A 57252-nucleotide genomic window follows, 5' to 3' on the forward strand; every position below is an offset into this window, starting at 1 on the left:
GCGGCTTCATGCCAGCGTTTTTCATCGTCAAAGGCCAAGGTGTCGCCCACACCGATGTTCTCGCCCACGGAGAATTGGTAGCGAATGTAATCCTGGAAGATGACGCCGATGCGCCGACGCAGCGCGTCCTCTTCCCAGCCCTGCAAATCGCTGCCGTCCAGCAGAATGCGTCCCTGATCGGGGCGATACAAACGGGTCAGCAACTTGATGAGCGTGGTCTTGCCCGAACCGTTCTCACCCACCAGTGCCACACTGCGACCCGGTACAAGGTGCAGGTTGATGCCCTCCAGAGCGGCTCGACTCGCCCCCGGATAGCGGAAACCCACATTCTCGAAACGCACTCCGTCACCGGGCATGACGCCCACGCTCAGGCCACCGGTGTCCACCACCACGGGTTCGGCGAGGTACTCATAGAGGCTCGAGAGGTAAAGCCCGTCTTCATAAAGACCGCTGATGGCGCTCAGACTGCTGCTTACGGCAGCCTGCCCCTGCTTGAACAGCACCAGGTACATGGTCATCTGCCCCAGGCTGATGTTGCCGTGGACGGTATCGACCACCACCCAGGCATAGGCCAGATAAAACGCCCCCGTCCCCAGCAGACCGAGTACAAATCCCCAGCCATCCCGGCGCAGGGTCAGGCGCCGGTCTTCGGCGTAGAGACGGGTGAACGTGTCTCTATATCGCTGCAACAGCAGCGGGGCAAAGCCAAACAACTTGACCTCTTTGATGTAGCCCTCGTGGGAGAGCAGCGTCTCGATGTAATTCTGCTGTCGACTCTCCGGCGCGCGACGGGTGAACAGACGAAAAGCATCGCCGGAGAAATGTGCTTCGGCAAAAAACACCGGCAACGCACCGACCACCAGTAGCACCAGCGCCCAAGGTGAAAAATGCACCAGCAACAAGCCGAAACTGATCAGCACAATCAGGTTCTGGATCAGCCCCAGCGACTTGATCACCAGCGCCAATGGCCGGGTCGAGGCTTCGCGCCGCACCCGGACCAACTTGTCGTAAAACTCGGAGTTCTCGAACTGCACCAGGGACAAGGTCTGAGCCTTCTCCAGAATCATGGTGTTGACCTTCTGCCCCAACTGTACCCGCAACAACGACTGCTGGACCGAGAGTGCACGCTGGGTTCCGGACAGTAACGCGAGCACACCGGCTTCAAACAGCACATAACGCACAGCGGGCCACAACGGCGCGCTGCCCTGCCGGGCGTGCAACTGCATGGCGGTCACCACCGCATCGACGATGCGCTGTCCCAGCCAGGCCGCCAACGCCGGAAGCACACCGGCAATCAGCGTCGCCAGCACCAGCCCCAGAAACAGCCCGCGGGACGTTCCCCAGACCAGCAACAAGGCACGTCTCGCCTGGTCGAGCAACGAGGCGAAACGGTCAAGAACAGGCATAGGGCAATGGACTCGGCGGCGGATGGGAGATGGGTGTGTCGGGTTCGTTGATCATGACAATGCACCATGGTACTTCAGCTCGACAACGGGGCGCTCCAGCTAACGCGCGTGTCTGCAGATGAAGCGATAAGTCTCAGCTCATCCATAGAAAAAACATCTAAAAAAATGCACCCGCACATCGCGATTTAGCGCTTTGCTACTGGGGGTCAACGCCCATCGGAATTCGCGGACAAACCCAACGTCCAGCCGATGCACCCACCATTGCCGGGAGCAGAACATGAAAATCAATCCCTACCTGATCTTCAACGGCGACTGCCAAGCCGCCTTCACTTTCTACGCCCAATGCCTGCCAGGCAAGATCGAAGTCATGATGACCTTCGGCGAAAGCCCGGCTCGCGAGCAAATTCCAGCGAACTCTCACAACCTGATCATGCATACCCGCCTGCTGGTCGGCGATCAGGCAATCATGGGCTCGGACACCACACCCGATCGCCCCACTAACGGTATGAGCGGTTGTTCGATCTCGTTGAATGTCGACAGCGTTGCCGAAGCAGAGCGGATCTTTGCTGCGCTGGCGGACAAAGGGACAATTCAAATGCCGCTGGAAGCCACCTTCTGGGCGGCCCGCTTCGGAATGCTGGTTGATCGCTTCGGTGTCTCGTGGATGATCAATTGCGAAAAGGATCAGTGAACCTGGTTTCAGTAATTAGATAAGGGGACGACCTTCATCGGTCGCTCCCCTGCCACACCAGCCGGCTGCGGGCCGGTGTACCGAAGGGTTCATTTGTTTCGAAAACCCTAGTTATCAATCACCCGTTGCAAATGAATCGCCAACTCCGTGGCAAACCGCCGCTCCGGCGTCTCGACATCAATGCCGAACAGATCCTGAATCCGCGACAGGCGATACCTGAGCGTCGTCACGTGCACTCCCATTGCATCAGCACAGGCCTGACTGCGGCAGCTTTCCCTCAGGTAGACGGTCAGTGTTTCGAGGTAAGGCGTGTGGTGTTTGCGGTCATGAGCCAGCATGGCACCGACGCTTTCATTGACGAAGGTACGAATATCTTCACCGCCTACCGCCGCCATGAAGATGGGTATCGGTCCAAAGTCCTGATCGGAGATCGGGCCATTGCGGCCGAACGAACGAGCAATATCGATCAGCCGCCTGCAGCGTTCCCAGGCGGCGGGGTAATCGGTCAGCATCCTGCAGACGCCGCTGGCCAGCAGAATCGGCTCGGCCCCCAGGTAGTGCGCCAGGTCATCGGCAATCTGGCGCTGGACCTTGGCCAGCCGCTCCCGGCCCTTCTCGCCTTCCGAGGGCACCAGGCACACCAGGCCATTGTCGACGATGATCACCGTTGAGTGGATCGCCGCCCGCGCCAGGATTCGTGCCACGTTGTGATGCAGGTTCTTCGACTCTTGGGCCTTGCCGCCGTAATCGATAATGATCATTTGCTGCGCGGTGCTGAAGCTGATGCCCAGGCGCTGCGCCCGCTGCTGGATATCATCGGCGTCGCGCCAGCGGCCTTCGAGCACCTCGAACAGCAGTTCGGTCTGGGTTCGGGTTTCGAAGCGAAAGCGGATAAAGCTGCGCATCATCTGCACGCTCAAGGCGAACCTGGCGCTTTCCAGCATCAACAGATCCAGCTCATTGACCCGCTGTGCTACAGGGAACAGCACCAGTGCCCCCACCAGCTCGTGATCGACCATCAGCGGCTCGATCTGCGCCCGCAGGGTGAACTGACGCTGGCCGTCGTCGAGGAACAGATTGACCGTACTCCTGAGCGCACTTCTCAAGCTTTCATGCGCGGCCCTGGAGATCTGCACACTCAGCACGCCGGCGACCGCCGCCTGCCAGGCAATGTCATCGAACAACGCCGTATCCGGTGAGCGACCGGCCACCACCTGATTAGCGGTAAAGTCCACCGCAATCACCGGGTTGGGTAACTGGTTGCCGACCATCAGCGACAGCGACGTCACGGAACCGCCGCCCAGCACGTGCTCCAACAAGGTGGTATGCACATGCAACGCCTGCTGCATGCGTTCGGCTGCGCGGCGCTCGGCTTCCAATTGACGCTGACGCTCCACCGCGATAGCGCCCAGATGGATGATCATGCCGAGGAACACCCGGTCTTCCTCTGACACGTCCATGATCGTGCGGGAAATCACGCTGAGTACCATGGGCCGACCATCGAAGTCGGTGCAATTCATCGGCATCACCATCACCGTACGGTAATCGCGCTCCAGGGATTCGCTGCGATACCCGGGGTACTCGCATTCACGTACGTCGCGGATAAACACCGGCTCATTGCGCTGCAAGGCGGTCATCACCGGGCTGGATGACAGCTCCCAGCAATCCACCAGGGGCCGCTGCACCAGGGTCGGGTCATGGCGGGCAATGACGTGGCCAAAACCGGCCTCCATATCAATGGCCATGATTGAGCTCATGGTCCAGTGGGTGTGACGACAACTGGCGTAGACCAACTGGTGCAGCATCGATTGCAGATCGCCGCCGGAGTTGATCTGGCTGGCCACATCGCGCAACGACAGTATCTGCATTTCTCGATTCAAGGCGCTCACCTGAACATGAAGGTCACGGCAGGAAACTAGCCTGCCAGGCCGGCCTGATACTTGCTCCGGTTCCGAGCAATGTCCAGCTCATTTGCACTGCTGAACCACGGAAGACTCTGTTTCCCTTTGCTCCTAGCCTAAGGCCATAACCAACAGCCACATGGGCGACGAGTCATCATGAATCTAGAGAATCTGGGCGTCAGGAAGTATTCCACCTTTATCGAGCAAACCTTTATCGAAGGCGGCAAGGACGCCGGCAAGCCAATCACCCTGATCGTCGTGGCCGCCGTGTTGAAAAACCCCTGGGCCGGCCAGGGCTTCGTGGAAAACCTGCGCCCGGAGATCCTGCGCCTGGCCCCAGGCCTGGGCCATGAGCTGACCCGCCGCCTGATTGCGCTGATGCCGGGCGACCAGGTCGAAGCCTTTGGCAAGGCCGCCTGCGTCGGGGTCAACGGGGAAATCGAGCACGCTTCCGGACTGATCCACACCCTGCGCTTTGGCAACCTGTTCCGCGAGGCGGTGCAAGGCACGGCCTACCTGAGCTTTACCAACACTCGTAACGCACCCGGTGCCCTGCTCTCCCTGCCAATGGTGCACAAAAGCGAAACCGGCAAGCGCTCACACTTTCTCACCGCCAATTTCCAGATCGCCGATGCGCCAGGGCCGGACGAAGTCCTGATCGCCATCGGTGCCGCCGACGGCTCGCGCCCGCACCCGCGTATTGCCGACCGCTATCAGGACATGGCGGAGATGGAAGCGGAAAGTCCAAAGGACTGAAACACCCCCTTCGAACCGCAGCAAAACTTCTGCTGCGGTTGCTCTTGATAGACGCAAGCCCAGCGGTTTTCTTCCCCGTAGGCTTGCTGCAAACCATAAGAAACACGCCCTTAAAAACAGGAGTACTCCGATGCCGAGCACCATGGTCAGCGCCAACGTTGCAGCCGTCGATCCTGGCGCCTTGCGTCAGGCCTTCGGCACCTTCGTTACCGGGGTTACCGTCATCACCACCCATGACACCGAGGGCAACCCACGGGGCATGACGGCCAATTCGTTTACCTCAGTCTCCCTTGACCCGCCGCTGCTCCTGGTGTGCGTCGGCAAGTCGGCGGCCAGCTACGCCTCGTTCGCCAGCACCGAACACTTCGCCGTCAACTTGCTGCATGAAGGGCAAGTGGACGTCTCGGGCACGTTTGCATCCAAGTCACCGGACAAGTTTCACACCGTCAACCACGACAAGGTCCACACCGGCGCGCCGATTCTCACCGACAGCCTGACCTGGTTCGATTGCACCGTGGACCAGCGCATCGAAGCCGGCGACCACCTGGTGCTGATCGGCCAGGTCCGCGCCTTCGGCACCAGCCCCAAGCTGCCGCTGTGTTTTTGCCGGGGTCGCTACGCCAACATCCAGGACCCGCTGCCGGCCAGTTGGCTGGACTCTCACAAGATGATCATCGGCTACCTGATCGAAGCCGGCGACGCGATTCTGTTCCGCGCCGATGGCAAAGGTGGCTGGACCCTGCCCGTGGCGGGCAAGCGCAAAGGCTTCATTGACGCGGGCCAGAGCGCCCTGCCGATCGAACTGGAATCGACCTTTCTGTACTCGGTGTTCGATGTCGACGACACCGACCCCGGCTACCTGATCTACCGCGCCCAACTCGGGCAACTCGATGCCAAGTTGCCCGACACCCTGCGTTTCTTCCCCCTGGACGACTTGCCCATCGAGCTGATGCCGGTCAACGAATTGCGTTCAGTGGTGCGCCGCTACGCCCGCGAGCGCCAGAACCAGCAATTCGGCATTTACACCGGCTCCGCCGCCAGCGGCCGGGTGGCAATGATCGAAAACATCCCGCTGCCACGCGCAGCACTGGCCCACGAATCCCTTTGACACGCACCCACAGGACTCTTGCATGAAAACCACGGTCAGCGCCCTTGAGGGCAATCGCCTTAACCTGTTTATCGATGGTCGGTTCGTCGCCCCCACCAGCGATACCTGGATCGACAGCTTCGACCCCACCACCGGCCAGGCCTGGTATCAGTTCGCCCAGGCAGATGCCAGCGACGTGGACCATGCCGTCGCGTCGGCCCAGCGCACTTTCAACGACCCGCAATGGCGCAACCTGACGCCCACCGCGCGGGGCAAATTGCTCTATCGCCTGGCCCAACTGGTGGCGGAAAACGCCGAAGCCCTGGCCCTGCTGGAAACCCGCGACAACGGCAAGCTGCTGCGGGAAATGCGCGCCCAGATGAGCGCCCTGCCGGACGCCTATACCTACTTCGCCGGCATGGCTGACAAGCTGCAAGGCGAAACCATCCCGGTCAACAAGCTCAACCAGCTCAACTACAGCACCCGGGAACCCTTGGGCGTGATCGGCATGATCACCCCTTGGAACTCGCCGCTGATGCTGCTCACCGGCACCCTCGCGCCATGCCTGGCCATCGGCAATACCGTGGTGATCAAACCGTCCGAGCATGCCAGCGCCTCCACCCTGGCCCTGGCCGAACTGGTGATCGAAGCCGGCTTCCCGGCAGGCGTGGTCAACGTCGTCACTGGCAATGGTGCGGTCACCGGCGATGCCCTGACCCGCCACCCAGGCATCGCCAAATACGTGTTCACCGGCAGCACCGACACCGGGCGGCGCATCGCCGGCAATGCGGCGAACAACCTGGTGCCGTGCCAGATGGAACTGGGCGGCAAGTCACCTCACGTGGTGTTTGCCGATGTCGACATCGACAAGGCGGTCAACGGCGTGGTCTCTGGCATCTTCGCCGCGGCCGGGCAAAGTTGCGTCGCCGGCTCGCGCTGCTTTGTCGAAGCACCGATCTACGACAGGTTCGTTGAAGCCCTGGTGGCCCGTACCCAGCGCATCAACGTCGGCCACCCCATGGAAGAGCACACCGATATCGGCCCGCTGGCGCTGCAAGCCCAGTTGCAAAAACTGGAGGGTTACATCGCCAGCGGCGTGAAACAGGGCGCGCAGGCGGCCATCGGTGGCAAACGTCCCACCGCCTCGCACCTGTCCGAAGGCTGGTACTTCGAACCTACCGTGATGGCCAACGCCACCAACGACATGCCCTTCATGCGCGACGAACTGTTCGGCCCCGTGGTGGGCGTCATGCCGTTCACCTCGGAAGAACAGATGATCAGCCTGGCCAACGACACCTCCTACGGCCTGGCCTCGGGGATCTGGACCCAGAACATCGATCGCGCCATGCGCTTCGCCAATCGGATCGACGCCGGCACGGTGTGGATCAACACCTACCGCAGCGCCGCCTACATGTCTGCCAATGGCGGCTTCAAGCAGAGCGGTTATGGCCGTCGCGGGGGCTTTGACGTGATGCGCGAGTTTTCCCGGGCCAAGAATGTGGTCATCGATTACTCCGGCGAGATGCAGGACCCCTTCGTCATTCGCCTGCGCTGATCAAGCCTTCGTCATTCAAGGAGCTACCCATGAAATTTGCCGTGTCGTTGAGCATGGAACGTTTTTCCCCCGACGTGCCCATGCAGACCGTAATGGCCAACCTGCTGGAACTGGCCAGGATCGCCGATGAAGGCGGCTTCGAAACCCTGTGGACTTCGGAGCACCACACCCTCGAATGCACCATCGCCCCCAACCCGTTCCAGACCCTGGTGTGGCTGGGCCAGCACACCCAGCGCATTCGCCTGGGCACCGCGACCCTGGCAGCCGCCTATTGGCACCCGATCCGCCTGGCGGGCGAAGCGGCGCTGTGCGATCACCTGACCAACGGACGCCTGGAATTCGGCATTGCCCGCGGTTCCTATCAGTATGAATTCGACCGCATGACCCCCGGCCTGCAACAGCAGGAAGGCGTGGGCTATATGAAGGAACTGGTGCCGGCGGTGCAAAAGCTCTGGGCCGGGGATTACGCCCATGACGGCCACTACTGGAAGTTCCCGCAGACGGCCGCTGTGCCCAAACCGTTGCAAAAGGATCACCCGCGCATCTGGGTCGCCGCTCGGGATCCGGGCACCTTCGACTGGGCGGTGGGCATCGGCGCCAACATCCTCTCCACCCCACTCTCGGCACCGGCCGCTGAAATCGCCGTGCTGGGGGAGAAGTTCAACAAGGCCGTGGCCGACAATCCCCATGTACCGCGTCCGCGCTTCATGATGCAGCGCCGTACCTGTGTGTATGCCAAGCCAGAAGATTGGGAGTTGCCAGTGCGCCACAGCATGGACTTTGGCCGCGCCTTCGAAAACCTGATGCAGAACGTCGGCACCGTGCACAACGGTTTCCCTGAAGCCGTGCCCTTTGAAAGCGTGCGGGGTAAGGAGAATTACAACCCGGAAAACCTGCGGCGCAACCTGATGTTCGGTACTCCGGATGAGATCATCGAGAAGTTGCTCGATTACGAAGCCGCCGGTGTCGACCAGTATTGCCTGGGCCTGACCTTCAACCTGCCGTTCGAATTGCAGAAGCAGACGCTGCGCCTGTTTATCGATGAAGTGATGCCGGTATTCGCCGAGCGCGAGCGCGCCAAACGTCGCGAACAGATCACGGGGTAAGCGCCATGAGCGACACACAACGATTCAGCGTGGCCAACGTCACCCTCAACTATCGCCTCGACGGCCAGGGACCGCGCCAGCTGGTCTGCATCCACGGTGTCGGCTCACGCCTTGAGGCTTGGCGCGATGTGGTGGAGCACTTGAAAGAGTACTTCACCGTCCTGACCTTCGACCTGCGCGGCCACGGCCAGTCATCCCGCACCCAGGGTCGTTATGAAATCGATCACCTGGTGGGTGAAGTCCTGGCCCTGGCCGAGCATGTCGGCTTCAAGCGCTTCGACCTGGCCGGCTTCTCGTTGGGAGGGCTGATCGCCCAACGCCTGGCCCTGACCCATCCGGCACGGGTTCAGCACCTGGTGCTGCTGTCGACGGTCGCCGGGCGTAACGCTCAAGAGCGCGAACGGGTGCAAGCCCGCCTGGCGGCCTTGCAAGCCGGTGAGCCCGTCGCGCACTACGAAGCGTCGCTGTCGCGCTGGCTGACCGAGGACTTTCAAGCGCGCAACCCTGAAGCCGTCACCCGCTTGCGCCAACACAATGCCGACAACGACCGGGGCTGTTACGCGGCGGCGTATCGGGTGCTGGCGGAGTCGGACTTCGGCGAACAGCTATCGCAGATCCGCTGCCCGACGCTGATTGCCACGGGCGCTGACGATGCGGGTTCCAACCCGAGAATGGCCACGTTCATGCACGAACGCATCAAAGGCTCACACCTGAAAATCCTGCCGGGGTTGCGCCACTGCATTCTGATCGAGGCGCCGGAACAGGTGGCTTTGATCATGCGCGACTTCCTGGTTGATTTGGAGACACATCATGGATAAGTCATTGCAGGCCCAAGGTGAAACGGTTCGCCGCCAGGTCCTGGGTAATGCTTACGTCGACCAGGCCCTGGGCAAGGCCGACGATTTTTCCCGGCCCTTCCAGGCCGTGCTCAACGAGTACTGCTGGGGCATGGTCTGGACCGACGACGCCCTGGACCTCAAGCAACGCAGCCTGCTGAACCTGGGCATGCTGGCGGCGCTGGGCCGGATGGACGAGTTCGGCACCCACTTCTGTGGCGCCATACGCAACGGCCTCAGCGACGAGGAGCTGCGCGCCGCGCTGGTACAGATCGCGGTGTACTGCGGCGTGCCGGCGGGTGTCGAAGCCTTTCGTGTCGCCCGCAAAGCGCGGGAAACCATGAGTCAGGAGGAGCAATCATGATTTTGCGACCGACTGACGCCTCACTCTTGCACTCGCCACGCCGCTCATGCTGTAAGTGCCATCGCACAACAACAAGAAATTTTTGAGACTGCACCTTTGCGTCACTAACACCTGAATGACCCTGACTGCCAGTAGCCCAAAAATTTCTATTAATGAAGTTTTCCGCAGATTGCAAAATAACAATTGGAGGCAATTGGTGAGCGAACGACTGAAGATTGAGAACCTCTACAAAGTCTTTTCCTCTTCGCCAGACAGAGCCATGCAGCTCTTGACGGCCGGGGTCAGCAAAGACCGAATCCTGGCCGAGACCGCCACCGTGGTCGGCCTCAATAACGTATCGCTGTCCATTCCCAGTGGCGCGATCTACATGATCATGGGCCTGTCCGGCTCGGGGAAATCCACCCTGGCACGCTGCATCAATCGCTTGAACGAACCGACGGCGGGCAAGATCCTGCTCGACGGTGAAGACCTGGTGACCTTGAACGAAAAAGAGCTGCGGGAAGTCCGACGAACGCGCATCTCCATGGTGTTCCAGCACTTCGCGCTGCTGCCGAACAAAACCGTGATCGAGAACACCGAGTTCGGCCTCAAGCTGCGAGGCATTCCTGCGGCCCAGCGGCGTAAACGCGCCGAGGAAGTCCTGGCAATCGTCGGCCTGGCCAAGTGGGCCGATCACCATCCCCATGAACTCTCCGGCGGGATGCGCCAGCGGGTCGGCCTGGCCCGTGCCCTCACCACCGACGCCGATGTGCTGATCATGGATGAAGCCTTCAGCGCCCTCGATCCGCTGATTCGCACGGAAATGCAGGACGAGTTGCTGCGCCTGCAACGGACCCTGAAGAAAACCATCCTGTTCATCACCCACGACTTTCAGGAAGCCCTGAAGCTGGGCACACGCATTGCGATCATGGCCGACGGCCAAGTCGTGCGCGAGGGCACGCCCCAGGAAATCGTCATGGACCCCGGCAGCGACTATGTGGCCGCGTTCACTCGGGAGGTGGATCGCTCCCGGTTGTTTGATGCCCGCTCGATCATGGAAACCGCCGACACCCTGCTGGTACAGGGCGACACCCGCATTGTCGGCAGTGAGAGTTCCGGCGCGTTCGTCCTCAATGCCAGCGGCAAAGCGGTCGGCGTGCTGGATTCAGGTGCGCTGCTGGCCATCGGCGGCGGTGCCGATGCCCTGCAACGCCTGTCGACTCAGTTTGTCAGCGTGCGGGCCAACGCCAAGCTGGTGGAAGTGGCACGCCAGCTCAAACCAGGCCTACCGGTGGCCGTGGTCGATGGCGAGGGGCTGTTTGTCGGCACCCTGAACACTGCCCACATTCTCGATTGTATCGCCAGCGTCCCGTCCCATCGCCCATCCGCTGCGGAGGTTGCACACCATGCTTAGTTCAGAAGACCTTGCCGTTTTCCCCGTGGACCAATGGATCAGCCAGGGCGTCGAATGGCTGGGCATTCATTTGCGGCCGATGTTCCAGGCGATTCGCTGGCCGGTGGAACACCTGCTGGCGTTGAGCGACAGCGTGATCCACGCCATTCCCTTCCCGATCATGGTACTGCTGATGTTCCTCGTGGCCTACCGCGCCGCGAGCCTGGGGGTGGCGCTGTTCAGCGCCGTCGCCCTGGTGATCATCGCCGCCCTGGGTGTGTGGGACGAGGCCATGACTACCTTGTCGCTGATCACCACGGCAATTGTGATCTGCATGCTCATCGGGATTCCGGTGGGCGTCTGGTGCGCCCGCAGCGAACGGGTCTGGGGCGTGATGCGGCCGATCCTCGACATCATGCAGACCACGCCGACCTTCGTGTACCTGGTGCCAGTGGTGATGCTGTTTGGCGTGGGCACCGTATCAGGTGAAGTGGCGGTGGTGATTTCCGCCTGCCCGCCGCTGATCCGCTTTACCTACCTGGGCATCCGCATGGTGGAAACGGAACTCGTTGAAGCCGGCCAGGCCTTTGGCGCCGATCGCCAGCAATTGCTCTGGGAAATCCAGTTGCCCCTGGCGATCCCGACCATCCTCGGCGGCCTCAACCAGACGGTCCTCACGGCCATGGTGATGTCGGTGGTGGTGGCGATGATCGGCGCCGAAGGCCTGGGCCTGGTGGTATTGCAAGGCCTTGGGCGCATGGACGTGGGCCGGGCGGCGGTGGGCGGGATCGCCATTGTGCTGCTGGCGATGATGCTCGACCGCATCACCCAAAACCTGGCGCAACCGACTCCGCGCAAACGCAAATCGCTGTTCAAGCGACTGCTCAATCCGCGTCCGGTCAACGCATAAGAAAAAGAAAAAGAAATCATGAATGCCAGTTATTGACTGCCAACCCTTAACCATAACGAGAAAATAAAGAGGAAATCATGATGCGTCCATTCAAAGCCTTGCTTGGATTTGCAGCAACGTTGTCCCTGGTGGGCCTGGCCTGCACGCAGGTGTTGGCCGAGGACCTGCCGGGCAACGGCAAGACCATCCGTTTTGTGCAGTCGGAAAGCACCGGCGGCAACTACGTCATCACCAAAATCGCCATCGAAGCCAGCAAGCGCCTCGGTTACGCGACCAGGTTGAGCACCGTCAACACCACGCTGTTTTTCCCGGCGGCGGCCCAGGGCGACCTGGACCTCTCGATGGACGTGACCCTGCCCCAGCTGCAACCCAGCTTTGACAAGGTCAAGGACCGTATCGAGGTGGTGGGCAGCGGCTCCATCACCGGCGCCGGCTACAACGGTTACATGATCGACAAGAAAACCGCCGACGCCTACCACATCACCAGTCTGGAACAGTTGAAAGACCCGAAGATCGCCGGGCTGTTCGGCAAGAACGGCAAGGCTGACCTGATCAGCTGCGATCCGGGTTGGGGCTGCGGCGATGTGGTCGACTATCAGCTCGACAAGTTCGGGCTCAAGGCCACCGTCAACCCGGTGCGCGGCAAATATGAAGCGCTGATGTTCGAAAACGTCGCCCGTCTCAAGCGCGGCGAGCCGGTATTTTTCTATGCCTGGGCGCCGTCGTGGATGACCAACACCATGGTGCCGGGCAAGGACGTGGTATGGCTGCCGACACCGTTCGATGCCTTGCCTGGCAATGTACCGAGCACAGTTTCGGCGTTGACCCCAGGGGTGGCCGGTTGCGCCGGCGGCGCCGACCCTTGCCGCATGGCCATGGCCGCATGGAACTGGTACGCGATCGGCAACAAGCAATTTGTCGCTGCCAACCCGGCCGTCAAGGCCCTGGTGGATCAGATGACATTCTCCCAGGCAACCTGGAGCTACTGGGAAAAAACCATCAGCCAGGATGGCTCCAGCGAACGCAATATTCGCAAGTTGGCTGATGACTGGATGAGTGAGAACAAAGCGACGATGGATGGGTGGGTTGCCATGGCCAAAGCCGCTAAATAGACCCGGATACCTTGTGGTGAGGGGGCTTGCCCGCTCACCACAAAAACCTCTGTTTGACGGCCTGCAATCAGAAAAAAACCGCTACCGTCCCCCCGCCAAACCTCCAATCCCCGCTACCGCCCTGCCCTAGCATGTTCCCACTCAGACGATTTGGAGTGAACGCCATGACCTACAAACATCCGCTACTGTTCAAAGCCCTGTGCTACGTCGACGGGCATTGGGTCCACAGTGACAGCGGTCGCAGCATCGCCGTGCATGATCCGGCAAACCAGAAGTTGATTGGCCATGTGCCCCTGCTCGACCAACCGCAGATTGTCGCGGCGGTCGACGCGGCACACCGGGCGTTCGGGACCTGGCGCGAATTGAGCCTGGATGCTCGCGCCACGATTCTGCGGCGTTGGGCGGCGTTAATCCTTGAGCACCAGGAGGACCTCGCGCGCATTCTCAGCCAGGAGCAAGGCAAACCCCTGGCCGAATCCCGCGGCGAAATCGCCTACGCCGCAAGCTTCATTCCCTGGTTCGCTGAAGAAGCCCGGCGCCTCTATGGGCATAACATTCCCAGCCATATCCCCGGCGCGCACCTGGGCACCGTCAAGGAACCGGTGGGCGTGTGTGCACTGCTGACCCCCTGGAATTTCCCGTCGGCAATGATCACCCGCAAAGCGGCCGCCGCACTCGCCGCCGGTTGCACGGTGGTGATCAAGCCGGCCCATGAAACGCCGTATTCGGCCTTTGCCCTGGCGCAGTTGGCGGAGGAAGCGGGCTTCCCGGCGGGCGTGTTCAACGTGGTGCTGGGCGAACCGCAAATGGCCATGCAAACCCTGGTTCAGGACAGTCGCGTGCGCTCGGTCAGCTTCACCGGCTCGACCCGGGTTGGCAAGTTGGTCCTGCAAGCAGCGGCCCAGGATGTGAAGAAGGTGTCGCTGGAACTGGGCGGCAATGCGCCGTTCATTGTCTGCGCCGATGCCGATCTGGAACTGGCGGTAAAAGTCGCGGTAGAGGCCAAGTTCCAGAGCTGCGGCCAGGATTGCTGCGCGGCCAACCGGATCATGGTTGAACGCTCGATTTACCCGGCTTTCCTCAGCCGCTTTGCTGCTGCCGTGCGTGAACTGCGGGTGGGCCCGGCGCTGATGGGCGAGCACGAGCAACACATCGACATCGGCCCGCTGATGCACCAGGCCGCCTTCGATGTGACCACCGAGCGGGTGGCTGACGCGCTGCAACAGGGCGCGCAACGTCTGGTGGGCGGCGAGGCTCACGCCCTCGGTGGATTGTTCTACCAGCCGACGGTACTGGCCGACGTCACGCCGCAGATGCGTATCTACCGCGAAGAAAACTTTGCGCCAATCGCCGGGGTGATGCCGTTCGACACCCTTGAGCAGGCCATCGAAATGGCCAACGACACCGAATACGGTCTGGCCGCCTACATTTGTTCCAACCGCCTGGACCTGATCTACCCGCTGATCCGCCGACTCGACCACGCCATGGTCGCGGTCAACGGCGTCAAATTCACCGGCCATCCCATCCCGTTCGGTGGCATGAAAGCCTCGGGGCTGGGCCGTGAAGGCGGCACCGAGGGCTTCGAAGCCTTTGTCGAAAGCAAATATTTTTGTCTGCACCATCAAGGCCAGTTCTAAGGAGATCCGCTATGAATCAAGAACTCGAATCGTTGTTCGAACAAGACCGTGCGCATTTCATGCACCCCTCGACCCATGCCCATGACCACGCCAGCGGCGCGCTCAAGGGACGTATCATCAAGAGTGCATCAGGTATCCGCATTCGCGACCATGAAGGGCGCGAATTCATCGACGCCTTTGCCGGGCTGTATTGCGTGAACATCGGCTACGGCCGCACCGAAGTCGCCGACGCCATCTACAAGCAGGCCAAGGAACTGGCCTACTACCACACCTACGTCGGCCATTCGAGCGAGGCGATCATCGAGCTGTCGAGCCGCATCATGGACTGGGCGCCTGAAGGGATGAAAAAGGTCTATTACGGCCTGTCCGGTTCCGACGCCAACGAAACCCAGATCAAACTGGTGCGCTACTACAACAACGTGCTGGGGCGGCCGCAGAAGAAGAAAATCATCTCCCGTGATCGCGGCTACCACGGCTCGGGCATCATGACCGGCAGCCTCACCGGGCTGGCGGCGTTCCATCAGCATTTCGACCTGCCTTCACCGTGCGTCAAACACACCGTTTGCCCCCATTGGTACCGCAAGGCCCCGGCCGGTATGGACGAGGCTGCATTCGTCCGCTATTGCGCCGACGAGCTGGAGAAAATGATCCTCGCCGAGGGCCCCGATACCGTCGCCGCGTTCATTGGCGAACCGGTCATGGGTACCGGCGGCATCGTGGTCCCTCCCGCCGGTTACTGGGCGGCGATTCAAGCGGTGCTGAACAAATACGACGTGTTGTTGATCGCCGACGAAGTGGTCTGCGCCTTCGGCCGCCTGGGCTCGAAGATGGGCAGCCAGCGCTATGGCATGCATCCGGACCTGATCACCACCGCCAAGGGCCTGACCAGCGCCTATGCACCACTGTCGGCGGTGATCATCGGCGAGAAGGTCTGGAGCGTGATTGAAAAGGCTTCAACCAATGAAGGCGCCATGGGCCATGGCTGGACCTACTCCGGGCACCCAATCTGCGCCGCGGCCGCCCTGGCCAACCTCGACATCCTGGAACGGGAGAACCTCACGGCCAATGCCGAGCAGGTCGGCGGCTACCTGAACCGCCGCTTGCGCGAAACCCTGGAAGGCCACCCGCTGGTGGGCGAAGTGCGCGGCGACGGCATGCTCGCCGCCGTCGAGTTCATGGCCGACCGTGAGCAACGCACGCCGTTTGACGCCGCCTTGAAAGTCGGCCCGAAAGTCTCGGCCGCCTGCCTCGAACGCGGCATGATCGCCCGGGCCATGCCCCATGGTGACATCCTGGGCTTCGCGCCACCGCTGATCCTGACCGAGGAAGAAGCGGACCTGATCGTCGACATCACCAAAAGCGCGATTGACCAGGTCGCCGGTGAAGTGCTGGGCTGATGCTTCTGTAGGAGCGAGCTTGCTCGCGATGGTCGTGAATCTGATGCGTTTCGTCAGAATGCACGCGTAATCGTTAACGTCCATCGCGAGCTAGCTCGCTCCTACACCCATCGCCTGCGGAGTTCATTCACGATGCACAAGCTTGATCGTTATGACCTGAAAATCCTGCGCATCCTCTCCGAGGACGGACGCGTCACCAAGTCGAACCTGGCCGAGGCGATCAACCTGTCGGTGACGCCGGCCTGGGAACGTGTGCGCAAGTTGGAAAGCGCGGGCCTGGTGAAGGGTTACCGCGCCTTGATCGACTGGAACCAGGTGTTCAAGAGCCAACAGTTACTGGTGGAAATCACCCTGGCACGTCACACGGCACAGGACATGCGCCGCTTCGAACAGCGCATGACCGACGCTGCCGAAGTGGAGTTCTGTTATGCCACCGGCGGCGGCGTGGATTACATCGCAATGATCCGGGCGCCGGACATTGATCAGTACCAGCGCTTTATCGATCAGTTGCTACTGGAAGACCTGGGCATCGAGCGCTACTTCACCTACATCGTGACCAAGACCATCAAGACCGGCGGGGCGTTGCCAGCTCAGGCGTTGAACCTTTTACCTTCCAGTGACTAATGCCAGGCGACAGGCCAACCCCAGGAAAACCACACCCAGCAATTGATCAAGGCGCCTGGCTACCCGCAAATTGCCCGTGATCCGGCTTCTGAGCCTGGTCGCCAACACCTTAATCCGTGTCACGATGAGTTGGTCACCAGCCCCTGCCTGAAAATATCCGCCGCGCCCTTCAGCTCAATTCGCGTTCCCGGATGAGCTTCTTATTAATCTTCCCGACGCTGGTTTTAGGGATCTCGGCGACGAACTTGAACTGCTTGGGGATCGCCCATTTGTTGATACGGCCACGCTCGACAAACGCTTGCAGGTGCGCCTCGAAGAAGCCGCCCTAGAGATGTTCAGGTTGGCAAAACAACGCGGGGATACAGAGCTTCTGGAGGCAATGGAGACGATCGAAAGGTTGCATGAGCAGGCTGATCGGCTGACTGCGTACGCGTATGAGGTGAAGGTGGGAAGGATTGTGCGGGGCAGGCCGGAATAGATGACGCGGGGGGAATTTGTAGGGAAGTCCTGAAGCAAGACCTCCCCTGCACGAATGCCAGAAACGGCACAAAGGCAGAATGAATAAATAGCCTCTGATTGTCGTTGAAGACTACAGAATGCTCGGCATCCGCCTACAGTACAGGAATGAACCGCGGTGTTTGCGGACTGCACTGAAAATGAACGGAGTCCATATATGACCTTCTCAACATCGAACCCAGTTGCGCGCAAGTTATCGGTAGCTCTCGCTCTCGTATTGTCAACAACCCTCGCTGGTTGTGCCGCTAACAAAGACTTTTACGCCAAAGGGGGAAGCCGAGCTGATGGCGTCGTTGATATGGCGTATGACTTCCAGTAGTTTGAGACCCCTGTGGTTCGAGTCGAGCAAGCCCAGAGTATCGCTAAATCGAAATGCGCGAAGTGGGGTTACACCGATGCAGAGGCATTTGGAGGAAAAACCCAGCACTGCAGCCAGATGAATGGCTACGGCACCTGCATTGCAGGTCAGATAGTTGTCCAATACCAATGCTTGGGCAACCTCAACACCTCCAGCCCTTCCGCTACGCCGGCCACCACCGCGCCCGCTGCCGCTACTGCAGCAACTTCTGCTCCGGGCGGGCCGCTCAGCAAGGATCAGTGGAAGCTGCAGCAAATTCAGCAGTTGAACAAATCTGGACCGTCGTATGAGGAGTACCAAAAGCGGTACCGGGCGATCATCGAGCAATAACAACCCCCCCTTCGGCGCTACCGCCCGAGCCCTTCTGGCCCGGAATACGCGAGAGCTGCACTCAGGCGTCGAGGGATTTGCAGGAGGTCGTTTGGAAATTCAATCCTCCAGGGAAGTTCGAGCAAATGAAGATCTGAGGCCCGGCCCAGTGCCAGGCCTTTTGCTGTGAGGTACCCTCCCATCTTAAGCCGATAAGAGGAGATATTTATGGTTCGGGGAATGCTGATTCTTTCTTTAATGCTGTGGCTGCCAGGATGCAGTGACTCCGGACCATGGGATGGGCCTGCCGGCACAAAGATGGGTCTGAAGAAAGGTCAGATTGAAAAATATGCCGTGCTTGAGGCTTCCGGTTCGAACGATACAGGGGCCACTATATATTCATCAAAGCAATCTCCATCCATGAAGGCGCAAGCGGACTCGTACAGATACGTTTTTAGCGGAAAAGGTGATTTATGCCTGGTCCAGCTGCTCTTCGATGATGTGAGTCAAACGGCCTCTCCAGCTATTCTGGAACTTAAATCCAAATACGGAGTGCCCGTGAAGGATGACAAGGTCCCCCGGGGCGTTGTCTGGTCAGCGGATAAGTACAAGCTAGGCGACGACCTGATAGAGATTTCCAGCGAATTTTTAGGCTCTGAGCCAAATGTCTCGGCAATTGTGAGCTTCTCCTATAGAAATATAGATGAGTGCAGAAAGAAGAAAGGGTAACGACACAGAGTATCCAGGCCCTCCTGGCGAGGGCTTTTCGTATCTGCCCTGTCATACCTTCGTCACACCTGCCGAGCACAATGCGGTCAGCCAAAAGGATTTGGCCCCATCTATAGAGAGCCCGCCGAACGCGGGCTTTTTCGTTTCTGCCTCGCGCCCTCCCCCCTCCGATCTACACCTGCTTGAGCCCCATCAGGGTGGCAACATAGGGCACCCCCCAGGCATGCACGTGAAACATCGGTGTGATGGGCATGTATACATCGTCGGAACGCAGCAGCGGCAGACCTTGATAGACACCCAGCGTGCCCACGGCATTCAGTGTGTGCAGCACCAACTGGCGGTGAGTGAAATACACCCCTTTAGGGTCGCCGGTAGTCCCTGTGGTGTAGAAAAGGGTCGCCACCGAGTTTTCATCAAAGTCAGGAAACTCGTACTGGTCTGCCGCCTGGGCCAGCAGCTGCTCATACTCCCCCAACACCGGCAAAGACGTGTCGGCGGCCTTGTCGTCAGTGAGCTGCAGGTAGCCTTTGACGATACTGAACTGCCCCTGAATCTGCTCGATCAAGGGCAGGAAATCATCATGCACCAGCACCAGATCATCCTCGGCGTGGTTCATGGTGTAGAGCACCTGATCCGCAGAGAGACGAATATTCACGGTATGCAGCACCGCACCGATCATCGGTACGGCAAAGAAACATTCCAGGTAGCGATGACTGTCCCAGTCGAGCAGTGCCACGGTATCCCCGGCCTTGACGCCGGCCGCCGTCAAGGCGTTGGCCAGTCTGCGTATCCGCTGGTTGAGCGTCTGGTAGCTGTAGCGCAGCTTGTCGGCATACACGATCTCCCGGCCCGGCTCGTAGCGCACCCCTGACAGCAACAATTGCTTGATCAGCAAGGGATAGGTATACGCGCCGTGGGCGGGGGGGAATTATTTTTGTCGCCATCATGGTCAGGGTTCCTTGTCCTTTCGATCAGAACTGCGCTGCTTCCAGCTCGTAGAGGCATTCGCTGCCGGCCTTGACCGAAGCACTCAACGAGTGGATGCGCGGCAGCAGGCGGGCGAAGTAGAAGCGCGCGGTGCCCAACTTGCTGGCGTAGAAGTCATCCTCGGCCTGTTTGCCCATGGCCGCCTTGGCCATCAGTGCCCACATGTAGGCATAGGCGGTGTAGCCGAATACCTGCAGGTACTCGACCGAGGCGGCGCCAATTTCGTTGGGATTGTTCGTGGCCCGATCCAGCAACCATGCGGTCAGTTCGTCGAGGGTGTCCACGGCGGCGTTCAATGGCTTGCAGAACTCGCCGAGGTCAGCGCGGGCGTTGGCGGTGAAATTGCGAATTTCGGCGGCGAACAAACGCTGGAGCGCCCCGCCGCTTCCGACTATTTTGCGCCCGGCCAGGTCCAGTGACTGGATACCGTTGGTGCCTTCGTAGATCTGGGTGATGCGCACATCGCGAACCAATTGCTCCTGGCCCCATTCGCGGATGTAACCGTGGCCGCCGAAGATCTGCTGGCCGTGCACCGTGGTTTCCAGCCCCATGTCGGTGAGGAACGCCTTGGCCACTGGGGTCAGCAGCGACACCAGCTCCTGGGCGCGGGCGCGGGTTGCCGCGTCATCGCTGTACCTGGCGGTATCCAGTTGCAGGGCCACATAGCTGGAGAACGCCCGCCCGCCTTCGTTCAAGGCCTTCATGGTCAACAGCATCCGCCGGACATCCGGGTGCACGATAATCGGATCGGCAGCCTTGTCCTTGTTCTGCTCGCCCGTCGGCGAACGGCTTTGCAGACGGTCACGGGCGTATTCGACCGCGTTCTGATACGAACGCTCACCCAACGCCAACCCCTGGATACCCACCCCCAGGCGCTCGTAGTTCATCATGGTAAACATCGCGGCCAGGCCCTTGTTCGGCGCATCGACGATCCAGCCGGTCGCCCCGTCAAAGTTCATCACGCAGGTAGCGGATGCCTTGATGCCCATCTTGTGCTCGATTGAACCGCAGGACAGCGCGTTGCGCTCACCCTGCGAGCCATCGGCATTGACCAGCACCTTGGGCACCAGAAACAGTGAAATGCCCTTGGGGCCGGCTGGCGCATCCGGCAGTCTGGCCAGCACCAGGTGAATGATGTTTTCGGTCAGGTCGTGCTCACCACCAGTAATGAAAATCTTGCTGCCGCTGATCGTGTAGCTACCGTCGGCCGAAGGCTCGGCCCTGGTGCGAATCAGGCCCAGATCGGTACCCGCATGAGCCTCGGTCAGGCACATCGAACCGGTCCAGACACCGGCGTACATGTTCGGCAGATAACGTTCCTTGAGCGCCTGGCTGGCATGGGCATTGATCGACAGACAGGCCCCGGCGGTCAGCATCGGGTACAGACCGAACGACAGGCTGGCGGAGTTGACCATTTCCTCAACCTGGGCCGAAATGGCCTTGGGCATCCCCATGCCACCGAACTGCGGGTCGCCGCCGACACCCACCCAACCGCCTTTGGCGAACGCTTGGTAAGCCGTGACAAAACCTTCCGGGGCTTTGACTGTGCCGTTGTTCCATGTGCAACCTTGTTCGTCGCTGCTGCGGTTCAGCGGCGCGACCACTTCGGCACTGATCTTGCCGGCCTCTTCAAGGATCGCGGCGGCCGTCTCTTCATCGATCACCTCGGCCAGGCCAGGTAGCTGGGCCCATAGCCTGGACACCTCAAAGACCTCATTGAGTACGAAGCGCATGTCGCGCAAGGGGGCTTTGTAATCAGACATAGTTGGCTTACTCAGGAGTTGTCAGGGCATGAGGCATGCCCTGACTTTGGGATATGCAGGTTTCACCGGCTTGCGCCACGAGGGCATCCGGAACAGGGCGACGCTCCAGCGACGCCCCCCGCAGCAGGAAATACGACAGGGCAGGAATCAGAATCAGGGCGCCGAGCATGTTCCACAGGAACATGAAGGTCAGCAGGATGCCCATGTCCGCCTGGAATTTGATCGGCGACCAGACCCAGCACACCACGCCGGCCGCCAGGGTGATGCCCACCAGGCCCACTACCCGGCCGGTAAACGACACGGCGTTGCGGTAGGCCTGAGCCAGCGGCAGACCCTGGCGCTGGTAATGCAACTGCACGCTGAGCAGGTACAACGCGTAGTCCACACCGATCCCTACGCCCAGCGCGATCACCGGCAGGGTCGCCACTTTCACGCCAATGCCCATGACCACCATCAATGCCTCGCAGAGGATCGAGGTCAGCACCAACGGCAACAGCGCAACCAACGTGGCGCGCCAGCTGCGGAAGGTCATCAGGCAGAACAGCGTCACCGCTGCATAGACGTAGAGCAGCATGGTGCGATTGGCCTCGCGCACCACGATGTTGGTAGCCGCTTCGATGCCGGCGGTCCCGGCGGCCAACAGGATCTGGCGATCATCACTGCTGTTTTCCCGGGCAAAGGTGTCGGCGATCCCCACCACGGCATCCAGGGTCTCGGCCTTGTGGTCCTTGAGAAAGGCAATCACCGGCATCAACGAGCAGTCGGTATTGAACAACTCCGGGGAGTTGACCGAGGCTTGCTGCGCGGCATAATTCAAGACGTCCTGGTTGCGCTGGATACTGTTGAGCTTGGGATTGCCCTCATAAGACCCGGCTGTAATCTGGCGCACGGCATTGACCAGCGAGACCGTCGCCTGCACCCCCGCAGACTGCTGCAGTTCCCAGGCCAGGCGGTCGGCGAGGATCAGCGTCTGGTAGTTCAGACAGCCTTCGGGCGGCGTCTTGATCATCACCGCGAACAGGTCGCTGGATAACGCGTAGTGACTGGTGATGTAGGCGTTGTCGCGGTTGTAACGAGAGTCGGCACGCAACTCGGGAGCACCACTCTGCAGATCACCAATCTTCAGTTGCAGGCTGATCACAAAGCCGCAGATACCCATCAGTACCGCGACCAATACCGCACCTGTGGCCCACTTGGCCGTGGTGAAGCGGTCGAGCAAGTCCCACAGTTTGCCAAAGCCCTTGTGCCCGTCCGCACGTGTGTCGATTTTCAGTGAGCGCTCGGCAGCCCTGGAACCGACGCCTGCATAAGACAGTGCTACCGGCATCAGCAACAGCGAGGTGAAGATCAGTACCGCAACACCGATACTGGCGGTGATGGCCAGGTCCTGGATCACCGGTATGTCGATCAGCATCAGCACGGCGAACCCGACTGCGTCGGCCAGCAGCGCGGTGACACCGGCAATGAACAGACGGCGAAAGGTGTAGCGTGCAGCGATCAGCTTGTGGGTGCCACGGGCGATATCCTGCATGATGCCGTTCATCTTTTGCGCCGCATGGGACACACCGATGGCGAAGATCAGGAAAGGCACCAGGACCGAATAGGGATCGATGGCGTAGCCCAACCAGGCGACGATGCCCAGTTGCCAGATCACCGCGATCAGCGAACAGCCCACCACCAGCAGCGTGCTGCGCACACAGCGAGTGTAGAAAAAAATGATGACCAGCGAGGTGACCACGGCCAGGCCGAAGAACATCATCACCTGAATCAAACCGTCAATCAGGTCGCCCATCAGTTTGGCGAAACCGATCACCCGCACCTTGTACTGGCCCTTGCCCTCTGCCCCGGCTTTGCGCGCGGCGCTGTCGCCGGCGAATTCGATCCTGTCGCGCAGCTGCTCTTCAAGCATCTGCGAGAATTCGTGGTAGTTGATGCGCTGGCCACCGGCCCCGGCCTTGTCCAGCAGCGGTACGATGAGCATGCTCGACTTGAAGTCACTGGCCACCAGGCTACCCACGATTCCGGCGCGGCTGATGTTCTGGCGCAGCTGCTCGATGTCCGCGGGCAGACCCTGATAGGTACCGGGCATCACCGGGCCGCCCTGGAAGCCCTCCTCGGTGACTTCGGTCCAGCGCACTCCAGGACTCCACAGCGACTTCATCCAGGCGCGGTCGACGCCTTCGGTGAGGAATAGCTGGTCGTTGACCTGCTTGAGTACCTCCAGGTAGCCGGGGTCGAAAATATCGCCCTGGGTGTTCTCCACCACCACCCGCACCGAGTTGCCCAGGCCGCGCAACGACTGGCGATTCTCCAGGTAATTCTGGATGTATGGCTGGCTCTGCGGAATCATCTTCTCGAAGCTGGGGCGCAGTTCCAGACGGGTCACCGCCATATAGCCCAGCACTAGGGTGACCAGTGTCATGAGCAGCATGAACAGCGGGCGGTAGTTGAACACCAGCCGCTCCAACCGGTTGCCGGAACACCGATCGAAGTCACGCAGATCGCGGATCACCGGCATGCTGTCTTGCTTGATATTGCCCATGTCTGGGTTCTCGCTCTAAATGTTCGAGGTCTTATTTGACGGACAATGCCTGTGCGCCACGGCTACCCACCACCACCAGCGAACCATCGGCGGCCAGGGTGGCACCGGCCACGGGTGACGGGTCTTGCTGCGGCAGCAACTGCAGCCGTGTACCGCCGGCCTGGCTAATCAGCGTGTGTCCGGCCTGGGTGAATAGCTCGTACTGACCCTGGGCATTCACGATGGCTGCAGTGATGCTGACCTGCAGGCCGCTAGTCAGTTGGCTCCAGTGCTCGCCGCCATCGGTGCTGCGCAACACATTGCCGCGCAGGCCGTAGGCGATCACTTCACCAGGCTTGCCGACGACGCCGAAGTAGCTGCCCTGATAGGGCGTATGCAAGGCTGCGAAACGCTGCCGGGCCTCATCCCACTTGAGCAACAGGCCCTGTTCGCCGGCGATGTACAGCGCATCGCCGGTCGAGGCGATGGCGTTGAGGTGAAAGCCCTGCGGGTTGTCAGTGCGATCCTGAAAAGGTGTCCAGCTCTGGCCACCATCCTCGGTACGCAGGATCAGGTTGAACACACCGACCACATAGCCAAGCTTGTCGTTGGCGAACCACACATCGAGGAACGGCTTGTCGGCGCCCTGCTCGACCAGACGCTGACCTTCAGCGACCAGCAGAGACCATTGCTCGTTGGCCGGCTCGGCACTGGCCAGCGCCGCATAATGCTTGACCAGCAAGGCACCTATCTGGCGCCCGTCGAGCTGCTTGCGCCAGGTGACGCCAGCATCGCTGCTGTGCAGCACCACACCATCGTTGCCGACCGCCCAGCCCTGCTCGGCGGAGGGGAAAAACACCGCATTAAGATCGCTGCTGAGCGGGACGCTGGCCTGCAGCCAGTGCTTGCCTGCGTCATCGGAATAAAGAATATGGCCACGCTGGCCAACGGTGACCAGGCGCTCACCGGCGCGAGCGATGCCGATCAAGGGACTACGCACGGCCAACGCACTCGACCTGGCCGGCAGATCCAGCACATCCACATAACTGGCCGCTTGAGCGACACTCTGCAACAGCGCCAGCATCGAGCACAGCAGCGCCAGCTCAAACTTTTTCAAGAAACCCATACCGCACCTTCCAGGAAAACGATACCGCGAAGCACCTGAGGTGCAACCCGGCGTCGGAGTCGGTAACCCAAGATGAACGGCACTCACGCCGTCGATCTTCCAGTCACTCTGCCGGGGGACGACAACCGGTCGCCCCGGACTTTTGTCACCTGCCGCTTAGCGGATACCGGACCCCGCCAGGGCCTCCGGCGACCACTGCGCCTTCGACAGTGGCTCGATGTACTTGATGCCGCCGTACGGGCCCGCGATGCCGTTGATGTTGTAGGTGCCGCCCACCAGGTCGTAGATCATGAAAGCCGAGGTATCGGGGGCCTGTTTGTCGTAACTCTGGCTGAGGAAGGCGAAGCCGCCACGGTAGAGCTTGCCGCTCGAGTCATACTGGTCAGAGGCCAAAGCGATCCAGCTGTCTTCATCCAGGTAGAAACGGCGCTTGTGGTAGATGTGTCGCGCACCGGCCTTGACAGTGCCCTCCACCACCCAGACACGGTGCTTCTCCCAGCGCACATAGTCAGGAGCGATATGGTTGGGGGTCGTCAGCACCTTTGAGTCCTGAGCGTAGGTCAGCTTGTAGGTGTTGTAGGGCACGATCATTTCCTGCTTGCCCACCAGCTTCCAGTCGAAGCGGTCCAACGCGCCATTGAAGACGAATGTATCGTCGTAGGTATTGGTACCGGCAGTACCAGGGTTAGGCGTGTCATAGGCCAGGTCCGGCGCCAGCTTCACCCGACGCTGGCCAGGCAGGTACTGCCAGGCCTTGCGTGGCTGGGCCAACGGGTTGGCAGAATCCTTGAGCATGATCGCCTCTCCCGCACGACGCGCGGGACCGGTGTAATACAGCTTCATCTGGTAGAAGATGTCAGTGCTGCTGATCGGCTTCGACATGTTTTCGTAGATCGGATAGTTCATGAACGCCAGAGCAGTGGTGGACAGTGTCGGCACACCCGAAGCATCAACGTTCCAGGAGTCATACTTGGTGCTGAGATTGACCCCCAGGTAACGCAGCAGGTGGTTCCACATGGCCTCACTGCCCGACTGCGGAATCGGGAACGGCACGCCGGGCAGTACGTTATCGATGGACAGGCCGCCGTCGAGGGACTTGGCACCGGTGGCGTTTTTCAGGCTGTTGTCCAGCACCGCCTGGGGCAGAGCCACAGTACGGTGGGTCGGATAAACATCGATGCGGTAACTGGGAAAGCGCTTGGCCAGCTCCACCGTGGTGGCCGTCAACAGACCCTTGTACTGGTCGACGTTCTTGCCATCGATAACCAGCACCGGCTTCTCGTCGACAAAGGGGTTCGGACGCATGCTGTCGCCGGGTTTGAAACTGGCTGGCGGGGTGGTCAGCCCGCCTTTGTAGGCCGGGATTGAACCATCGGCATTGCCCGCCATCTCGGCGCCTACACCGGTAAGGCTGGTGCCCAGCCTGGCCGCTTCCTGAACCGATACACCCGCCTGGGCCTGACCGGCAATGACGGCCACCAGGGAGGCTGCCAGCACGCTACTTGGGAATCTCATCTGAATTCTCTCCACTTGTTTTTGTAATCCGAGCGTCAATCAGAAGGTGGTTTTGAACGAGGCCGTGACCATCCCGCGGTCCTTCAGCAGAGGCGCCAGGCCTGCCTGCGAAGTGATCTGACCGGGGATGCACTGGTACAGGCCATTAGCACCGGGGGTGTTGTTGTCAGTACCGCTATTGCAGGTATCGAAGGGACCAAAAGCGTCCACGTACTTCAGGTCGAACTTGTACTTCTGATAGACGTCGGCAGCGATGCCTACGGAGTAGCTACCGGCGCCTTCGTTGCCACCCAGCTGGATGGCAGAGTTGCCCTTGAGGCCGACGTTGTAGGCCACTGGCATGGACAGATCGACACCCGGGAACACCTGGAACCAGGTCGGAGTGAAGTTGGCAGCGATGGTGTATGCATTGGTGTCGACCTTGTCGACGCCCCTGTAGCTGGAATCGCCCTTGAAGGTCTGCTTGCCGGCCTGATTGACGCTGACCAGATGGGTCATGGCACCTTCCACGGCCAAGGAGGAAGCATCCCACAACGGAGTCCTGCCAAAAGTCACCAGGCCATTGAGTACCACGTGGAAAGTCTTGCCACGGGCCAGTCCGGTATCACCTTTGCCCGGCACGGCACCGATCAGGTTGGCGCCGTTGATCTGGCCCTGGCCAGCCTCAGCACTCAATGGCCCGTTGATGGTGCTGAAATTGCTCACCAGCGGCATGTTCTCGCGATAGTTCAGATCGAGACCGACGCTGACCGGACCCACACTCTTCGACAGACTGATGCCATAGATATCGATGTCATCGGCGTAGGCGCTGAAGTATTCAGTGCCCTGGAGACCCGCCAGCCCAGCCTTATTCAGGTTAGGCGCATTGATCAGCACTGCCGGCAAGGTGTCCGAGGTGTTGCGGTAGTAGAAGCCCAGGGTGCCATCCAGCCATTCCGGACTCCACTTGGCCATCAGTCCGAAGTCGCCGGAATTGCGCGGTTTGATATCATGGCCACGCGGCGCGCCGAAAAAGGCACCATTCCCAACCGTCGGCAGTGGCAACCAGAAGACTTTCCCTCCATCGTTCAGCATGTCATAGGCCCCCATGTAGGTCCCCCCCTCGGGCAGACGGGAGTTCTGATACTCCAGGAAGTACTGAGCGCCCAGCGTCAGCTCTGGATTGACCGTGAACGACATGGAAATCTGGTTGCGCGGCAGGAACAGTTCCTTGGTTTCGGTGCCCGGCACGTTATACAGCTTGGCAAGGTCCAGGCCTGCCTGACCGTAGTTGATACCGTTGGCCGCGTTGAACAGGGTCTCGCCCCAGTACACGTTGTGCTTGCCGAGCTTGACGCTGAACATCGACTCCTCGCCGATCTCGGTGCTGTAGAACACAAAGGCATCGAGGATTTCGCCGGAGGGGCCGTTGTAATAACGATCGGTATAACCGCTCAGTCCATGCGTCTGTGCAACGTGGCCGTTCAGCGAATTGCCAGCAGGATTCGCTGAAACCAGGTTACCCGCGTTGCCCGCCTGTCCTGGAAAAGCGTTGGAATTGGAACCTGCGTTGTCATAGGCATGGTCATACCAACTCGCGCCGCTGACACGAAAGCCCATTGTCCTTTGGTAGACAACATCCAGCTCGGTCAGCAGATCGACCCGCTCAGTCACCGCTCGACCGACACGAAAGTTCTTGTCGCCGTCGTTGAGGTTGGAGGTGTTGGCGATCTTCGAGTTCTGACCTTCCACCCGTTGGCCATAACTGGTCTTGAGGGTGTTATCGAAGCGCACGGCCCAGTCTTCACTGCCAGTGTTGAACTCAAAGGCATGGGCGGCCGGCATGCAGGCCAGCAGCATAGCCGTGGCGAGCAGGCTTCGATGAAAGTAGCTGTGACTTGTTGGGTTGTGCATTACGTTGTCTCCGTTTTTTTGTTTTTTTTGTTCTAACAACGGCTCACATCCGGGTAAGGCGGCGATGCGAGTGTCTTTCAGGCACCGTTACTCAGGTGCTTACTTCCTTTCCTCCAGGGTGAGGTGAGCCAGGCTCGTCGCGCCTAGCGATCCAATGTGCGGATAAAGGCTTCAGCCTGCGGCCATTCGCCGTAACCGGCGGCCGGGTTGAGATGGCCTACAGCGCCGAGATTGACCAGTTCACTGCCCCAGTTGCGGGCCATTTGGGTCACGGCCTCCAGGCTGGCAAGGTGATCGTTGGTGCTGCCGGCCACCAGGCTGCGGAACGGCAGCGGGCCTTGGGGTAGAGGATCCCAACCATTGGTACGAAGAGTTTCAGCGGATGGGTAGCCTTGCGGCCAGCTGGCATCGAGATCCGGTGGAGCGGCCAGCAGAGCGCCCTTGATCGGACGACTGTGCCGCGCAGCCCAGTGCGCGACCATCAACACGCCGGCACTGTGGGCCACCAGAATCACCGGCCCTTCGATCTGCTCCAGTTCGTGCTGGATCGCCCGGACCCGCGCAACGCAGTCCAGCTTGTCGGCTTCAAGTGGCGGGACACTGCGCACCTTGCTCAATCTGGCCTCAAGCAACGTTTGCCAATGCTCGGCAACGTGCTCGCGCAGGCCCGGTACGATCAGAACGGTTGCGGCAGTTTGCAGTTTGTCCACGTCAACACCTTCGCTTTCTCGATGACTCGACTGGCTCATTCGCCAGAAGCTTTTTGTAGTGCTGACATTAAAGAGCCCTCACTCGACGCGCTTTTCATTTGACGTCAGTCGCTTTTCTTTTGATGACAGATTTCGAGGCGTTGAAGTGACTCTTGCGCGGGTCGAAAAAACCCTCGAGGTTGCTCCAGGTCACGGTATTCAATGCTTGAGGGTGGATTGACCCCATGAGGCAGTCATGAGCCGATACAGGAATGGGTGAACCACATCGTTCAGGGCATAACTTTTCATTTCATGACTTGCTGGATATAGTCAGCCACGCTCATTTCCACCGGAACTACTCCAGGAAAGACCTCTGCATGACTAAGCTTGTTCGCGCCGCCGTCTTGACCAACTACCTGGAAGTCACCCAGTACCTTGGGTTCAATCCGCACGATTTGCTGGCGAGCGTCGGTCTGAGCAAGTCCCAGCTACAAGCCCCCGAACAACGTATTCCGATCGATGCAGCCGTGCGCCTGCTGGAGGATTCGGCCGCCGCCAGCGGATGCCAGAGTTTCGGCCTGAGCATGGCCGAATCGCGCCAGCTCTCGGACTTCGGTGTCGTCAGCCTGCTGCTCAGCCACCAGCGCACGCTGCGTGATGCCTTGCAGGTCGTGGTGCATTACCGTCATCTGATGAACGATTCGCTGGCCATCTTCATTGAAGAGGCCGGCAAGATGGTGATCATTCGCGAGGAGGTGGTCACCGAATCACCGATGCCCTGCCGACAAGCCACTGAGCTGGCAATCGGGGTGATGTTCCGCCTGTGCGCCGCCTTGCTCGGTACACACTGGCACCCCTACAGCGTCAACTTCACGCACCAGCCCCCGGACAACCTGCACCTGCATCGCCGCCTGTTCGGCTGTAACCTGGAATTCGGCAGCGAGTTCAATGGCATTGTCTGCTCCGACGCCAGCCTCGACATGACCAATCCCCATGCCGATCCGGCGATGGCGCGCTACGCCCAGAGTTACCTCGACTCGCTGCTCAGCCACGAAGGACCATCGATGCTGTTCGAGGTGCGCAAAGCCATCTACCTGCTGTTGCCGATGGGGCGCGCCACCATCGAGCAAATCGCCCAGACCCAGGGCATGAACGTTCGGACCCTGCAGCGCCGCCTCAAAGGCGACGGCTGCGCCTTCAACGACCTGATCAACGACGTGCGTCGCGATCTGGTGCTGCGCTACCTGGAAAACCCGCATTACTCGCTAGGGCGCATTGCCGACATGCTCGGCTACTCCATGGCGAGTTCCTTCACACGCTGGTTCATCACCCAGTTCGGCATGCCACCGGCAGCCTGGCGCAGTGCGCAAAAACACGCCGCTGCCAGAGCACAGATTGACCCGACCACCCTGCCCGGCCCCACAGCACCCTGAACCGATTGAAATGGACGCATGGCTTGCAAAAAAAACGGCGACTGCTGGTACAGTCGCCGCGAAAAAACCCGTGTTTGTGATACCGGCCCAGAGCCTCACTGCACCGAGGAACCAATGCAGTGCAGCCCTCCGTAGCCGCTGGCGAAGCCTGCGTCCGGCTGCGTAGCAGTCGTAAAAACTGAGTGCGCGGTTTTCCTGAAGCACCCTATCGTTTGAATTCACGACCGCTGCGCGGCCGAACGCAGGCTACGCCAGCTGCTACGGGGAATAGGCTGGACCTGAAATTTCTTAACGGGCTTAGAACCCCCAGTGCAGCAACAGCAGCACCAGCACGACAAGGAACACCGTCTCCCCCACCATCAGCAGGATGGGCTTGATGCCGACTGCGGCCAGCTCCTTGAGTTGAGTCTTCATTCCCAAGGCGCTGATGGAAACCACCAGGCACCAGCGCGACAGTTCGTTGGCCGAGCCCTGTACCACTGGAGCGACCCAACCGGTGCTGTTGATACAGGCCAGAATCAGAAAACCGACGGCGAACCACGGTAGCAGCGGCGGTCGTTTGCCCGCCGTGTCGGCGCCCTGCATACGGGTGATCATGGTGGCGCAGAGGATCACCGGCAGCAGCATGGCGACCCGCATCAGCTTGACCACCGTGGCTATATCACCGGTTTCGGTCGACAGGCTGTAACCGGCACCGACCACCTGAGCGACATCGTGGATGGTGCCGCCGAGGAACATCCCTGCCATTTGTGGTGACAACGACAGCCAGTTGGCAATCATCGGATACAGGATCATCGCCGTGGTCGACAGTGCCGACACTCCAATGACGGTGAACAGCGTGGCACGCTCTTTCTGCGGATGATTGGGCAACGCCGCCGCTAGCGCCAGCGCCGCCGAGGCGCCACAGATCGCGGTTGCCCCACCGGTGAGCATGCCGAACAAACGCTGAAAACCCAGCGCCTTGGCCGCGACCACCGAAACGCCAATCGTCACCACCACCAGAATCACCACCAGGGCCACTGGCTTCCAGCCAAGAGCGGCAATCTGCTCCAGTGTGATGCGCATGCCCAGCAGCGCCACGCCAATGCGCAACACGGTGCGTGCCGTGAACTCGATGCCGGCCTTGCACGCGCCATCACTGGCCAGGAAGTTGAGCGCCATGCCCAGCAGCAAGGCGAACAGCATCACCGGCGCACCATAATGCTCGGACAAAAAGGAGGCTGCCGCCGCCACAATCAGACTGACGATGAAACCCGGCGCCAATTCGCGCGTTCGGCTATGGACACGGGTGAGAGCGATGGTGCTCATGGCACGGACTCCTCAGAAACAATGACGATGAATGCCTGGCCGTCGACGACCTCGACCGGGTAGTTGGCGACTTTGAGTTGGGTTGAATTGAGCAAGTAGCCGCTGCGCAGATCGAAGCGCAGGCCATGGGCGCAGCATTGAATCACCCTCCCCTCAAGGCGCCCGCCACACAGCGAGGCGCCCTGATGCGGGCAACCGTCGTCGATGGCGAACAGATCGCCCTCGACGTTGAACAACGCCAGGCTTTTGCCCTCGAATTCAACCAGCGCACGGCCTCCCGCCCGCGGGAGTTTTCCGGCAGGCACGGGTACACGCAGACTCATGCCGGTAGCCGCGCGCGATGGCTATCGAGCAAGGCTTCGCCCATGGCGCCAAGCAGTTCCTCGGCAGGCTGCGCGCCTACCACCGTCAGGCGACGGTCGAATTGAAAGCACGGCACACCGCTGCCAGCTCCTGCCTCGTTGCCGACGTAAGGATCGCCGTCACCTTGCAGAACGGAGGCCATGGCATCAGCGTCGAAGCCACACGCCTGGGCGATGGCGATCAAGGTCTCATGACAACCCAAGTCCTCGCCGTACTGGAAGTAGGCGGCGAACAGACGTTCAAGCAAGACATCACGCTGTGCCGTACTGCCCAGCACAGCGGCACGTTCCAGCAAACGATGGGCATCAGCGGTATTGGGCATGGTGGCGATGCGGCTCAGGTCGATGGGCACCCCCACCGCCATCGCGGCCTGCTGCACCTGGGCCTGGCGCATGCTTACCGCTTCGGCACTGCCCAGGCGTTTGCGATAAAACTCGACAAAGGGCTCACCCTGCACCGGCAGTTGTGGCAACAGCTGCACCCCGTGCCACACTGTGGTGATGTCCACACCCGGTTGCTGGATGCGCAAAAGATCCTGCGCGCGCTCCAGTTGGCGCTTGCCGATCAGACACCACGGGCAGATGAAATCGAAGAACACATCAATACGTAAACGACCACTCACAACTTCACCTCTAACACCGCTTGGCTAACTGAATCGTTGACACGCTCGCCCTTAAGCCGGGCAATATCCTTGTGGTAATGACACTTGGCATAAAAGAACACGGCCGCTGCCGCGATGCTGACCAATGGCACCAATTGGAAGGTGGCCTGCAAGCCGATTACATCGGACACCTTGCCGGTGATGAACGGCCCCGGGGCCAATCCGAGCATGTTGTTGGCCAGGGTCAGCGTGGCAAAGGCCGTGCCGTGGACTGAATAATGGGTCAGGTTGGCAACCATCGCCCCGGCAGGTCCGGTGGTGCCGGCGGCAATCAGCATTCCCAGGCAGATCAGCAGCAGTTGCGCAGGCCCCGCCGGCAAGGCGAACGCCGCCGACAGCAGCAGGCAACTGCCCAGGCAAAACGCGATGGCCAGGGCGACCTTTCGCTCCGGCGAGTGGCGACACAGTCGGTCGCTGAGCATGCCGCACAGAATCATCCCTGCCCCGCTGCACAGCACGATGATTGCCGCGACACCGCCCGCCTTGTCCGTTCCCATGTCGTAATAACGATTGAGGTAACTGGGCATCCACACAATCACGGTGCCACCGACAAACAGTTGCAAGCCGCTGCCGATATAGGCCGCGATCACCGAACGGCTGGAACACAGCGTGCTTAGCGGACGCTTGACCGCTGCTGCTGCCTTGTTCGCGACTTGGGCGGCGCGTTGTGGGGCGATGCGCGCTTCCTTGACGATGATCGGGTAAAGCACAGCCAGCAGCAGGCCAAACAGCGCCATGCCGGCGAACGACCAGCGCCAGCCCAACCTGGCAGCTAATACACCGCCCAGGGCCATGCCTAATACCGATCCGAACATGCCGCCCGCCATGAAGGCACTGGCAAGCGTTGCGCGCAGGTGTTTGGGAAAGACCGAAATCACCACCGCGATGCCGACGCTGCCATAGGCCGCCTCGCCGACACCCACCATGAAGCGGGCAATAAACATCTGCTGGTAGTCCTGCGCCAACGCGCAGCCTAGAGTGGCCAGACTCCACAGTAGAGCCATCAGCGCCAGGCTCTTTACCCGACCGAAGCGATCAGCCATCAACGACAGGGGAAATGTCAGCAAGCCGACCATCAAGGCGACAATGCCACTGAGCAGGCCGAGCTGGCCGTCGCTCAGGGCCCACTCGCCCTTGAGCATCGGGAACACCGCGTTCAGCACCTGGCGCGACATGTAATCGGAAATCAACAAGCCGAACGTCAGTGCAAAGACGATCCAGGCATATTTGCGCGCAACACCGACAGCACTTGAGTCGTCATCGTCTGCGACGCTTGGGTGATAGGCCATGCAGCCTCCTCGAAACTTTGTTTTATTTGTTGTTATCGAGCTTGTTGCAATACAGCGAGCGAGAGGCCGTCGACCTCTCGCCCCGGCTGCCCCTCAGCCGCGTTGCGGCACACCCTTCTGGCCAGCCTTGCGGTTGGGGGCCATACCGTTGGCCAACAGGGTTTCTTCGATACTCTGGTACTGCACACCGATGCGGTAGATCTCACGCGCTTCTTTGCCGGTGGCGATTGCGCGACCCAGCTCATGGGCTACGCGCACGGTTTGCTCGATCTGCTGCACAGAGCTGAAACGCTCGCCTTTGTGATTGATAATCGTGTCTTCAATGCCCACCCGTGGATGCATCCCCATGGACAGCGCCATGACATTGAACGGCAGCACGTTCTTCAACAGCGATTCGGCGGTCACGGTGCAGCCATCCGGCGCGCGGTGGACGAAGTTGAAGAAGTTGAACGGATTAGGGCCATCGAAACCACCGCCGATGCCGATCCAGGTCAGGTTCAACGGCCCCATGTAGACGCCTTTGCGCACCAGGCGCTCAAGTGTCTCCAGGGCGTGCATGCCGGTCAGCTGGAAATGCGGCTGGACGCCGGCAGCCATCAGGCGACGCAGGTGCTCCGCGACCCAGGCAGGACCTGCCGGCACGGTCATCTCGCTGTAGGCGGCCTGATAGGCCGGGTTAGCCAGGGACGTGCCCTCCAGGTATTCCGGATAGAGCAGCTCCATGATGTTCATCTGCGTGGTGTTGATGGCCACCGTGACCTGATCCGGCTTTGGCGTCAGCTCAGCCAGCATGTGGCGAGTATCGTCAGACAACCACTTGGCGGCTTCGCCATCGCTTTCGGGCGCGAAGGAAATCGAGCCACCGACCTGGATGATCATGTCCGGCACGGCTTCACGCACACCGGCGATCAATTCGTTGAACTTGGACAGGCGCTTGGAGCCCTTGCCGTCCAGTTCTCGCACGTGCAGGTGCAATACGGTGGCACCTGCCTCATAACAATCGACCGCCTTCTGCACCTGCTCATCCATGGTCAGGGGGATGTCTTCGGGGAAGTCTTCCGGCATCCACTCAGGCCCGTACGGAGCGACGGTGATCACCACCTTTTCCATGTTTTCCGGGTGCAGGGAATCGTCAAAAAATTGCATGAGTTACTCCTTTTATTATCATTGTCCGCCCACTCCGGACGTTGCCGGGGGACGTGTGTACGAGTGCGAATGCAGAAACGACTGATCAGTAAGTCTTGTCGCCGATGATGCCGGCACGTTCCATCTTGCGATGGCACGGCGGGTAATCCATCACGGCGTAATGCTGGGTACTGCGGTTGTCCCAGATCGCGATACTGTTGGGCTTCCAGCGCCAACGCACCTGATATTCCGGGATGTACGCCTGGCTGATCAGGTAGCGCAGCAGCTCACCCGCACCAGGGTTGGCGTCCTGGCCGAAGCGTACCCGCCCGGGGGTGTGGTAGTTGCTGAAGTGGGTGGTAAAGGCATTGACGAACAGCACCTTTTCCAAGGTTTCCGGGTGGGTGCGCACCACCGGGTGCTCGGCATCCGGGTACATCGCCTTAAGCGCCAGACGCTTATCGATCGGCATGGCGGCACCGAAGCTCGACTCGATGCTGTGGCGGGCTCGCAGATCGGAGATCTTCGCCTTCACCTCATCAGGCAAGCGCGCGTAGGCTTCCACCATGTTTGCCCACATGGTGTCGCCCCCCACTGGTGGACATTCCACGCAGCGCAGCACGCAGCCCATCGGCGGGGCCTCCCGCCAGGTAGCATCGGTGTGCCAGGCGTTCTCGTAGCGGTCCATCGACTGGTCCGGGCTCTTGTAGATGCGCACCAGCCCCGGATGATCCGGGTCGCTGCCGGCCACCGGATGATCCTCCAGCTCGCCAAAACGACGGGCGAACGCCACGTGCTCGGCGCGACTGATGTCCTGGTTACGCAGGAACACCACCCGATGCTTGAGCAGCTGAGCACGAATCTCGGCAAAAAGACCGTCGTCATGGACCGCATCGGCAAGGTTGACGCCGACCAGTTCCGCGCCAATGCTGCAGGTCAATTGTTCGACTTTCATGGAAGGCGGCTCCCTTAAATGACGAAAATCGATGAGCCCGTGGTCTTGCGTGACTCCAGGTCGCGATGAGCCTGCGCGGCATCCTGCAACGCATAGTGCTGGTTAATCTCGATCTTGATTCGACCGCTGCCGACGTGGTCGAACAGCTCGCCTGCCAGGGCGGCTTTTTCCGCCGGGTCGGCGATGTAGTCGGCCAGGGCCGGGCGGGTCATGAACAACGAGCCCTTCATCGCCAGTTGTACCGGATCGAAGGCCGGGATCGGGCCGGATGCGGTGCCGACGCAGACCATCAGGCCGCGGCGCTTGAGCGAATCCAGGGAGCCCATGAAGGTATTCTTGCCGACGCTGTCGAACACCACGTTGACACCGACGCCGTCAGTCAATTCGCGAACGCGCTGGGCGACGTCTTCATGGCTGTAGTTGATGACATGGTCGCAGCCATGGGCCCGGGCGATTTCGCCCTTGACCTCGGTGGACACGGTGCCGATGACGGTCAGGCCGAGCAGCCTGGCCCACTGCGAAACGATCAGGCCCACACCACCGGCGGCGGCGTGCAGCAGAATGCTGTCGCCGGCCTTGAAATCGTAAATGCGCCGCATCAGGTACGCCGACGTCAGGCCGCGCATGGTCATGGCCGCGGCGGTCTCGAAACTGATGGTTTCCGGAAGCTTGATCAACGGCGCGGCCGGGATCAGACGCTCGGTGCTGTAGGCACCCAATGTATTGAGAAAACCGGTGTAGGTAACGCGATCACCCACGCGTACGTTGGTAACCCCCTCGCCGATGGCCTGGACCACACCGCAGGCTTCAACCCCCATGCCGTTGGGCATCGGGATCGGGTAGGTGCCATTGCGAAAGTAGGTGTCGGCATAGTTCAGGCCGACCGCCACATGACGAAGACGAGCCTGGCCTGGACCGGGTTCGCCAACTTCGACCTCCTCATAACGGAGGACTTCGGGACCACCTGTTTCGTAGAAGCGTATGGCTTTGGCCATGTTTTCTTATTCTCCAGTCTGCAAGATTGGCGTGCAGCGTCGATTTGCGCTGATTGGACTGTAGGACGCAGTCCGGCAAGCCGCTTCTCATCAGACGACAATGGCTTTTCATTTCATGACAGCTACCCGGGTGGTGTGCGCTGTATCAACGCCTGAGGTGGATGACTTATCCAGTACCGCTCGATACCCTTGCGCACCTCGGTACCTGACGGTGTTCCAGGTCAAACCACACTCCATCCAGACGAGCATGTAATGAAATCCCCCGCAGGTTTGCTGCTGTCGGGTATTGAGCTGGACCGTGCCAGCTCCATCCCCCTGTACCGCCAACTCTATTTGCAGATTCGCAAACAGATTCTCAGTGGAAGAATTCAAGGGGGCGTGCGCCTGCCGTCGACCCGGACCTTGAGCAAAGAGCTTGCGCTGTCGCGGATCACTATTCTCAATGCCTTTGATCAACTGATTGCCGAAGGCTTTCTGGCCTCGCGTACCGGGGCCGGTACCTATGTCGGCAATGAGTGGGAAAGCCGTGGTATTGCCGACGATGAGCGGCAGCGCCAGCCGCCTCGCCTGTCCAATCTGAGCCAATCCATGTTGTCGCTGCGCAGCAATCATTTCCGCGGGGTTTGCTATGCCGACTGGGACCCCGCAAGCCCTACCTCATTCCTGCCCAGCCACAGCACTTACGACGCGTTCCCGCAGCATATCTGGAAGCGCCTGATGAACCGCCACCTGCACAAGCCGACCAAGGCCATGCTCGGCTATGGCGAACTGCAAGGATTGCTGGCCCTGCGCAAGGCGATTGCCGAATACGTCTTTGATGCCCGTGGCATCGACTGCAGTGCCGAGCAGGTGGTCATCGTTTCCGGCGCCCAGCAAGCCTTTAACCTGCTGGGCATGCTGTTGCTCAATCCACAGGACAGCCTGTGGATGGAGGATCCGGGGCATATCGCGGCGCGAATCGCGCTCCAGGCCCAGGGTGGTCTGGTGGTCCCGTTGCGTATCGACGAACAGGGGATCGATATCCAGCAAGGCCTGGCTCAGTGCCCTGACGCCCGCCTGGTGTTTACCACGCCTTCTCGCCAGCATCCCTTGGGCGTCACCATGAGTTATGCACGGCGCCAGGAACTCATCGACTGGGCCGCGCGCAACCAAAGCTGGATCATCGAGGACGACTGCGACAGTGAATTTCGCTACAACGGCCGCCCCCTGCCTGCACTCTATGCCATGGACCAATGGGCCCGGGTGATCTACGTCGGAACGTTCAGCAAAGTGCTCTTCCCCTCGCTACGACTGGGTTACGTGATACTGCCGCACGCCTTGATCGAACCCTTCTGCACCCTGCGGGCGGTCATGGATCGCAGCCCGCCCACACTGCTGCAGGCCGTGACAGCAGACTTCATGGGCGAAGGCCACTTTCTGGGCCATATTCGTCGCATGCGTGCGCTGTACCAGACTCGCCAGCAAGCACTGGTCAAACAACTGCAGCAACGGCTGGGCGGTTTCTTCAAGATCACCCCGGTGGAAGCCGGCATGCACCTGATCGCCTGGCTGCCACCCAAGCTTGATGACGACGCCATCGCCAAGGAACTGGCCAGGCATAATATTCACACCTATGCCCTGAGCGACTACTGCCTTGAGCATGTCCTGCCACCTGCTCTACTGATCGGTTTTGCCGGCACACCTGAGGACCAGGCCGAGGAGCGCGTCGAAGCACTTGCCCAGGCCTTGAGCAAAATGGGGTACCTGCAGCAGGCCACTTGAAGCAAGGCAAGTGGTCTTATGATTTAACTGATAATGGATCTATCGAGAGTTCCTGACTGGCGCGATAAAGGCTGCGCCGGTAGACCCGGCGTCTGAACCAGGAATAACTCGAATGAACAATAAGATCCAGGAACGATTCAATGCCTTGCTCAGCCACAAGGCTGTCGAGGCAGGGGCACCTCCCGCACTGACTGGAGCACTGGCCCGCCGGCTGCTCGACCGACTTGGGCAACTGCGCTTGTTTGCTCATGCCTACCCCTTGCTGACCAACCTCACCCATGGCCGTGTCACACCTGGCGACCTGCTGGACTTCGCCTATCGCCACGAGCTGCAGGGTCTGAGCCTGCACTTGCTCGATGGCGAGGAAAACAGCCTGAGTCAAATGACACCTACGCAACTACAGGCGTTTGCTGACAAGGCCAATGCGCTCGGACTGGATGTGCACCTGGAAATCAGCAGCACGCTGAAAAAAGATGTCGATCAGGTGATCGCCATTGCCAAGGCCCTGGGAGCCCGCAACATACGCGTTTACTCACGCTACGAGGGGACGCTGTCGCAGGTCATGGAGGTGATCGAGTCAGACCTGCATTACCTCGCGCAGCAGGCAGACGAGCATGACCTGTTCTTCGACTTCGAGCAGCATGAGGAACTCAAGAGCGCCGAGATCGCGCAACTGCTGAATCGGCTCAACCACCCCCGACTGCATGCCTTGTTCGACTTCGGCAACATGATCAATGCCTGCGAACAGCCCCTGCAGGCGCTCCGTACCCTGGCGCCGCACATACGCCAGACCCACCTCAAGGGTGTGCGTATCGTCCCCGAGCAAAACGGATTCGGCCATTACGGCGTGCTGCAGGGCTGTGACGAAGACGATCTGCCCAACGCACGCATGGTGTTCGAACTGTTGATGCTCGGCGAATCAACCCCGCAAGTGATCGCGTTCATCCTTGAGCAGGAAAACCACTACGTCGCCCCGGCGTTCCGCCAGACCCTTGAGGCCGCCGACCCGTTCATTGCGTACCGGGAAATGAGTGCAACGGCGCTGCCTGGCGGCTATTCGCTTGAGCGAATGTTGGCCGATGAACACCGTTGGGCAAACAACCAGGTCGCCTATGTACGAAGCCTGCTGGCCGAGCTCCGAACCCTGGCCGAGTTGACCCTGGACAACGGCGCAAACGCCTGAACGTGACGTGACAACCGGTACTGCTTACCCGATTACGCCTGGAGAACAATAATGACAACTCGTGACAAGGCCAAATGGCTCAGATTCCTGATTCTCATCCTCGGTGGGGGCACCATTTACAAACTGTCGAGCCTCAAGGACGCCTTCTATGTGCCCATGCAAGAATTCATGGGATTAACCCATACTGAAATCGGCCTGCTGCTGAGCGCCAACGCCATTATCGCCACCGCGCTGTTTGTCGTAGGCGGTCTGCTCGCAGACCGTTTCGACACACGCAAGCTGATTCCCATCGGTCTGCTCGGCACCGGCAGTCTGGGGCTCTACCTGGCGACCTTCCCGCCCTTCAGCAATTTGCTGATCGTGTTCAGCCTGTTGGCCGTCTGTGCCGATTGCATCTTCTGGCCCTCGCTGCTCAAGGCCATCCGCAATCTGGGTGACGACCAGGAACAGGGGCGGTTGTTCGGTCTTCTGGAAGGCGGGCGTGGTGTTATCGATACTCTGGTCGCCTTTTCTGCTTTGGGTGTCTTCGTCGCCATGGGCTCCGGTGAGGCCGGCCTGAAATCGGCGATCCTGTTTTATTCGGTCATCGACATTCTTGCCGGAATCCTGACCTGGTTTCTGCTCAAGGGCGGCACCGCGCAATCGACTGCCAAGCCGAAAAACGGTTTGTCGAACCTGCTCGAGGCCATCAAGGTGCCGGGTATCTGGCTGGTCAGCCTCAACGTGTTCATGGTCTATATCGTGTACTGCGGCCTGACCTACTTCATTCCCTACCTCAAGGACATGTACGAACTGCCCGTGGCACTGGTGGGCGCTTACGGCATCATCAATCAGTACTTTCTCAAGATCCTGGGCGGCCCTGCCGGTGGCTTCATTGCCGACAAGCAGTTCAAGAGCACCAGCCGCTATCTGAAATGGGCATTCCTGGCTTTGCTGCCGCTCATGGGCGTCGTCATGCTCATCCCGAAAAACCCGAGTTTCATCTACGCGGGCATGGCCGCCACGCTGTCCTTTGCACTCATCGTGTTCTCCATGCGCGGCGTGTTCTGGGCGCCCATGGGTGAAGTCGGTATCCCTCAGCACATCACCGGTTCAGCCTTCGGTATCGGTTGCCTGATCGGCTACGCACCGGGCATGTTCGCTTACGTCATCTATGGCGCAATCCTCGACCATTTCCCCGGCCAGCAAGGCTACAACTACGTCTTCAGTTTGATGAGTCTGTTGGCCATTCTTGGATTCATGGTGTCCAGCCTGCTGTATCAGGCTGTCCGGAATAACTCCACGACCACCGGCGAAATTAGCGCAGTGCAAACCTGAACATCGCCCTGGTAACCGGAAACTGGTCGGCGTAATGCCTCTTCCTGGAAAATCAGCCCTGGCGCATGCCAGTCAGAAATGAGCGAAACGATCATTTGAATGATTGAATTGCGCAGATTAAGTTGTTGGCCTAAGATCAATTTGACTGAATCAATCACCAGATGATCGATTCAGTCAGTTTCGAGGTGAAACACGTCTTGCCAAACAATTATAAAAGGAGACCTTCGTGGCCCAGATTCCTATCAAGCGCACCATTGAACGCATCCCCGGCGGCATGATGATCGTGCCTCTGCTGATCGGCTCACTCGTGGCGACATTCCTGCCTGACACGCCCAAATTTTTCGGATCATTCACCAATGCGCTGTTCACCGGCGCGTTGCCCATTCTGGCGGTGTTCTACGTGTGCATGGGCGCGAGCATCAATATCAAGGCCACGCCTTACCTGCTCAAAAAGGGCGGCACGCTGCTCATCACCAAAGTCGGCATCGCCGTGCTCATCGGCATTGTGCTTGGCCACTTCCTGGGTGAGCAGCCGGTATCCTCCGGGCTTTTCGCCGGTATCTCCACGCTGGCGGTGGTCGCCGCAATGAACGACACCAACGGCGGCTTGTACATGGCGTTGATGGGACAGTACGGCCGCTCCGAAGACGTCGGCGCCTATTCGGTGATGTCGCTGGAGTCCGGGCCTTTTCTGACCATGGTTACCCTCGGCATTGCCGGCTTGTCAGCCTTCCCCTGGCCGACGCTGGTGGGCAGCATCCTGCCGTTGGCCCTGGGCATGCTGCTGGGCAACCTCGACCGCGACATGCGCGACTTCCTGGCCAAGGCCGTGCCGGTGATGATCCCGTTCTTCGCCCTCGCACTGGGTGCCAGCCTCGACCTGCATAACGTCTGGCAGGCTGGTTTGCTGGGTCTTGGCATGGGTGTCGCGGTGGTCGTGCTGACCGGCATTCCGCTGTTTTTCGCCGATCGTTTGACCGGCGGCACCGGTGTTGCCGGCGTGGCGGCAGCCACCACCGCGGGCAATGCCGCCGCCGTTCCGGCGTTGATCGCAGCGGCGAATCCGGTGTACGCCGAAGCGGCCAAGAGCGCGACAATTCTGGTGGCTGCCTGCGTTGTGGTCACCGCGATCCTCGCACCGTTACTCACTGCAGCGGTGGCCAAACGCGTGCAACTGCGCAATCCCGTGGTCATCCCCGAGTCGGACCTCCAACCGCAAAAACAGGAAGCCCTGCGATGAGCATTCTGATCATCGCAGACGATCTGTCCGGCGCGGCGGATTGTGCCATCGGCTTTGCCAGCGCGGGGATGCAAACGGTCGTCACGCTCGAGCCTTTGCATGACAAGGCTGACGCCCAGGTGATTGCCGCCGATACGGACACACGGCGCCTGTCCCCGACGCAAGCCGCCGAACGCACAGTCGCTGCGTACAAGGCGCTGCAGCGTCCCGGTCAGCGGCTGTACAAGAAAATCGATTCGACCTTGCGCGGCAACTGGGCGGCGGAAGTTGCCGCCCTGCAACCGCTGGCGGGTCTGGCCATCGTCGCCCCGGCGTTTCCTGCAACCGGGCGCACGTTGCGAGGTGGCCGGGTGTTCGTCAACGGCCAGCCGCTGGAAACCACCGATACCTGGAAGCTCGAAAACGCCGATCGTCCGGCGGATGTCGAGGCGATGCTGGTGGCCGCTGGCCTGAGTACCGCCAAGCTTGATCTCGACACCTTGCGCGGTAATGAAGAAGCACTCGTGCGTCACATCGCTGAAGTGGCGAGCAAGGGTACCCAGGCGCTGATCGTCGATGCACAAACCGAAGACGACCTGCTGACGATCGCTCGCCTGACCGCGTCGATGGAACAGCCGCTGTTCTGGATCGGCTCGGGTGGGCTGGCGCGGGAAATCGCCAGTCTTGCGGATTTTTCCGAAGCACGCTTCACGGCTATCGAACCCACAGCGCTGGAAAAAAGTCAGGCACCGATTCTGATCATGGTCGGCAGCCTGTCAGGTGTCTGCGAACGGCAATGCGCACTGCTCAAGGAGCGCGGCGGGGTCAGCGAACTGGTTGTCCCGCCCGAAGTCCTTCGCCAAGGCACGACGCACGTCGATTGGGCGCTGTGGCAAGCGCGCATCGGCGAGCGGTTGGACGGCTGGAGCGACCTGCTGCTGCGCATTGGTCGCGATGAGGCGTTCGATCCCCAGGAGGGCGCTCAACTCTCAACCCGGTTGGCCGTGCTGGTAGAACCACACTTCGCCAAGATCGGCGGCCTGATTGCCACGGGCGGCGAGACGGCGCGGGCCATATTGACCACCGTCGGCATCGACAGCCTGCAATTGCTCACGGAAATCGAAGCCGGCGTGGCTTTCGCGCGCCCCACCGTTTCCCGGCAAGGGCATCGTCCCGGCATTGTTACCAAGGCAGGTGCATTCGGCACTGACCACGCCTTGTATGCGGCATGGCAGCACTTGAGCGAACGCGCCGATCGCTCCCCGCCCCAACGTACACGAATCCAAGGACTCCAATGAACACTATGAGCAACTACCTCCCCATCATCGGCATCACCATGGGCGATGCCTCAGGTGTCGGCCCGGAAATCATCGTCAAGAGCCTGACCCACGACATCGTCTACCAACAATGCCGGCCATTGGTGATCGGCGATGCGCGGCGTCTGGAGCAGGCCAACGTGATCGTCGGCGGCAGCGCCAAAGTGCGCCGTATCGAAGACGCCTCCCAGGCTTTGTACGAGGCCGGCACCATCGATTGCATCGACCTCGACCTGATCCCCGATGACCTGCCGTTTGGCGAGCTGTCACCCATTGCCGGTGACGCCGCTTATCAATACATCGCCCGCGCTGTGGAACTGGCCGAGGCCAAACAGATCGATGCGATCTGCACCGCGCCGCTGAACAAGGAAGCGCTGCACGCCGGCGGCCACAAATACCCCGGCCACACCGAAATGCTCGCGCACCTGACCCACGTCGACGAAGTGTCGATGATGCTGGTGGCACCGCAGCTGCGGGTGATTCACGTCACGACCCACATCGGCATCATCGATGCGATCCGCAAGATCGAACCGGGCCTGGTCCAGCGCACTATCGAACGCGGCAACGCCACACTGATCAAGGCAGGCATCGCCCGTCCCCGGATTGGCGTGTGCGGGATCAACCCGCATGCCGGTGAAAACGGCCTGTTCGGTTATGGCGAAGAGGAAGAAAAAATCATCCCGGCGGTGAAGTTGCTGCAGGAACGCGGCCTCGACGTGACCGGCCCGTTGCCGGCCGACACCCTGTTCTTCCGCGCCGGGCGTGGCGACTTCGATCTGGTGGTGGCGATGTATCACGACCAGGGCCACGGTCCCGTCAAAGTACTGGGGCTCGAAGCCGGGGTGAACGTGACCGTCGGCCTTGAAGTGATCCGCACCTCGGTCGATCACGGCACCGCCTTCGACATCGCCGGCAAGGGCATCGCCGATGAGCGCAGCCTGCTCGAAGCACTGCGCCAGGGCGCGGAGCTGGCCACACGACGGGGATGAGGTGCAGCGGCACTGTCGTGTAAGATCGACCACCGCCCAACCAACGAGACCCGCCATGAAAGTGTCCGAACGCCACCGCGCCATCCTCGATCTCGTACGCATCGGCGATGCCAACGTCGAGCAATTGAGCGCGGCCCTCGGCGTATCGGAGGCGACCGTGCGGCGCGACCTGACCATGCTCGCCAAGCAGCGGCACCTGGTCCGCACCTACGGCGGCGCCACCGCTGTGGTGGGCGTCCATGAACCGGAAGCCTCGCTGGAAGAGCGCAAAACCAGCCAGTGGGAACAGAAAGACGCCATCGCCCTTGCAGCGGCTGCCCACGTCCAGGACGGCGACACCGTCCTGCTCGACGGCGGCACCACTTGCGCCGCATTGGCTCATCATCTGTGCTCACGACAGGACGTGCACGTGGTGACCAACAACCTGCTCGCCGTAATGACCCTGGCCAACGCGCCGGGCGTGCGCCTGACCTTGATCGGCGGTGATTTGCGCGGCTCGAGCATGAGCACCTTGGGGCCATTGGCCGAGCTGACGTTGAGCCGCCTGAGCGTGGACAAAGCCTTCCTCGGCGCAGACGGCGTCGTCGCGGAATTCGGCTTGTGCGAGGCGAGTGCGCAGCAGGCTTATCTCAAGGAATGCATCATCAAGCGGGCTGCGCAGATCGTCGTTCTCGCCGACACCGACAAACTGGGGCGGGCGCGGCAGCAGCATTGGACGCCTATCGAACGCGAATGGCGATTGATTACTTGTGCTACTGCCGATGAAGCTGCGCTCGCACCGTTTCACGCGATTGCGCAAATCACTGTGGAAACCGTGGACCTCGCCTGATTGCCTACCTATTGTGGGGAGCGAGGCATTGCGCCAGGAAACCCCGACGTTTTTCAGCAGCCCAGTCTGAACAACGCAGGATACCGAGAAATTGTGCCCCCGTTCATGCTGCTCACCCTGTGCCGTTTTGATATGGGCAGCGCGCTGACAGGCCAGTTGAGTCGTCAAGCCCGGTACACCCAATGCGGCGAAATCGAAGACATAATGAGCCACCCAGGTTCGCTCTCCCGCCTTCTGGAAACGTGCTCCAGTTTGCCGGTCCGTGACTTGCTCCGTCCCCCTGATTGCCAAACGGAAAGTCGCTTGAGCCACTCAGATGTTGATAACCCAGACTGAAAACGTGGCCTGCCAGACTGTAGGTGAACACGCCTGCAACCACACAGCTGCAGCCCCTCACGACAGGCTGCAAATCGGCCAATACCCGATATCTCTCCCCTGGCCCGATAGCAGGCGTTTTCGGTCCATGTACCGTCACAACCACCGCGTGAAACCTTGCGCGAAAATCTGTCATGACATGTTATGACCACATCCAAAAAGGCGTTTGGCCCAACAAATACGGCGTTAAATGGACGAATGGTCGAGAGGCGTCAAGCACGGGGAATTGCCGGGAGCCTGAAGCCACTACAGGCGACTCGGATCGGTGCGTTCGTCGCGGTGAAGTGAACTTCCCTTTCACCACGTGTCACATTAGGTCCTTGTCAAGCGAACTTAAGTGGAGGTACAACCTTATGAGCATGACCACAATTGTCAGTGCCGTGATTTCCAGTCTCGTACCAAGTGTCTTCGACCAGAACAGCCTGCAAGAACCCGGCGCCCATGTCTCAGCCGTCGAATACCACTACGGGATGGACATCGATGTGAAACGGGTACTGCAGCGCACCGACACATCCGACAAGACCGGCGTGGTACCGGTGACCCTGGTCTACGAAGACAGCGAGGGCGAGGTGCACAAGATCCGTTTCCTCGAATGGGGTGCAAGCCCCGCCGCCCCCACCAGCATTGCCTGATCCGCTCGCCGATAGGGTTCTGGGCCTCGTGCCCCCCAGAAGCGGAAGTTAAACCTCATATGCGCCAAGTGCGGATGATGTTTTTTGTTACCTGAAAATGGACATGATCGAATGATTAAAAGTTCATTCGCGAAAATCGCTATTGTCCTGGCAGCGTAATACCGCAAGATTAATTAATATTAATTGCTGGATCTTAACTGCAATCATCAACGGCAAATTCCAATTATGCCGTGCTGAGAGCCAGGTTGATCCACCGTTATAACAAAGAGGTAACCATGGAACTTAGTATGCTTTCTTCGTCGACCGTGGAGTTTTTGCGTTTGGGCGTTGTATATGTCCACCTTATTGCCTGCTGTGTGGCAATCGGGCTGGTTTTGACCAGCGATATTGCAATGGTCAAGCAACTCCTGAAGGGGGATGCGTCAGGTCAGCATGATGACGCGCACATGGAAAGTCTTCAAAAAACCGTAGTGCTTGCCCTTGTAGCGCTTTGGATTACGGGCATTGGTATTGTCGGGATAGATTATGCCGGCAAGGGGATGGAGTATTTCCTCAATCCAAAGTTGCAAGCCAAGATCGGCATAGTTGTACTGCTGACCATTAATGGCGTCGTGTTGCATAGCGCGGTATTGCCTGCTCTGAAAAAAGCCGGTTCGTTACTGAAACTCTCCTTCAGCCTGCGCATGCTGGCGCTGTTCTCGGGGGCGTTCTCTGGCGTGTCGTGGTTCTATGCCGCAATGCTGGGTGTTGGTCGTCCGTTGGCCTGGAAATACTCGTTGGTGGAGTTGCTGGCAGCCTATCCGGTCCTCATCGTCGGTGGATTCGGGATGATGGTGATGCTCACCATCTGGGCCAAAAACAAGAGCACGGCAGAATCTACGGAGCAAGGCACCAGGACAGTAGGAAACGCCGCCCTGGCTGGATGGTGAAGCCAGGTTGAACAAGGACGTTCAGCTTTAGCCAATAAAACCCGCTGTTAGCAGTTCACAAAGTTTCACTTGAGGATACCCAAATGAAATCCATGAAAGCTCTCTTCGTCGTCGCCGCTCTGACCGTTTCTTCTCTGGCTATGGCCACAGGTGGCGGTGGTGACCGGACCATCGCACGCATGGAGAAAGCCCGGAAAGTCTCGATGGAAGCCTTCCAGGTTGCACAGAAACAGAAGGCTGAAGCCGCTGTAGCTCAAAGCAAAGCCAAGGCGACCGATCACGCCGACAGCTGATCGGTGTAGCGCGTCCCCCGGCTGACAGAAACGCGGGGAGCATGAAGAACTCGAGTCACCAAATGAATCAGCAGCCGACTTAGGTACGCTCATGACCATTGAGCATGCTTAAGCCGGCTCGCTAACTGGCGCGAAACGTTGTGCGTACTCCTTTGGACTCACCCCCATGCGTCGCACGAAGGCTTTTCTGAGCACGTCGACACTGTGGTAGCCGCATCGGCGCGCAACCTCCTCCATCGACCGCCTTCCCAGCTCTATTTGCCGACAGGCCGCTTCGACCCGAACGTCCTCGACGTACTTCGCAGGCGTTGTCTTGAATTCCCTCTGAAACATGCGGATCAATGTCCTCACACTTGTGGCGAGCTTGTCTGCAAGTATCTCGACCGTAAGCTCCGAATGTAGATGCTCACTGATCCATACGCATAACTCATCCAGGTTCGAACCGGTCGCATGCTGCGACTGGAGAGCAACGCTGAACTGTGCCTGACCGCCTGGACGTCGCAGAAACAGAACCAGGTTCTTCGCGATCTCCAAAGCGATGTCGTCTCCCAGGTCTTCGCTGACCAATGCGAGCGCAAGATCGATTCCCGCCGATATGCCTGCCGAGGTGTACAGGTTGCCGTCCTTGACCCAAATCGGGTCGGGATCTACCTGCACATTGGGATAGCGGTCAGCCAGGCTACGCGCCATCCGCCAGTGGGTCGTTGCCTTACGACCATCCAATAGTCCTGTCTCGGCCAAGGCGAACGCTCCGACACAGATCGAGCACACACGCCTGACGCTCTTGGCTCGCGTCCGGATCCACTCGATGGCGGTCTGATCCAGCTGATCCATGGCTTTCCAGCCCGACGTCACGATCAACGTGTCGATCGCCTTGTTTTCAAGACGTTCCTGTTCAAGCGTCTTGTGCGCCATGAGCGCGATGCCGGTGCTGCTCTCCAGGTGTTCATTGGTGCCCGCGCAAACGAGCTCAAGTACGTAGGGAGCAGAGTCGCCGCGATGCAGATTGTTCGCATAGGCAAACACCTCCGCCGGACCGATCACATCAAGCGAATCCACGGGCGGCAAACCCAAAATTACCACTCGTTTTTGCACCCCGCCGATAAGGGGCAAGCTTGATTTCGTCGTTTTCCGCACAGCGATCTCCCGCGTTGACCAGGCACACATATTGGCACAAATCATCTGTAAATAGTCAATTCTGCCAACCGCACCTATTTAGAATGAACTGCGAACCAACTTCATCTCCAGGAAGCAAACATGAGTACACCTGTCACCATCGGCGGCTTCAGCGCTCCAGACTCTGAACTCGCTCGCAAGGCCTCTGCCCTCGTCGAACGCGTCCACTCGACAGTGCTCCTGCACCACGTGCACCGGACGTGGTGGTTTGCCGAATTCCTCGGCCAGCAGCGAGGCCTGAAATACGACCGCGAGGCCGTCTATCTCGCCGCATTGCTGCACGACCTGGGCCTGACGCACGAATTTGCAGCCGACCAACGTTTTGAGGTCGATGGCGCCGACGCCGCCAGCCGCTTCCTGTTGGAAAACGGTTACCCGGAATCGAAGGCCGAGTTGGTTTGGGATGCGATCGCCCTTCACTCCAGCGCCGGCATCGCCGACCGCAAACAGCCAGAGATCGCCCTGATCTACATGGGCGCCCATGTCGACGTGATGGGATTACGGCTGGAGGAAATCACGCCATCGCTGGTCGAGGATACGCTGGCCCTCTACCCCCGTCTTGGAATGAAAGCCGCGTTTACCCAAGCGGTCGCTGAAGTGGCCAGGAAGAAACCTCACACTGCGATTGGCACTGGGCTCGCTGATGTCGGACGTCGACACGTGCACGGGTTCGATTGCCCGAATGTGTGCGACCTGATTGATCACGCTCCTTTCGACAGCTGACTGCGGTGCTGCCAGATGGCACTACTGCGCAACATTCGTGAATGGGTAACGCCTGATACGTGATATCGGCGCGAGCAATGTGTGTTCCTTTACTTTGGAGTATTCACCATGCAGCAACGTAAATACCTCGTCACCGGCGCTACGGGAAAAACTGGCGTCTACACCATTCGCCACCTTCTCAACGGAGGTCATGCGGTTCGGGCTTTCGTACATCAGGAAGACGAGCGCAGTGCAGCACTCAAGAGTGAAGGCGCCGAAATATTTGTGGGTGACCTTCTTGAACATGACGACATCATTCGTGCGATGGAGGGAGTCACAGGCGCCTATCTGTGCTACCCCGTGCGTCCTGGCTACATTCAGGCGACCGCCTATTTTGCCGATGCCGCCCGGCGAGCAGGCGTCGAGGTCGTGGTGGAAATGTCGCAGATTTCCGCGCGGGAAGATTCATTGAGCCACGCCGCGCGCGACCACTGGATCGCAGAGCGCGTACTCGACTGGTCGGGCGTGCCCACCGTCCATATCCGCCCGACATTCTTTTCTGAATGGTTGATCTTTCCGTGGGTGCTTGATCAGATCGTGAAGGAGAACAAGATCACGCTGCCATACGGTAGCGGACGACATGCACCGATCGCTGCCGAAGATCAAGCGCGACTGATCGCCGCCGTTCTCACGCAACCGTCTGGCCATATCGGGAAAACCTACCCGCTTTACGGCCCTGTCGAGATGAACCATCAAGAGATTGCTGATGAAATCAGCGGCATCACAGGTCGCACCATTACCTACAGCCCTTCGACCATCGAAGAGTATCGCCAGCATCTGGAGACCTACGATCTGCCGGAGTTTGTGATCCAGCATTTCCTTGCGGTCGCGATCGATTACCAGAACGGAATTTTTAGCGGCGAGGATGGGGTTATCGGTCAAATCACCGGACAAGCGCCTCAAACGGTGGGTGACTTCGTACGCGCCAACCGGCAAGCGTTCGGGGTGTGATCACCAGGGGCGCATGCGCTTGGTCTTGATGACCTTTGCATACGCCATTTTTTAAGTAAGCGTTCCGGGAAGCTCAAGCTGACACAGAACAAGACGGACAAGCGCTCTACACTGTCCAGATCAAGTAGCACCCACTGAATAGCCATTCATTCTTTCCAATGGAGTGCCTGATGAACACCGTAATAGAGCTGTATGGCGCTAATACCGGCAACAGTCTGAGGGCTGCAATAGCCTTGGAAGAAGCAGCTATCCCCTACACACCACGGAGACTGAATCTGCAAGCGAATGAGCAGCGCGACCTGGCGTACCTGGCGCTCAATCCGGCGGGAAAAGTCCCAACCCTGGTCGACCATACGTCGACACCGCCACTGGTCATCAACCAATCAAACGCAATCATTCAGTTCGCTGATGCCAAAGCTCCCGGCCGACTCGCACCAGCGCATCCTGGACCAGAGCGCGACAGAGTGTTTGATCGCTACTTCTTTTTCGTAACGGACGTAATCGCGCCTAGCCATGCAGCATTCTTCCTGCGCCAAGCGGGATTAAATGATGCGGCCACGCTCATCGATCTGCGGGTCATTGAACAACTCGTCTATGCAGAACGGTTTCTTACCGACGATTTTATGGCCGGAGATCAGTTTTCCATGGCGGACATCTCTGCCTTCACCATTGCGGCATCAATTCGTGACCGGCTGGATTGGGCAGCGCTTCCACGCTTATCACGCTGGTTCGACGCGATCGAAGCCAGGCCCGCCGTGCAGCAAGGATTGAAAGCGTTCCAAAGTCACTAAGCGCTACCCTGCAGACCTTTTTGTGTGCGCTAAAGAGTTCGACGACGCCTGCCCTGACGTTGAAAAGCCATCCCGATGTGAAGAGCCACGCTTCAACGGATGCCGTTCCACTGGGTTAGTCATGGATAGAACCGGTCTCACCCGACTGGTTCTAAAGACCCAACGCAGGTTGTCCGTTCAGCCTGATTCCAATAACTCTTTGATAAATCCGGCACCAAGCCAGGGTTTAACGGACGAGTGGTCGAGAGCCTCAACCACGGGGGATTGCTGGTACTTGTCAGCGGCTGTGGCAACACCAGACAGGGGGCGTTCGTCCGGAGAAGTGAACTTCACCCTCACCGACGGTCACTAAGTCCCTGCAAGCGAACTCAAACAGAGGAACAGCCTTATGCAAATGGCCTCAGTTATCAGCGCGGTGATTTCCAGTCTCGCGCCAAGTGTATTCGCCCAGAGCGGCCAGCAAGACCCCGGTGCGAGCATCTCCGCCGTGGACTACCACTACGGGATGGAAATCGATGTGCAGAAGGTGCTGCAACGCACCGACACGTCCCAGAAGATAGGCGTGGTACCGGTGACTCTGGTCTACGAGGACAGCGAGGGCGAGTTGCACAAGATCCGTTTCCTCGAATGGGGCGGAAGCACAGCCAGCACCACCAGCGTTACCTGATTAGCCCTGTCGATAGGGGTGCAGGCTACGCGCCTGCTCAGCGTAGGTCTGTACCCTCGACTCGCTCCTGAAGCAGGAGCTCGTCCACCACCACGCGTCGGCCGGCTGAGTCAGCCAACGTCCGGATAGTGGCGATTGGCGCGAAGCCATCCATTCGACGCTGCTCCGCCTCCACGCCGCGGCCCCAGAAGCATCGGCGCACTTCCTCGCCGTGTCACGTCAGCTCGAAATAGCCTGGACCTGCCATGTTGGAAGATCACCGACCGTGATAGCACCATTGATGTGATGGAGCTGCGCAGGATTGATGTTGGAGAGGAGCAGTTGTAGCTGCGCCATCGACTACTGCGCCGAACTCCAAGGCGTGCATTCGCAGATGCGATCACGACCCTACGTGCGAAAGCTCTTCGTTAATGAATCGCTCTGCATTCTTCGCAGCGGTTGTCGCAAACTCGTAACAGACCCGGAAGTCCTGCTCTGTTACGGATGCAGATCCCTGCAAGTTCTCCAGGCAGCGCGTTAATGCATGCTTTATCAAGCCATCATTCAGAGCATTGCGGGCTGCCTCTTCACCTTCAACCGCTCGAATGGCCGCTTCGATTTCTTCGATCTGCTCAATCTTTGCCGCCAGCGCGACCCTGGCGAACTCATCTCGCTCGATGATTTTGGTCCAAGAGTGATCAACTATCAGCGTTTTCATAAATAGCCCCTGTCTTCCGGACTCATGCCGAGTCATCAACCAATAGCCCACAAACTCGAATCACGCCAGCCGGTGGGGATCCCCTATGTCCGCACAACAGAAGAAACCCCAGTTCATCCATGGCCAGCCAAGCATGGGTCTGCCCTTCCAGAAAGAGTGCCAACGCCGCCGACATCATCGAGCTTTACCAACGCCTTGCGGCCTGATCAGGCATCCCAGAAAACAAAAGCACCTGTGATGACCGGGATCCGCTCGGGATGAGCATGCCGCTGGCGCTCAAACCACCACCTCGTTTTCGTAACATCGAATCGGCGGTCTTGCTGAACTGAAAGCAGAAGCCCCGAAACGCCGAAGTGGCCACAATCCGGGCACCTCAGTTCTGTTCCATCAAGATCAGACTCAACTCTTAAAGCATCGACCCCGCAGACCAGGCATTCCATACGACTCTCCTTTTTTAGTTAATTGCTCAACTGTAGCTGATCCCTACTCACCCTCCACCACCCGGGCATGGCCCGGCATAGGACGCCCCATGCTCACAGAAAACCAAATCCCTCGCGCGTTCTATGTGCTGAGCCTGAAGCACACACCGCCGACTCAACGCCATCACTCTTTGGCGATCCGACGACAGCGGCTACTGCTGGACTCTGACCCGTGTCGGTCGCTACGACGAAGAGCGCGTGCTCGAGCATCTTGGCTACTACAACTCGGGTTGCTCGAACATTGTCGTCCCTATGGACCTGGCGGAGCAGCTTGCAATAGAACTCGAGTACGACAGCAAAGAGCATGGCATCCGCCTTCCGAATACCAGGGCGACTTGGAAGGCGTTGCTAGTCACGATCATTCGCGCGCCGGAGTACACGCCACAACCTGAATATCCAGGCGCCCGATCTCGAAAGGCATCCTAACCCCTTCCCCACCTTCTGCCGCCACGCGCGGCATAGTGCATTTGCGCCCGATCCGGGCAGAGGTATTCAATGAAGCGAGAACTGATAAAGAAACGATGTCCAACAGTGCTGAACCGTAAGTGACAAAGTCACTCGACCTTTTTTGCCCCCCTCCGACTTCCTGCGACCGAACACTATCCCAAACCTACCGGCATGAAACCCTCCACAACTGATCCAGCCTAGTCGTGTAACTCTCGCTCATTATCTCCCGTCGCCCCCAATCCAGATGACTCGACACGCTGGCACAGCAAAGCGTCCCCCTGCCCAAGCGCCAGTCAATCTGGTCCAGCACCGCCATGACCCTGGTGGACTCGGCCGGTTGGGAAATGGCGAAGAGGTCGTCGGTCAGGTTTGGTAGATCGACCACCACGCCGCTGGCTGTCGCCTCAGTAAAACTCTCGGTGGCTACAAAGACGATACCGCAGGGCTTACCACCGCCATCACAAAGGTAGAGGCCTATCCTGAATGACCCGTTTCATAACGAGGGTCGAGGTCAATCGTTGGACGTTGGGCAAGGTCGAAAGGCTCTCATCGTATAGCCGTTGGAAGGCCGGCAAATCCTGGGTGATGACGTGCAGCAGGTAGTCCGGTTCCCCGAATAACCTCTGGGCATCGACCACTTGCGCAATGTCAACGAGCGCCGTCTCGAAAGCCTCGACGGCTTGCCTGTCTCCCTCACGAAGCGTGGCAAACACCATGGCGGAAAAGTTAAGGCCCAATGCGCCCGGGTCCAACTGTGCTCTATAGCCGAGCAACACGCCCGACTCTTCCAGTGCCCGTACTCGTCGATGACAAGGGGAAAGACTCAGTCCCACACGCTCGGCGAGTTCGGTGACCGAAAGGCGACCGTCCTTTTGAAGCTCAGAAAGAATCTTTCGATCAATCCTGTCCATTTGGAAGAATCTCCCATCCTGTAGCGTTTTCATGACCATCTTTGAAAGTAAATTCTAACAAGATTTAACTATTATTCCTCACACCAATAATTGCCGCACTCCCTGGACCAAAGGAGCGGCGGCCTTTGATTCGCGGAGCGGGACGATGCACAGAGCGATGTGTCAGCAGCAAGAGTGGGTAACGCCATGACCTTGAGCGTTTTCGTTGCCTTCTGGGCGGTGTCGATTCTGTTCGTCATCACGCCAGGCGCAGATTGGGCCTACGCGATTTCAGCGGGCTTGAGGGGCCGGGTCGTCATACCCGCCGTGGGCGGGCTGTTGTCCGGTCATTTGATAGCCACCGTGATTGTTGCCGGTGGTGTCGGCACGCTGGTTGCCAACCACCCCGTTGCCTTGACGGTGCTTACCGTTGCCGGGGCGGGTTATCTGCTTTGGTTGGGCATCAACATGCTTGCCCGCCCCGCTACACCGCACGCCGATGACATTCAGGCCTCGGGCTCCTGGAAGCACTGGGCGATCAAGGGGCTTTGCGTGAGCGGGCTGAATCCGAAAGTGTTCCTGCTGTTCCTGGCGCTATTGCCTCAATTTACCGACGCTGCCGCTGCCTGGCCTGTGCCGATGCAGATGATTGCGCTGGGGCTCATCCACACCGTCAGTTGTGGCGTTATCTATCTGCTGGTCGGATTTGGCTCACAGGTCGTACTGCAGGCACGTCCCGCCGCTGCTCACTTGGTCAGTCGTTTCTCCGGAGCGGCCATGATCATCATCGCGATCGTTCTGCTCACCGAGCAGATGCTGGGTTAATCCATTATTTCAGCGAGACAACACCATGAGCGATCAACCCTCACCGTATGACAACGCCCAACAGGCGCCACGAGTCCGGATCCCGTATCTGAAACAAATGAAAGTGGAGGGCCGGAAATGGGCGATGCTCACCGCGTATGACATGTACAGCGCGGCCATTTTCGAAGAGGCCGGAATACCTGTCCTACTGGTGGGCGATTCCGCCTCTAATAATGTCTTCGGCAATGAGTCCACGCTATCCATCACCGTTGATGAACTTATCCCTCTGGTTCGCGCGGTCAGCCGTTCGACAAGGCGGGCACTGGTGATTGCGGATCTTCCTTTCGGCTCTTATCAGGCTTCGGCGGAGCAATGCTTCCACACTGCCGTCCGGTTCATGAAAGAAGGCGGTGCACATGCGGTCAAACTGGAGGGCGGGATCGAAATGCTGCCTCAGGTCGAGAAGCTCGCCTGCTCTGGCATACCCGTCATGGCACACATCGGTTTCACACCACAGATGGAACATCAACTGGGTGGCTACCGAGTCCAGGGTCGGGGCGAAGATGCGCAGCGCCTGATAGACAGTGCCAAAGCGTTTGAAGCAGCGGGCGCATTCGCTGTTTTGATTGAGATGGTGCCAGGAGATGTGGGTCGAGCGATCACTGAAGCCGTTTCAATTCCTACCGTCGGGATTGGCGCGGGTAGCCAATGCGATGCCCAGGTGCTGGTCTGGCAGGACATGGCCGGACTGCGCACAGGTCGTATGCCGCGATTCGTCAAGCAATACGCCGACCTTCGTTCGGTACTTCAGACGGCAGCAAGGGACTTTGCACTTGAGGTGGGTGCAGGAACATTTCCAGGCCCCGAACATACTTTTTAACCTCCCACCCTCACCGCCCAGGGAGTCTTTATGAAGAGCCCAAGAGAACGTGCTGCCGAAGATCTCCAGGTGGGAGACCGGTTCACGATAGTCCGCTGCTTTTCAGATGACGATATTCGTCAATTCGCGCAGATTTCTCGAGACTACAATCCGGTTCACTGCGATGCACGCTACGCCGAGATACGAAGGTTCAAGGCGCCCATCGCCCATGGCCTTCTGACAGCCAGCCTCGTCACCGAAATTGGCGGGCAAATCGGTTGGCTGGCAACAGGGATGAGTTTCGCGTTCAAACGACCGGTTTATGCGGGAGAACAGATCACCTGCCACTGGCTTATCGCTGACATCGATGACCGCGGTCACGCAAAAGCCGAAGTCAGGATACTCAATGCAGAGGGCATCACAGTGCTGGAGGCGACTACGACTGGAGTGCTACCCGGAACTGAAGAACGTGAACGCCTCAAACAGATGCTTTCTGATGGAGATCCCACCAACGGCGCTGAAGATTCCACCCAGAGCTAGCCGTTTTGTGGGGGTAAAAACGCGGACAAATAAAAAGGGGTCGCAAGATAAAATCTC

52 protein-coding genes and 4 pseudogenes are annotated in these 57252 nt (G+C 59.6%); 33 read left to right on the top strand and 23 right to left on the bottom strand.

The genetic code is table 11. The features are described from left to right. On the bottom strand, positions 1 to 1406 hold a 1406-nt coding region (locus tag AC07W5_RS26105; RefSeq protein ID WP_495024561.1), incomplete at its 3' end, for an ATP-binding cassette domain-containing protein. 277 nt (positions 1407 to 1683) lie between these two features. Here AC07W5_RS26105 and AC07W5_RS26110 point away from each other — a divergent pair. Continuing rightward, positions 1684 to 2097, top strand: coding sequence for a VOC family protein (locus tag AC07W5_RS26110; protein WP_495024562.1), 414 nt, complete (start codon positions 1684 to 1686; stop codon positions 2095 to 2097). 107 nt (positions 2098 to 2204) lie between these two features. Here AC07W5_RS26110 and AC07W5_RS26115 read toward each other — a convergent pair whose 3' ends face one another. Next, complete coding sequence (locus AC07W5_RS26115; protein WP_495024563.1) at positions 2205 to 3977, bottom strand: helix-turn-helix domain-containing protein; 1773 nt, start codon at positions 3975 to 3977, stop codon at positions 2205 to 2207. Between the two features lie 177 nt (positions 3978 to 4154). On the opposite strand from AC07W5_RS26115, the gene AC07W5_RS26120 reads away from it, so the two are divergent. The 12 genes from AC07W5_RS26120 (at position 4155) to AC07W5_RS26175 (ending at position 16754) form a co-directional block, all read left to right on the top strand. Beyond that, on the top strand, positions 4155 to 4754 hold the full coding sequence (locus AC07W5_RS26120; protein ID WP_494994783.1) for an amino acid synthesis family protein: 600 nt from the start codon (positions 4155 to 4157) through the stop codon (positions 4752 to 4754). A gap of 130 nt (positions 4755 to 4884) precedes the next feature. Next, positions 4885 to 5862 carry a flavin reductase family protein gene (locus AC07W5_RS26125; RefSeq protein WP_495024564.1) on the top strand — a complete coding sequence of 326 codons (978 nt, stop codon included), beginning with the start codon at positions 4885 to 4887 and terminating at the stop codon, positions 5860 to 5862. Between the two features lie 22 nt (positions 5863 to 5884). Then, positions 5885 to 7396: an aldehyde dehydrogenase gene (locus AC07W5_RS26130; RefSeq protein ID WP_495024565.1), complete on the top strand. Its 1512-nt coding sequence runs from the start codon at positions 5885 to 5887 to the stop codon at positions 7394 to 7396. Between the two features lie 29 nt (positions 7397 to 7425). Then, positions 7426 to 8502 (top strand): LLM class flavin-dependent oxidoreductase, encoded by a 1077-nt coding sequence (locus tag AC07W5_RS26135; RefSeq protein WP_495024566.1) that lies wholly within the window; start codon positions 7426 to 7428, stop codon positions 8500 to 8502. A gap of 5 nt (positions 8503 to 8507) precedes the next feature. Continuing rightward, entirely contained in the window at positions 8508 to 9320 is an 813-nt protein-coding gene (locus tag AC07W5_RS26140; protein WP_495024567.1) for an alpha/beta fold hydrolase, read from the top strand. Continuing rightward, positions 9313 to 9702, top strand: coding sequence for a carboxymuconolactone decarboxylase family protein (locus tag AC07W5_RS26145; protein WP_494994778.1), 390 nt, complete (start codon positions 9313 to 9315; stop codon positions 9700 to 9702). Before AC07W5_RS26140 ends, AC07W5_RS26145 begins: the two co-directional genes overlap by 8 nt. Before the next feature lie 196 nt (positions 9703 to 9898). Beyond that, entirely contained in the window at positions 9899 to 11095 is a 1197-nt protein-coding gene (locus tag AC07W5_RS26150; protein WP_495024568.1) for a quaternary amine ABC transporter ATP-binding protein, read from the top strand. Beyond that, complete coding sequence (locus AC07W5_RS26155) at positions 11088 to 11984, top strand: ABC transporter permease (protein WP_494994776.1); 897 nt, start codon at positions 11088 to 11090, stop codon at positions 11982 to 11984. The genes AC07W5_RS26150 and AC07W5_RS26155 overlap by 8 nt, the downstream gene beginning before the upstream one ends. Positions 11985 to 12061: 77 nt before the next feature. Then, a complete protein-coding gene (gene proX, locus AC07W5_RS26160; RefSeq protein ID WP_495024569.1) occupies positions 12062 to 13096 on the top strand; it encodes a glycine betaine/L-proline ABC transporter substrate-binding protein ProX in 1035 nt (344 codons plus the stop codon). A gap of 164 nt (positions 13097 to 13260) precedes the next feature. Continuing rightward, entirely contained in the window at positions 13261 to 14733 is a 1473-nt protein-coding gene (locus AC07W5_RS26165; RefSeq protein WP_495024570.1) for an NAD-dependent succinate-semialdehyde dehydrogenase, read from the top strand. 11 nt (positions 14734 to 14744) lie between these two features. After that, complete coding sequence (locus AC07W5_RS26170) at positions 14745 to 16130, top strand: aspartate aminotransferase family protein (protein ID WP_495024571.1); 1386 nt, start codon at positions 14745 to 14747, stop codon at positions 16128 to 16130. A 132-nt stretch (positions 16131 to 16262) separates the two neighbouring features. Beyond that, on the top strand, positions 16263 to 16754 hold the full coding sequence (locus AC07W5_RS26175; RefSeq protein WP_495024572.1) for an Lrp/AsnC family transcriptional regulator: 492 nt from the start codon (positions 16263 to 16265) through the stop codon (positions 16752 to 16754). A 169-nt stretch (positions 16755 to 16923) separates the two neighbouring features. Here the strand turns inward: AC07W5_RS26175 and AC07W5_RS26180 are convergent. Then, a pseudogene (locus AC07W5_RS26180) lies at positions 16924 to 17067 on the bottom strand (hypothetical protein); the annotation flags it as partial. Positions 17068 to 17601: 534 nt separating this feature from the next. Between AC07W5_RS26180 and yecR the strand changes: the two are divergent. Together yecR and AC07W5_RS26190 are read left to right on the top strand one after the other, a co-directional pair. Further along, positions 17602 to 17958 carry a YecR family lipoprotein gene (yecR, locus tag AC07W5_RS26185; protein ID WP_495024573.1) on the top strand — a complete coding sequence of 119 codons (357 nt, stop codon included), beginning with the start codon at positions 17602 to 17604 and terminating at the stop codon, positions 17956 to 17958. Between the two features lie 219 nt (positions 17959 to 18177). After that, the gene (locus AC07W5_RS26190; RefSeq protein WP_494994770.1) at positions 18178 to 18666 is read left to right on the top strand and encodes a hypothetical protein; all 489 of its coding nucleotides are present in this window, start codon (positions 18178 to 18180) and stop codon (positions 18664 to 18666) included. A gap of 175 nt (positions 18667 to 18841) precedes the next feature. Here the strand turns inward: AC07W5_RS26190 and AC07W5_RS26195 are convergent. The 7 genes and pseudogenes from AC07W5_RS26195 to AC07W5_RS26225 all read right to left on the bottom strand — a co-directional run. Further along, positions 18842 to 19613: pseudogene (locus AC07W5_RS26195) on the bottom strand (AMP-binding protein); the annotation flags it as partial. Between the two features lie 24 nt (positions 19614 to 19637). Next, positions 19638 to 21416 (bottom strand): acyl-CoA dehydrogenase C-terminal domain-containing protein, encoded by a 1779-nt coding sequence (locus tag AC07W5_RS26200; protein ID WP_495024574.1) that lies wholly within the window; start codon positions 21414 to 21416, stop codon positions 19638 to 19640. A 7-nt stretch (positions 21417 to 21423) separates the two neighbouring features. Next, positions 21424 to 23958: an efflux RND transporter permease subunit gene (locus AC07W5_RS26205; RefSeq protein WP_495024575.1), complete on the bottom strand. Its 2535-nt coding sequence runs from the start codon at positions 23956 to 23958 to the stop codon at positions 21424 to 21426. A gap of 31 nt (positions 23959 to 23989) precedes the next feature. After that, positions 23990 to 25063 (bottom strand): WD40/YVTN/BNR-like repeat-containing protein, encoded by a 1074-nt coding sequence (locus AC07W5_RS26210; protein WP_495024576.1) that lies wholly within the window; start codon positions 25061 to 25063, stop codon positions 23990 to 23992. A 156-nt stretch (positions 25064 to 25219) separates the two neighbouring features. Continuing rightward, a complete protein-coding gene (locus tag AC07W5_RS26215) occupies positions 25220 to 26578 on the bottom strand; it encodes a DUF1329 domain-containing protein (RefSeq protein WP_495024577.1) in 1359 nt (452 codons plus the stop codon). Positions 26579 to 26617: 39 nt separating this feature from the next. Further along, positions 26618 to 28471, bottom strand: a complete 1854-nt coding sequence (locus tag AC07W5_RS26220) for a DUF1302 domain-containing protein (RefSeq protein ID WP_495024578.1) — start codon at positions 28469 to 28471, stop codon at positions 26618 to 26620. A 143-nt stretch (positions 28472 to 28614) separates the two neighbouring features. After that, positions 28615 to 29181 (bottom strand): RBBP9/YdeN family alpha/beta hydrolase, encoded by a 567-nt coding sequence (locus tag AC07W5_RS26225; RefSeq protein ID WP_494994764.1) that lies wholly within the window; start codon positions 29179 to 29181, stop codon positions 28615 to 28617. A gap of 356 nt (positions 29182 to 29537) precedes the next feature. Between AC07W5_RS26225 and AC07W5_RS26230 the strand changes: the two genes are divergently transcribed. Beyond that, on the top strand, positions 29538 to 30593 hold the full coding sequence (locus AC07W5_RS26230; RefSeq protein WP_495024579.1) for an AraC family transcriptional regulator: 1056 nt from the start codon (positions 29538 to 29540) through the stop codon (positions 30591 to 30593). Positions 30594 to 30890: 297 nt separating this feature from the next. Here AC07W5_RS26230 and AC07W5_RS26235 read toward each other — a convergent pair whose 3' ends face one another. From AC07W5_RS26235 to AC07W5_RS26265, 7 genes are all read right to left on the bottom strand, one after another. Then, positions 30891 to 31901 carry a YeiH family protein gene (locus AC07W5_RS26235; RefSeq protein WP_495024580.1) on the bottom strand — a complete coding sequence of 337 codons (1011 nt, stop codon included), beginning with the start codon at positions 31899 to 31901 and terminating at the stop codon, positions 30891 to 30893. Further along, positions 31898 to 32224, bottom strand: coding sequence for a Rieske (2Fe-2S) protein (locus AC07W5_RS26240; RefSeq protein ID WP_495024581.1), 327 nt, complete (start codon positions 32222 to 32224; stop codon positions 31898 to 31900). Before AC07W5_RS26240 ends, AC07W5_RS26235 begins: the two co-directional genes overlap by 4 nt. After that, positions 32221 to 32886, bottom strand: a complete 666-nt coding sequence (locus AC07W5_RS26245; RefSeq protein ID WP_495024582.1) for a DsbA family oxidoreductase — start codon at positions 32884 to 32886, stop codon at positions 32221 to 32223. Before AC07W5_RS26245 ends, AC07W5_RS26240 begins: the two co-directional genes overlap by 4 nt. Beyond that, positions 32883 to 34214 carry an MFS transporter gene (locus tag AC07W5_RS26250; protein WP_495024583.1) on the bottom strand — a complete coding sequence of 444 codons (1332 nt, stop codon included), beginning with the start codon at positions 34212 to 34214 and terminating at the stop codon, positions 32883 to 32885. The genes AC07W5_RS26245 and AC07W5_RS26250 overlap by 4 nt, the downstream gene beginning before the upstream one ends. A gap of 93 nt (positions 34215 to 34307) precedes the next feature. Further along, complete coding sequence (locus AC07W5_RS26255; protein ID WP_494994758.1) at positions 34308 to 35360, bottom strand: beta-keto acid cleavage family enzyme; 1053 nt, start codon at positions 35358 to 35360, stop codon at positions 34308 to 34310. A gap of 85 nt (positions 35361 to 35445) precedes the next feature. Further along, positions 35446 to 36294 carry a TauD/TfdA dioxygenase family protein gene (locus tag AC07W5_RS26260; RefSeq protein WP_494994757.1) on the bottom strand — a complete coding sequence of 283 codons (849 nt, stop codon included), beginning with the start codon at positions 36292 to 36294 and terminating at the stop codon, positions 35446 to 35448. A gap of 14 nt (positions 36295 to 36308) precedes the next feature. Then, positions 36309 to 37289, bottom strand: a complete 981-nt coding sequence (locus AC07W5_RS26265; protein WP_495024584.1) for a quinone oxidoreductase family protein — start codon at positions 37287 to 37289, stop codon at positions 36309 to 36311. 252 nt (positions 37290 to 37541) lie between these two features. Between AC07W5_RS26265 and pdxR the strand changes: the two genes are divergently transcribed. The 7 genes from pdxR (at position 37542) to AC07W5_RS26300 (ending at position 45903) form a co-directional block, all read left to right on the top strand. Beyond that, complete coding sequence (gene pdxR / locus AC07W5_RS26270) at positions 37542 to 39050, top strand: MocR-like pyridoxine biosynthesis transcription factor PdxR (protein WP_495024585.1); 1509 nt, start codon at positions 37542 to 37544, stop codon at positions 39048 to 39050. Positions 39051 to 39162: 112 nt separating this feature from the next. Continuing rightward, complete coding sequence (locus AC07W5_RS26275; protein WP_495024586.1) at positions 39163 to 40233, top strand: sugar phosphate isomerase/epimerase family protein; 1071 nt, start codon at positions 39163 to 39165, stop codon at positions 40231 to 40233. Positions 40234 to 40284: 51 nt separating this feature from the next. After that, entirely contained in the window at positions 40285 to 41550 is a 1266-nt protein-coding gene (locus tag AC07W5_RS26280) for an MFS transporter (RefSeq protein ID WP_495024587.1), read from the top strand. 226 nt (positions 41551 to 41776) lie between these two features. Then, a complete protein-coding gene (locus AC07W5_RS26285; RefSeq protein ID WP_495011749.1) occupies positions 41777 to 42790 on the top strand; it encodes a 2-keto-3-deoxygluconate permease in 1014 nt (337 codons plus the stop codon). Beyond that, positions 42787 to 44067: a four-carbon acid sugar kinase family protein gene (locus tag AC07W5_RS26290; protein WP_495011748.1), complete on the top strand. Its 1281-nt coding sequence runs from the start codon at positions 42787 to 42789 to the stop codon at positions 44065 to 44067. Before AC07W5_RS26285 ends, AC07W5_RS26290 begins: the two co-directional genes overlap by 4 nt. 5 nt (positions 44068 to 44072) lie before the next feature. Next, on the top strand, positions 44073 to 45074 hold the full coding sequence (pdxA, locus tag AC07W5_RS26295; RefSeq protein ID WP_413422343.1) for a 4-hydroxythreonine-4-phosphate dehydrogenase PdxA: 1002 nt from the start codon (positions 44073 to 44075) through the stop codon (positions 45072 to 45074). Between the two features lie 55 nt (positions 45075 to 45129). Further along, the gene (locus AC07W5_RS26300) at positions 45130 to 45903 is read left to right on the top strand and encodes a DeoR/GlpR family DNA-binding transcription regulator (protein WP_429371950.1); all 774 of its coding nucleotides are present in this window, start codon (positions 45130 to 45132) and stop codon (positions 45901 to 45903) included. 78 nt (positions 45904 to 45981) lie between these two features. Here the strand turns inward: AC07W5_RS26300 and AC07W5_RS26305 are convergent. After that, a pseudogene (locus AC07W5_RS26305) lies at positions 45982 to 46215 on the bottom strand (OprD family outer membrane porin); the annotation flags it as partial. A gap of 416 nt (positions 46216 to 46631) precedes the next feature. Between AC07W5_RS26305 and AC07W5_RS26310 the strand changes: the two are divergent. From AC07W5_RS26310 to AC07W5_RS26320, 3 genes are all read left to right on the top strand, one after another. Beyond that, positions 46632 to 46910, top strand: a complete 279-nt coding sequence (locus AC07W5_RS26310) for a DUF2790 domain-containing protein (protein WP_495024588.1) — start codon at positions 46632 to 46634, stop codon at positions 46908 to 46910. Between the two features lie 275 nt (positions 46911 to 47185). Further along, entirely contained in the window at positions 47186 to 47839 is a 654-nt protein-coding gene (locus tag AC07W5_RS26315) for a hypothetical protein (protein WP_495024589.1), read from the top strand. 83 nt (positions 47840 to 47922) lie between these two features. Then, positions 47923 to 48132 (top strand): co-regulatory protein PtrA N-terminal domain-containing protein, encoded by a 210-nt coding sequence (locus AC07W5_RS26320; RefSeq protein ID WP_494994748.1) that lies wholly within the window; start codon positions 47923 to 47925, stop codon positions 48130 to 48132. A 108-nt stretch (positions 48133 to 48240) separates the two neighbouring features. Here the strand turns inward: AC07W5_RS26320 and AC07W5_RS26325 are convergent, their stop codons facing one another. Next, positions 48241 to 49314 (bottom strand): GlxA family transcriptional regulator, encoded by a 1074-nt coding sequence (locus tag AC07W5_RS26325; RefSeq protein WP_495024590.1) that lies wholly within the window; start codon positions 49312 to 49314, stop codon positions 48241 to 48243. A gap of 75 nt (positions 49315 to 49389) precedes the next feature. Between AC07W5_RS26325 and AC07W5_RS26330 the strand changes: the two genes are divergently transcribed. From AC07W5_RS26330 to AC07W5_RS26345, 4 genes are all read left to right on the top strand, one after another. Next, positions 49390 to 50031, top strand: coding sequence for an HD domain-containing protein (locus AC07W5_RS26330; RefSeq protein WP_495024591.1), 642 nt, complete (start codon positions 49390 to 49392; stop codon positions 50029 to 50031). A gap of 108 nt (positions 50032 to 50139) precedes the next feature. Further along, positions 50140 to 51021: an NmrA family NAD(P)-binding protein gene (locus tag AC07W5_RS26335; RefSeq protein ID WP_495024592.1), complete on the top strand. Its 882-nt coding sequence runs from the start codon at positions 50140 to 50142 to the stop codon at positions 51019 to 51021. 170 nt (positions 51022 to 51191) lie between these two features. Further along, on the top strand, positions 51192 to 51812 hold the full coding sequence (locus AC07W5_RS26340) for a glutathione S-transferase family protein (protein ID WP_495024593.1): 621 nt from the start codon (positions 51192 to 51194) through the stop codon (positions 51810 to 51812). 388 nt (positions 51813 to 52200) lie between these two features. Continuing rightward, entirely contained in the window at positions 52201 to 52479 is a 279-nt protein-coding gene (locus tag AC07W5_RS26345) for a DUF2790 domain-containing protein (protein WP_495024594.1), read from the top strand. Positions 52480 to 52858: 379 nt separating this feature from the next. Here the strand turns inward: AC07W5_RS26345 and AC07W5_RS26350 are convergent, their stop codons facing one another. From AC07W5_RS26350 to AC07W5_RS26365, 4 genes and pseudogenes are all read right to left on the bottom strand, one after another. After that, positions 52859 to 53176, bottom strand: coding sequence for a hypothetical protein (locus AC07W5_RS26350; protein ID WP_495011745.1), 318 nt, complete (start codon positions 53174 to 53176; stop codon positions 52859 to 52861). Positions 53177 to 53382: 206 nt separating this feature from the next. Beyond that, positions 53383 to 53616, bottom strand: coding sequence for a hypothetical protein (locus tag AC07W5_RS26355; protein ID WP_494994741.1), 234 nt, complete (start codon positions 53614 to 53616; stop codon positions 53383 to 53385). A 649-nt stretch (positions 53617 to 54265) separates the two neighbouring features. Continuing rightward, positions 54266 to 54466: pseudogene (locus AC07W5_RS26360) on the bottom strand (DUF4113 domain-containing protein); the annotation flags it as partial. 94 nt (positions 54467 to 54560) lie between these two features. After that, a complete protein-coding gene (locus AC07W5_RS26365; RefSeq protein ID WP_495011726.1) occupies positions 54561 to 55013 on the bottom strand; it encodes an Lrp/AsnC family transcriptional regulator in 453 nt (150 codons plus the stop codon). Between the two features lie 186 nt (positions 55014 to 55199). Between AC07W5_RS26365 and AC07W5_RS26370 the strand changes: the two genes are divergently transcribed. Genes AC07W5_RS26370 through AC07W5_RS26380 form a run of 3 tightly spaced genes read left to right on the top strand, consistent with a single transcriptional unit; the run spans position 55200 to position 57195 of the window. After that, positions 55200 to 55817: a LysE family translocator gene (locus tag AC07W5_RS26370; RefSeq protein ID WP_495011725.1), complete on the top strand. Its 618-nt coding sequence runs from the start codon at positions 55200 to 55202 to the stop codon at positions 55815 to 55817. A 25-nt stretch (positions 55818 to 55842) separates the two neighbouring features. Continuing rightward, positions 55843 to 56676, top strand: coding sequence for a 3-methyl-2-oxobutanoate hydroxymethyltransferase (panB, locus tag AC07W5_RS26375; RefSeq protein ID WP_495024595.1), 834 nt, complete (start codon positions 55843 to 55845; stop codon positions 56674 to 56676). Between the two features lie 30 nt (positions 56677 to 56706). Beyond that, entirely contained in the window at positions 56707 to 57195 is a 489-nt protein-coding gene (locus tag AC07W5_RS26380; RefSeq protein ID WP_495024596.1) for a MaoC family dehydratase, read from the top strand. Positions 57196 to 57252: the final 57 nt, after the last annotated feature.

This window comes from Pseudomonas sp. GW821-FHT01E05, assembly GCF_059422425.1.

Bases quoted from the DNA above. Each gene is read 5' to 3' on its own strand.
- AC07W5_RS26365 (WP_495011726.1), bottom strand. From the start codon at position 55,013: ATGGACAGGATTGATCGAAAGATTCTTTCTGAGCTTCAAAAGGACGGT.
- pdxR (WP_495024585.1), top strand. From the start codon at position 37,542: ATGAAATCCCCCGCAGGTTTGCTGCTGTCGGGTATTGAGCTGGACCGT.
- AC07W5_RS26265 (WP_495024584.1), bottom strand. From the start codon at position 37,289: ATGGCCAAAGCCATACGCTTCTACGAAACAGGTGGTCCCGAAGTCCTC.
- AC07W5_RS26325 (WP_495024590.1), bottom strand. From the start codon at position 49,314: ATGATTTGTGCCAATATGTGTGCCTGGTCAACGCGGGAGATCGCTGTG.
- AC07W5_RS26175 (WP_495024572.1), top strand. From the start codon at position 16,263: ATGCACAAGCTTGATCGTTATGACCTGAAAATCCTGCGCATCCTCTCC.
- AC07W5_RS26300 (WP_429371950.1), top strand. From the start codon at position 45,130: ATGAAAGTGTCCGAACGCCACCGCGCCATCCTCGATCTCGTACGCATC.
- AC07W5_RS26335 (WP_495024592.1), top strand. From the start codon at position 50,140: ATGCAGCAACGTAAATACCTCGTCACCGGCGCTACGGGAAAAACTGGC.
- AC07W5_RS26240 (WP_495024581.1), bottom strand. From the start codon at position 32,224: ATGAGTCTGCGTGTACCCGTGCCTGCCGGAAAACTCCCGCGGGCGGGA.
- AC07W5_RS26215 (WP_495024577.1), bottom strand. From the start codon at position 26,578: ATGAGATTCCCAAGTAGCGTGCTGGCAGCCTCCCTGGTGGCCGTCATT.
- AC07W5_RS26260 (WP_494994757.1), bottom strand. From the start codon at position 36,294: ATGAAAGTCGAACAATTGACCTGCAGCATTGGCGCGGAACTGGTCGGC.
- AC07W5_RS26340 (WP_495024593.1), top strand. From the start codon at position 51,192: ATGAACACCGTAATAGAGCTGTATGGCGCTAATACCGGCAACAGTCTG.
- AC07W5_RS26345 (WP_495024594.1), top strand. From the start codon at position 52,201: ATGCAAATGGCCTCAGTTATCAGCGCGGTGATTTCCAGTCTCGCGCCA.
- AC07W5_RS26355 (WP_494994741.1), bottom strand. From the start codon at position 53,616: ATGGAATGCCTGGTCTGCGGGGTCGATGCTTTAAGAGTTGAGTCTGAT.
- AC07W5_RS26280 (WP_495024587.1), top strand. From the start codon at position 40,285: ATGACAACTCGTGACAAGGCCAAATGGCTCAGATTCCTGATTCTCATC.
- AC07W5_RS26230 (WP_495024579.1), top strand. From the start codon at position 29,538: ATGACTAAGCTTGTTCGCGCCGCCGTCTTGACCAACTACCTGGAAGTC.
- AC07W5_RS26200 (WP_495024574.1), bottom strand. From the start codon at position 21,416: ATGTCTGATTACAAAGCCCCCTTGCGCGACATGCGCTTCGTACTCAAT.
- pdxA (WP_413422343.1), top strand. From the start codon at position 44,073: ATGAGCAACTACCTCCCCATCATCGGCATCACCATGGGCGATGCCTCA.
- AC07W5_RS26250 (WP_495024583.1), bottom strand. From the start codon at position 34,214: ATGGCCTATCACCCAAGCGTCGCAGACGATGACGACTCAAGTGCTGTC.
- AC07W5_RS26350 (WP_495011745.1), bottom strand. From the start codon at position 53,176: ATGAAAACGCTGATAGTTGATCACTCTTGGACCAAAATCATCGAGCGA.
- AC07W5_RS26330 (WP_495024591.1), top strand. From the start codon at position 49,390: ATGAGTACACCTGTCACCATCGGCGGCTTCAGCGCTCCAGACTCTGAA.
- AC07W5_RS26205 (WP_495024575.1), bottom strand. From the start codon at position 23,958: ATGGGCAATATCAAGCAAGACAGCATGCCGGTGATCCGCGATCTGCGT.
- AC07W5_RS26165 (WP_495024570.1), top strand. From the start codon at position 13,261: ATGACCTACAAACATCCGCTACTGTTCAAAGCCCTGTGCTACGTCGAC.
- panB (WP_495024595.1), top strand. From the start codon at position 55,843: ATGAGCGATCAACCCTCACCGTATGACAACGCCCAACAGGCGCCACGA.
- AC07W5_RS26170 (WP_495024571.1), top strand. From the start codon at position 14,745: ATGAATCAAGAACTCGAATCGTTGTTCGAACAAGACCGTGCGCATTTC.
- AC07W5_RS26145 (WP_494994778.1), top strand. From the start codon at position 9,313: ATGGATAAGTCATTGCAGGCCCAAGGTGAAACGGTTCGCCGCCAGGTC.
- AC07W5_RS26190 (WP_494994770.1), top strand. From the start codon at position 18,178: ATGCTGATTCTTTCTTTAATGCTGTGGCTGCCAGGATGCAGTGACTCC.
- AC07W5_RS26290 (WP_495011748.1), top strand. From the start codon at position 42,787: ATGAGCATTCTGATCATCGCAGACGATCTGTCCGGCGCGGCGGATTGT.
- AC07W5_RS26210 (WP_495024576.1), bottom strand. From the start codon at position 25,063: ATGGGTTTCTTGAAAAAGTTTGAGCTGGCGCTGCTGTGCTCGATGCTG.
- AC07W5_RS26135 (WP_495024566.1), top strand. From the start codon at position 7,426: ATGAAATTTGCCGTGTCGTTGAGCATGGAACGTTTTTCCCCCGACGTG.
- AC07W5_RS26310 (WP_495024588.1), top strand. From the start codon at position 46,632: ATGAGCATGACCACAATTGTCAGTGCCGTGATTTCCAGTCTCGTACCA.
- AC07W5_RS26130 (WP_495024565.1), top strand. From the start codon at position 5,885: ATGAAAACCACGGTCAGCGCCCTTGAGGGCAATCGCCTTAACCTGTTT.
- AC07W5_RS26220 (WP_495024578.1), bottom strand. From the start codon at position 28,471: ATGCACAACCCAACAAGTCACAGCTACTTTCATCGAAGCCTGCTCGCC.
- AC07W5_RS26140 (WP_495024567.1), top strand. From the start codon at position 8,508: ATGAGCGACACACAACGATTCAGCGTGGCCAACGTCACCCTCAACTAT.
- proX (WP_495024569.1), top strand. From the start codon at position 12,062: ATGATGCGTCCATTCAAAGCCTTGCTTGGATTTGCAGCAACGTTGTCC.
- AC07W5_RS26110 (WP_495024562.1), top strand. From the start codon at position 1,684: ATGAAAATCAATCCCTACCTGATCTTCAACGGCGACTGCCAAGCCGCC.
- AC07W5_RS26320 (WP_494994748.1), top strand. From the start codon at position 47,923: ATGAAATCCATGAAAGCTCTCTTCGTCGTCGCCGCTCTGACCGTTTCT.
- AC07W5_RS26315 (WP_495024589.1), top strand. From the start codon at position 47,186: ATGGAACTTAGTATGCTTTCTTCGTCGACCGTGGAGTTTTTGCGTTTG.
- AC07W5_RS26255 (WP_494994758.1), bottom strand. From the start codon at position 35,360: ATGCAATTTTTTGACGATTCCCTGCACCCGGAAAACATGGAAAAGGTG.
- AC07W5_RS26125 (WP_495024564.1), top strand. From the start codon at position 4,885: ATGCCGAGCACCATGGTCAGCGCCAACGTTGCAGCCGTCGATCCTGGC.
- AC07W5_RS26235 (WP_495024580.1), bottom strand. From the start codon at position 31,901: ATGAGCACCATCGCTCTCACCCGTGTCCATAGCCGAACGCGCGAATTG.
- AC07W5_RS26275 (WP_495024586.1), top strand. From the start codon at position 39,163: ATGAACAATAAGATCCAGGAACGATTCAATGCCTTGCTCAGCCACAAG.
- AC07W5_RS26380 (WP_495024596.1), top strand. From the start codon at position 56,707: ATGAAGAGCCCAAGAGAACGTGCTGCCGAAGATCTCCAGGTGGGAGAC.
- AC07W5_RS26120 (WP_494994783.1), top strand. From the start codon at position 4,155: ATGAATCTAGAGAATCTGGGCGTCAGGAAGTATTCCACCTTTATCGAG.
- AC07W5_RS26370 (WP_495011725.1), top strand. From the start codon at position 55,200: ATGACCTTGAGCGTTTTCGTTGCCTTCTGGGCGGTGTCGATTCTGTTC.
- AC07W5_RS26155 (WP_494994776.1), top strand. From the start codon at position 11,088: ATGCTTAGTTCAGAAGACCTTGCCGTTTTCCCCGTGGACCAATGGATC.